The sequence below is a fragment of the Vibrio sp. YT-16 genome, assembly GCF_033337405.1.
Classification (GTDB): domain Bacteria; phylum Pseudomonadota; class Gammaproteobacteria; order Enterobacterales; family Vibrionaceae; genus Vibrio; species Vibrio alginolyticus.
In genome coordinates, this window is record NZ_JAWOQQ010000003.1 from 402,482 (window position 1) to 445,950 (window position 43,469).

Sequence of the window (43,469 nt, forward strand, 5' to 3'; positions counted from 1 at the left end):
TGTTGCAGGTAAGACTTTTGATTACAAAGGCTACGAACTAGCCGCTGCTTACACTATGGGTCAAACTGTATTCACTTCTACGTTCAACAAAGGTGAACTAGAAGACGCAGATACTGTAGAAAACCTAGCTGTTGATGTAACTTACTACTTCAAGCCTAACTTCCGTGGCTACGCATCATACAACTTCGATCTAATGGATAACGAAGGCGCGGCTGAAAAAGATGAGCTAGCGCTAGGTCTACGTTACGACTTCTAAGTCATGACTCTTATCTAAGATACTGCCTTATTCTTAGTAAATAAAACCCCTTACTGAAAAGTAAGGGGTTTCTTGTTTTCTAGCACTTCAAAGCTTCTTGATAAGCGATAGGGGTTATCAAATCTATCTTTTTAGTGTGAGCTTAGTACCATCAAATTTGAGGTGACTGAGGAGGTTTTTAGCGTTGTTTTTACCAGCCTCATCAAACTCCATTCCGTAGCGAGCATAGTGCGTTGATTTTTGTAAATTACAAATACGACCTCGCAACGGCGCTAGCATACGACTTTCTCCGGGCATCGTTAGATCCAATGAAACGTGGTCACCAACCTGAAGTGGTCGGCTCATCGGTGATGTTACAAAACGACAGCCACTACGAGATAAATCTCTTATTTCGCATTCAGTTCGATAGGCTTCTAAACAAACACGCGCTCTCAAATTTACTTCGTAACGCACTTCTTTGCGAAGCTGAAAGACCTGCATAGTGTTGGGTAGGTCTAGCACCAAAATTGGGTACGGATCGCCTAGTCGATGCTGCAATTGGGCCCGAAATGGGATAACGGCCCCTTCACCTCGATGAGAGTAGGCTTTTACATTGATCCAAAAGCCTTCCTGAAAATAGAACTTCAAGTCTTCATCAGAGATGTTCGGAACCTCTATCAATGCAGTATTATTTGAGTGACAGCCAACAAATGTGCTGGTTGTAATAAACTTTGTACCAACGGGGGTGGTGACGTTTAAGCTCACTTCACTGCCGTGTTCGACCATTGCCATTGCATCGGTGCTATTTAATGTACTTGCCTGACGTTCTGGTGCCTTCTTGCTTTGCAGAGGTAGCTTGCCGTCTCTGGCAATTGGGCTCATATTTCTCATTATAATTGTCGTACCTGATGTAAGAAGGTAATCGCGTGAGGCGAAGCAGCACTCTCGCATGGTATCGATTTTATTCAGTGATATAGTTTGATTCAATCAATCTGTAACAAAAATTAGAGAGCAAGATATGCATAAAGTAACTCATGAGACCACGAATAGTACATTCTGGGTTGATTTAGAGCAGGGTTATAAAGCCAAGGTGATTTATCAGCTTAAGGGTAATGTCATGCACATTACATCAACGGTTGTTCCTGAAGCACTGCGAGGTAAGGGGTACGGAAAAGTGATGATGGAAGCGGTGTTGCCAGAAATTGAGTCACTCGGTTATCAAATCAAACCAGTTTGCCCATATGTTATTCACTACATGGAGAAGAACCAAACGTGGTCACATCTGCTCACATGATGAGTAACAACCACCAACGCTACCAAAATATTGGCCAGGAACTCAATCTCGGTAATTACCGCTCTGTAGAAGTCATACAATCGCTATGGGGAGGCTATGGGGAGTTAGTCCGAGTTACTTATTCTACTGGTTCAGTGATCATTAAGCATGTAAAACTCCCTAAGCCTTCAGAGCATCCTAGAGGCTGGAATACGGACCGTTCTCATCAAAGAAAGTTGCACTCTTATCAGGTGGAAGTGAATTGGTATGAGTATTTTTCCGGAGGGGTGGATACTCGCTGCCGAGTACCACAAGGTCTAAAAACGTTCCAATCGGAGAATGAATGGCTCATTGTGATGGAAGATCTCGCCGAGGTGGGCTTTCCAAAAGTCATCACAGATGCACAGCTAGAGCATCTACAAGCCTGCCTCACTTGGTTGGCGAACTTTCATGCGCGATACATCGATGTTCGTTCGGATAAGTTGTGGCATACCGGAACATACTGGCACTTAGCAACCAGACCCGACGAGCTTGAAGCATTGCAAGACACTGAGCTACAAAATGCGGCTCAATTGATTGATCAAACGCTTTCGCAAGCTAAGTTTAAAACACTAGTACACGGTGATGCCAAATTGGCGAACTTCTGTTTTGATGAAGAAGAATCAAGCGTTGTTGCGGTTGACTTTCAATACGTTGGATGTGGGTGTGCAATGAAAGATGTGGCACTGTTTATGAGTAGCGCCGTTAAGCCAGAACGTTGTGCAGAGATGGAAGTTTGGGTTTTGGATACGTATTTTGCTCAGTTGCAACACGCGCTAATTGTCTATCAACCGAATCTTGACCCTAATGAAGTCGAGCGTGAGTGGCGTCCTTTGTTTGCTGTGGCTTGGGCAGACTTTCAGCGATTTGTGAAAGGTTGGAGTCCCGACCACTGGAAGATCAATCCCTACACAGAAGCATTGACTCGCAGAGCGTTGGCTTACTTACGAAAGTGAGTCGAAGTTTAAAAAGAAAAGCCTCCAATTAGTAGGAGGCTTTGTTTTATCTTTGGCCTGGTCTGATGCGCGCCATGTAATAGGTATTGATGAATTCACCATCACGGAAGGAACCGTCAATCGCTTCACCCTCAATTTGAAATCCATGCTTTTTATAAAGCCCAATGGCGGCGTCGTTATCGGCATTGACCTCTATCTGAATTCTTCTCACATTTAACCAGTTATCTGCTAGTTCAGTGACTGTTTCTATCAATTTGCTACCAATACCGAGTCCGTGGAAACTATCATGTACTCCGATGCCAAACGATGCCGTGTGCATCGTTCTTGGACGTAGAGAGTGGTGAAAGCCAATATTTCCGACGACTTTACCATCAATTTCAGCGACATAGCTATAAACACCATCAGGTATGTTTGACAATCTTTCCACCCACATCGCGAGCGAAGGCTTTGGGAGTTGCAGGGTTTCACGTTGTGCTTTTGGTTGTGAATAGATTTCTACGAGTGCCGCTGCGTCTTCGACGGTCGTTGGACGTACGATAATTTCCATGCCTCTCTCCTTCGCTTTTTAGTTTTAATTTTTAATCTAACCACAGTTTTCTTATTTGGATAGTGTTTTTTTATGTTTAATGGATAAATGCCTTTTAAATTAGCTTGTTATGATGTCATTTTTTGAATTTTTAGTAGTGATTTATCATCGAATTGAGCGAGTAGATTGCAAAGGTGTTGAATTATTGTACTGAGAATGGCGCGTACTGCAGAGTATCGTGGTGAATTTCATGTCGCAGTAAATAAACGCATTTAGTCAAACTGTGACGACGGCACTGTGCGTCAGTTGACTTGAATCAATAGAGGATGGGGTTACCTCCTATGAGGTATAGGGAAACGACACGTTTAGGGCTATTTATGCTTAACTTGATAAGGGAGTTTTGTTGAGGAAATAGCATGAAATCCTCTCAGTCTAAAATATCGCAAAGTCGGCGCCGATTTTTACGTGATACAGCTCGAACTGCGGCTGGTGTTGGCGCAGCTGCGTGTGTATTGGGCTTACAATCGCTACAAAGCCAAGCTCGAGAAACCAAAGGTGTGCCTATTCGTCCGCCTGGTGCACTGCCGGAAGGCGATTTCGAATCAGCTTGTATTCGATGTGGCTTGTGTGTTCAGGCATGTCCTTACGATACCTTGAAACTTGCGACATTACTTTCACCCGTCGCGACTGGCTCACCTTACTTTACTGCACGCGATATTCCCTGCGAAATGTGCGAAGACATTCCTTGTGTTGTCGCTTGTCCGATTGGGGCGCTGGATCCGAAACTAACCGATATTGATGATGCTCGAATGGGTACAGCGGTTCTTATTGACCATGAAACTTGCCTTAACTGGCAAGGGTTACGATGCGACGTTTGTTATCGCGTTTGTCCGCTGATTGATGAAGCCATCACATTAGAGATGGTTCACAACGACCGAACCGGTTATCACGCCAAACTTATCCCAACAGTGAATTCCGAAGTGTGTACCGGATGCGGTAAGTGTGAACAAGCGTGCGTGTTGGATGTCGCTGCTATTAAAGTCGTCCCGACGGATTTGGCGAAAGGCAAAGTGGGCAGCCACTACAATTTTGGTTGGAAAGAGATCGACAAACCACTCGAAAATATCCTCCCTAGTGAGACGCCTGTACCGGAAGGTGCGCTTGAATCGCTAAAAGGAGGTAAGTAATGGCAAAGAATTTAGCTCAAAATGCTGGCAAAGAAGCGCTTGAAAAGCTTGGTTGGTGGCGCGCGCATCGGTTTTTGATTTTACGTCGGCTATGTCAGTTCACCATCATTGCGCTGTTTATGGCTGGGCCGACGCTGGGAATTCTAACTGGTAATCTGTCATCAAGTATGTTGCTCGATAACGTGCCGTTAAGTGACCCGTTAATTGTGCTTCAAGCTTTGGCGACAGGGCATGTTCCGGAGTTTAATGCGTTGTTAGGCGTAGTGATTGTCGTGGTGTTTTACGCGATTTTGGCGCCGCGCGCATTTTGTGCTTGGGTGTGCCCGTTGAACATCGTGACAGACTTGGCGGCGTGGTTGCGTCGAAAGTTCAACATTAAATCGAGCTATCGTTGGTCTCCCATGATTCGTTATTGGCTGATCCCTGTTTTGATGTTGGGCAGTGCGCTATCTGGCGCGATTCTTTGGACATGGTTAGATCCAGTTGCGGCACTTCATCGCGGGTTGGTGTTTGGTATGGGCGCAGGTTGGGTGCTAATCGCCCTAGTGTTTGTGTTGGATTTACTCTTGGTTGAGCATGGGTGGTGTGGGCACTTATGTCCACTGGGGGCTACCTATGGCGTGATAGGCCGAAAAAGCCTGTTGCGCGTTACTGCTGTTCGGCGCGAAGATTGCACCAAATGCATGGATTGCTTTTACGTTTGCCCAGAACCAGAAGTGCTTCGGCAGCCTTTGAAAGAGGGAGATCGTCGAGTTATGGATCAAAACTGCATTAGCTGTGGTCGTTGTTTGGATGTATGTCCAGAACATGTGTTTGAATTTAAAAATCGCCTATCAGTAAAAGTCATTGATTAAGCCACTGAGCACATTTACTCATGCTTTATTTCTCTTGATACTTGAACATCGCGCTTAGCCAGGAGTTAAGCGCGATGTTTATCTTCATAACAATATTCCTCAGCCATATCTGCTTGCTCTGGGCTTAAAATAATAATGATATTGCGAATTTGTTACATTTAAAGCTATGATGATGCCTTCATATTTAAAGGAAACATCATGACTACCTCATCGCACGGCTGGAGAACGCCGCAAAATTTCCTCCTGTTAATTTCCATTATCGTGCCCATTGCTTTTTCTACCTGGATGGCGTTGTTGAACAACTTTGTTATCGAGAAAGCAAACTTTGATGGTGCAGACATAGGCCTATTGCAAAGTGTGCGCGAAATTCCGGGTTTTTTGGCCTTTACCGCCGTGTTTGTATTGCTGTTTATCCGAGAGCAACGCTTTATGCTCGTATCTTTGGCGATGCTTACGCTTGGTACGGCATTAACAGGTTATTTTCCCACTTTGTACGGTCTACTTTTTACAACCTTGTTAATGTCCACCGGCTTCCATTACTTTGAAACACTCAAGCAGTCTTTGTCTTTACAATGGCTATCTAAAGAAGAAGCGCCAGAAATGCTGGGTAAGTTTATTTCTGTTGGAGCTTTGGCTTCTCTGTTTACCTACGGCGCCATTTGGGTTTCGCTCGAACAGCTCAAACTTGATTTTAAAACGATCTATTTAATGGCTGGTGGTTTAGGTTTTGTGCTCATTTTGGTGATGGCATTTGCCTTCCCACAATTTAAGACAAAAGTGCCTCAGAACAAGAAGCTCATCCTGCGTAAACGTTACTGGTTATACTATGCGCTTACGTTTATGAGTGGAGCACGCCGTCAAATTTTTACGGTGTTCGCTGGTTTCTTGATGGTAGAAAAGTTTGGTTACTCCGCCGCAGATATTACGTTGTTGTTCCTGATTAACTATGTCTTTAACTTCTTGTTTGCGAAGCGAATAGGCCGTTTTATCGGCGTTGTTGGTGAGCGCAAAGCGTTGATGTTTGAATACGTCGGTTTGATCTTCGTGTTCGTCGGGTACGGTTTGGTGCAAACGGCAGAGTGGGCGGCAGCATTGTATGTTGTCGATCATTTATTTTTCGCGTTAGCGCTTGCGATTAAAACCTACTTCCAGAAAATTGCCGATCCTGCCGATATGGCGTCGACCGCAGGCGTTGCGTTTACGATTAACCATATTGCTGCAGTTGTAATACCTGTTACGTTTGGTGTCATCTGGCTTGTTTCACCTGCGAGCGTATTTTACATCGGCGCTGGTATGGCAGCAGTGAGCTTGCTGTTGTCACTCAATATTCCAGCGAAGCCGGAAGAAGGCAACGAAACTCGCTTGTTGAAGTGGAGTTAAGTTGGTACTCACTATCTAATCATTAAAGCGAATACCTGTAATTAGACTCGCTAAAAAGGGTGCTTATGCGCCCTTTTCTTTTTATTGCAAATAGATAATCCCTCCAATGGTTGTCAATGCATGCCACGTCCGTTAGGGTTTAGAACTAAGTATTTCGAAATAACTTGGGCATAACTGACGCGAAACAATAAGAGGGGAGCTATACAGTGCAGATACATGGCAGAGAGTTGGATTTAGATCTAGGAAGCCGTCACATCGTTATTCAGCGCCGCTATGAGGCGTTAGGTGCTGCAAACGACCTACTCATTGCTATTTGGTTTTTAATTGGTAGCTTTTTCTTTTTGAATGATTCGTTGATTGAAAGTGGTACTTGGCTTTTCATTGTAGGCAGTGCGCAGTTGATCATTAAGCCCCTGATAAAACTGATGAGTTTAGTTCATGTTGGTCGTTTGAATAAGCAACTTTCTGGCACATCAGCGAGCCGCTGAAATTACCGCTTCTTTTGAATACTTGCAAGCAAGAAGCCAACAGGCGAGTTATCGAGGGGAAAGACGGAAGATAACGTGGTCACAACACTAACCACGTTATGTTCAGTTTGAAGCTTCAGAATTTAAAACGGATACCAGAACAGTTGTGTGTCCATCACACGCTTGCTGATCGCAGCAATCACTATCACCGCAATCCCAGCCATGCAGATCATATCGGCTTTGGTCAGTGGTTTTAAGCTGTACCAAGTGCGAGAGGAGTGGCGGCCAAAACCACGTAGCGTCATCGCGTTTGAGATTTGATCGGCTCTGTCTAAACTAGAGAAAATCAGAGGTCCAAGAATCTTCGCGACGTTCTTCATACGATTGAACAACGGAGCCTTCTTGCTCAGTTCTACTCCGCGTGCTTGTTGCGCGTGCATGATGTTAACAAAGTCCTTTTTCACTTCCGGCAAGTAGCGCAGCGTTAAGCTTACGGCATAGGCGATTTTGTAAGGTACACCCAAGCGGTTCAAGCTGGCTGAAAACTCCGTCGGGTGAGTGGTAAATACAAACACCAACGCGATTGGAAACATGCTGAAGTATTTCAACGTCACTGTTACTAGGTAAAACAACGTCTCTTGAGTGAGCGAGTAATTACCGGGTAACGAGAGTAAAACCGTTGATGAGCCCATGAATTCAGTACCTTGTTGCGGTGCTAACGCGAACATAAACAGGGCATTGATCAGTAATACCGTGCCTGTACCGAATAACAGCGGTTTGTAGACATGAAAGGGCACTTTGGTCATTTTCAGTAAGCCTAAACCAAGCACGATCAACAGTGCGATGATTCGCAAGTCAAATGTGGTCAACACCACCGTTACCCAAGCAATGAAAAGCAAGAACTTAGTAATGCCATTCAACTTATGAAGTGGTGATTGGGTATCGATGTAGTTGATACCAAACTTCATCTTATTGTCTTTCATGCCACCGCTTTCTCTAGTTGGTTTACGTCGTCGCTTTTTTGTTGGCGGTGCGCTTTTTCTACATTGATAAAGTGCTGCATAAAGCCATTGGTGTCTTCGATGCCAACTTTCGTAGCCAACTCAAACAGACTTGTTGTGGTGAGGTTTGCTTGGTCTAGTAGCTCTGGACTGCTGAATACCTGCGTCATTGGTGCATCCGCGACTAATTTACTGTCTGCAATCACGATAGAGCGCGTGGTGTATTCCAGCACTAAATGCATGTCATGAGAGATGATCATCACGGTTACGCCCAACTCGCGATTGAGCTTTTCGATGAAACTCAGCATAGACGTGTAGTTTCGATAGTCCTGACCTGCCGTCGGTTCATCAAGGATCAGAAGCTCTGGTTCCAATACCAAAATTGACGCAATGGTTACGCGCTTTTTCTGGCCGTAGCTCAATGCTTCGATTGGCCAGTGGCGGTATTTGCTCAAACCGCACAGCTCAAGGACTTCAAGTACTTTAGCTTCGATTTGTTTCTCTTCAACGCCACGATTACGGAGGCCGAAGGCCACTTCGTCGAAAATCATGTGATGGGAAATCATGTGATTCGGGTTTTGCATCACCACGCCCACTTTCTGGCTGCGCTCGAAGATGGTCAGTTCGTTAAGATCTTGACCATTCATACTCATTGAGCCGCTATCCGCTTCAATAACGCCCATAATCAGTTTGGTGATGGTCGATTTACCCGAGCCATTTTTGCCAAGTACAGAGACAAACTCGCCACGCTTGATGTCAAAACTCACGTCTTCTAACGCGTTTTTCTCACCGTCGTAAGAATAGGTGAGGCCACGGACTTCAAGCAAAGTCTCGGCTGGCGTTTTGGGCGGTTGTGCTGTTGAACCATCAAACCATGCTTGTACTGCCGGTTTATATTGCTCCAACGGTAAGGTAGTTAAGCTAGAAGGTTTTGCATCGCCCTCAATCGCGCAGCCTGCTTCTTTCAGTGCTGAAATATAAAGCGGTTCGCGGATGCCGTAATCTTCTAGCAAAGGCGACGCTAAAATTTCATCTGGCGTTGTATCGGCAATGATTTTGCCGCTTTCCATCAAGATAATACGGTCAACTGAGCAATGCAGAACGTCTTCAAGACGATGCTCAATGATTACGATGGTTTTGCCCGTTTCGCGGTGTAGATCATCGATGATCTCGATGGTTTTTTTACCCGTTTTAGGGTCAAGCGCAGCTAGTGGTTCATCAAACAAAAGGATATCGACATCATCGACGAGAATGCCCGCCAAAGAAACACGCTGTTTCTGCCCGCCAGATAAATCGTGGGGTGAGCGTTCTAGCATCTGTTCCAAGTCGACCATTTTGGCCGTGGCTTTGACCAATGGGTACATGTCGATATTTGAAGTTAGCTGGTTCTCCAGCGCAAATGCAATGTCTTCGCCAATGCTCAAACCGACAAATTGGCTGTCCGTATCTTGCAGTACGGTGCCAACTTGCTCAGTGTATTGGTGCATGTCGAAAGGGGCGGTGTCTTGACCATTGATGGTCAATGTTCCACTGGTTTCCCCTTTGATTGCGTGTGGGATCAGTCCGTTAAGACATTGCCCAAGGGTAGATTTACCACTACCACTTGGACCGATAATGACGATTTTCTCTCCTTTCTCTATCCTTAGATTGATATTTTTTAGCGTCGGTTTGTCCAGCGACTCATATCTAAAAGAGAAGTTAGAAAATTCGATTGTCATTCGACATTAAGCCTCTGTTAAGTTACGGCTTTGCTTGTTACGTTTAGCGACAGACTTAAGAATGAAGAAGCCAACAATAGCAATAAGAATGGTGTTACCGATCGCGATAATAGAAAGCTGGGTAAACACTTTAGTGAACGGTTCTGCGTATAAAATCGTGTCGAGGAATGCAGAGCAACCGTAACCAAATACGTTGCCTAATAGCGCAAGTACTACGAATAACGCGAAGTCTTTCATATTGAAATCACCTTTCTCCAAACGGTAGCGCGTTAGAGAAGGGAATAGACCGATAATCAAACCAACAATACCTGAACCAAGTACCCAAGTGAGCCATACGCCCCAACCTGCAAATAGGTCAGTAACCCAGTGACCAATAAAACCAACCAAGAAGCCAACAAGTGGTCCAAATAGTACTGAGAACAATGCTAATACTGCCATTGCTGGTTTTAGCGTTGTGTTTGCAAACACAGGGATGCCAAACATAGGTAAGCCGCCGATACCGTAAAGAGCAGCACCGATTGCAATAACCACAACAGTTTTAGCGGAAAGATTCATAGATAACCTCAGTTCAATAGTCGATTTTAAAGAACGTTCATTTATATTGTTGGAAAGCGTTAGTTATTTGATTGTGTAACATATATTCAAAACAACCAAGCTGCTTATTGTTTGCTCTATTTTTCTTCAGGAAATGTGTGATTTGATTCACGCATCCCTTTGACTGGCTTTGGTTTTAGCAAGCATTAAAAATAAGGCGCGCATTATACAGAATATTAATAAAAGTGGGAATGCTATCTATCTGGATGGCTAGAATGCATCAGGGGCTGATCGTCAGCCCCTGATTACACGGTTTGATGTTATTTTTACCAATAAATGAATGCGCTATATGTTCATTAATGGTCGAGGTATAAATAGTTCTGCCAGCTCTTCATACGAATAAGCACTTTGCGCATCACTGATACGTGAGTAAAGCTGTCTGAATAAACTGCAACTTCAACCGCAGTACCCATTGGTAGGTGGTATCCACTCAAGTCGTCGGTAATTTTCAGCTTCGCAAAAACACGTCCGCTCGTGCGCAAGGCATCAGTCCCAAGCAGAGCGCCTCGCGCTTGAATTTGGCTTTCACCAATGGCTGGAATCACGTCAATGACTTCGCCACGGAACACTTTGCCCGGAATTGCGCGGAACATAAATTCTGCTTCAAAGCCTGGCTTCAAGCGTTGTAATGAGTTCTGTCTGAATGCCGCGGTGTACGTAATGTCTTCGGTATGTACGAAGGTCATTGCCGGGGCAAGTGGCAACGGCACAGCCATCACTCCAGGACGTAAAGCCAATTGCGTAACGTAACCATCGGTTGGCGCACGAACGACGGTTTGCTCTAGGTTAAACTCTGCTTTACGCAGCTCGGCAAGAAGTTGCGCGACTTGGGTATTTTCGCCTCCGATTTCAGAGTCCAGAGCGATTTGCGCTTGTTCTTGTTGCAAAATCGCAACGTCTAACATGGCTTCTGCCGCTTTATACGCTTGGCGTCGAGTATCCAAATCTTGTTCAGTAAACGCGCCACGATCAAAGCCCCTTTGATATCGGCTAAATTCCCTTTGTGCTTTATCTCTGTCCGCTTGCGCTTTCAATACAGCAGCTTCTGCCTCTCTTAGATCAGACTCTAAGCCCAACGCACCTTGGCTTGCTTCTTTGACTTTCGCTTCCAGGCGAGCAACTTCTGCTTCAAAAGGCACAGGATCGATTTTGAAAAGAATATCGCCCGTTTTGAGCGGTTGGTTGGCCTGGACTGGCACTTCCACCACGCGGCCACGCACGCCAGAGACGATAGGCGTAGTCGGGAACACTTGGTTACCCAATTGAGTAAATGGGTGGTTGTAGTTCATAAGCAGCACGAGTGTGCCCACTAACACTACGCCGCCAAGTACGGCGGTTGGAACGGTCCATTTGTTTAGAGGAATATTGAAAATTTTAAAAATGGCAATACAAAGAGCTGCGTAAGTCAGAATCAGCAATAAGTCCATTATTCGTCCTCTTTACTTTGTTCAGGCAAAGGCTTTTGCTGAATCTTTTGTTGTTTCAACATCGATACTTCGTTTTTGAGTTCGTTGACTTCATCGATGAGTTCTTCAAGGCGGTGATGAATGTCGTGTGTTTCTTGTTCTAGTTGTTTAAAACCCCAGCCGCGTTCCTTGCGCCATAATGTTGCCCAGATCCATAAAAATGGCCACATCGCATGCAAAGTGAAAAGGCTGACCCAGCCAGCGTAGTGAATTGCGTCTTGGTGCGGGTGCTCTCTCTCTTTGGCGATTTCATATGGAATATCATGGATGACAATGATTCCGTAAAAGATCACTAAAGCAACGAAGATGAGTAACCCAAGTGCAAAATAGTCTAGAAACATCTTACCTACCTGTGCGTATTGCGAAATGGAAAATCTACGTAAATTAACAATTTAAGTATTTGTCTTAACTACAGATGAATCAAGCGGTTTTTATGTAGGAATTATGTTTATGCGATGTAAGTATCCACTGATGTTTATTGGCAGTTAAGGTGTTGCTGAGTACTTATTTAAACAAGCAGTGAAGTGATATAGGAAGGATAAGTAAAAAGTATACTAAAGCCCCAGGTGTCAACCGGGGCATGGTTTAAAGTTCGGTACAGACTTGGTTTCTGCCATTGGCTTTGGCGCGATAAAGAGCTTTGTCTGCACGATAAAAAGTTCGCTGAGTATTCTCGCCTTCTCGATGCAAGGTAATCCCTATGGATACGGTCAGCCCCCGCTCACCAAGAATATCGTCCCAACCATATTGATAAATCCGTTCACGATAATTCTCGGCATGCATTTCTGCGCGTTCCAGTTGGGTATTCTCAAGGATCACGAGGAACTCTTCACCACCAAATCGTACGCACGATGCGCCTTTAAATCTGAAGTAGGACGCCAGTTCCTGTGACACACTTTTGATCGCTTTGTCGCCCACCAAATGGCTTAGTTCGTCATTGATGGATTTGAAGTGATCGATATCGATGACCATCAATGCAAATGCAGTATCGTGCAGAAGTAGATCTTTTAGTTTAACTTCTAACCAGCGTCTGTTGTGTAAAGACGTAAGTGGATCGGTAAAGACGTCCTGCTGTAGCTGAGCAACAGTATTTTTATGCTGCTTGGTGGTTTCTTTTAGTTCTTTGTTTTCTAGCTCTGACAAAATGAGTTTGAGTTGTAACTCAAAGCGTGAAAGTCGGCGTAGTTGAGCAGACCCTAACTCACCGATCGGAATATGTTTTACAAGATCAGATTCGATTCTATGCGCTTTTTTTTCACAATTTAATGCTTCTTGATACAACCCTTGAGAGGCGTAAACTTGACTCATCGCGTTATAAAAATGCTGAGTAACGATAGGAGATAGCTGCTTTTGAATCCTTTTACTGATGGAGTCCAACGTTAAATTAGCTAAAGAGGTGTGCCCTACACCGTTTAGACAATACGCAGTCTCAATTTTGACCATCGTAGATAACCAGTATGTCGTGGCACTACCCGTTGTATACTGAACATTCGAAATAGCCAGCAACGCACTGGGGTAGTCTTCTTGCAGACGATGTAATTTGGCTCGGTAGAGGTGAATTTGTGCGGCGAGGTTTTTATCACTGACGAGAATGCTCAGTTCTTCACATTCACTCAATAGCTCTTTGGCGTCTGCGGTACGGTTCAAGCTGATATAACAGGCAAGCATGTACAGCTTGTAACGAAGGCGTAGGGATCGACTGCCAATAGCGTGATCGATAGCATCTATTTTTTGATAATAACGTAATGCACGTTGGTGATCCCCATAGGCATCGCACAAATTACCCATTCCAATAATGGCCAATACGTACTCATCAATATAGCCGTACTCGACGGCGATATTGGTTGAAGCAACATACTCGGTTAATGCCGCATTGTAGTCACCTACTTCAACTAAACGCTCACTCAAGCTTGCTTTCACAGAAAGAATATCTTCTACATCCTCTGGTAAAACAAGCAACTCAAGCGCTTGTTTCAATTCACTAATGCTGTCGTTGAGCTGTTTGATCTCTCTTCGATACTCGGCGCTAATGATATAGCAATGCGCTTTCTCTCGGTTTGTTGACGCAATATGTAACCCTATGTGTTCCCATAGCGTAATCGCTTCTTCACCTGAAACGGAAGAAGGATCGATACCTGCGTCAGTCACCTTGCTAAGCAGTTGTTCCATTCTTCATTACCTCAATATAACTTTCTTCGAGCTGTTCTAACGTGAATGGGAAGGTCAGGATATCTTGCAAATACAGTATCGGTTTAGGGCCTTTGATTCCGCGTCGCTTCCATGGATAGATGTCTAACATCGCTTGGACAGTGCGGTAGACCTCTTCTGCTGCTTGACCTTTTTCTGCAATTAACATTGCTAGCCTGTTACTGGAAATTCTCGAGATGAGGTCGCTGGAGGTTGTCAATGCATGAACGAGCTCGGTACAAACATCGAGAACTTCGGGGTTTGAATGCTGAATCATAATGATGGCGTGGTTAGAGCGTTTGAGCTCCGTTTTAAACAAAACTAACTGTTCCCACCAGTAGGTCTCAGAAACGACATTAGAGAACTGTTTTTCAGGGTCGTATTCGTGTTGAGAGCGAATATGATTGATCAGCTTACGTGCTCGCTGCTCTAGTTGGCGTTTAGAGCCTCTTGCTTTATCCATGCTGATTCGGTGAGTTTGTTCTTTGAGCATTTTGAGTGCGTGCGTACGGTATTTCTTGAACGCGTTAAACGCAGACTCAAAGTCTCCTTGTTCTTCAGCGACTCGTGATTGTTGGAAGCAAATTTGGCTGAGTAGCTCACCGTGGTCGAAACTGAGTGCAGACTCTTCTGCTGCAAGTAGCAACTTGGCAGCGCTGTCTGTATTTTGGCGCAAAAGCTCAAGTCTTGCTCGGCTAATAAAAGAGTGTGCTTTCATCCAAACGAGATCATGCTCAATGGCGAGCTGGTGGGCTTTTTGGGTGGCTTCTTCGGCCGCATCAAGGCGTTCTAGTCCAAGCAGTGCTAACCCTTTAAAGTCCCAGATCTCGGCTTGCCACGTACTGTCACCATGATCTTTTAATACTTCGGTTGCTCCATCCAGTACCGTAAGCATCTCGACAAACTTATTTAGTAAGTAATAGTCCCAAGCTAATAGGATGCGCGCTTTGCCTTCTAACCAAGCAATACGAACATTGTTTGCCACTTTAACGGCTAACTCATGAGTTGAAGCGGCAAGTTGGTGTTCATTAGTGATGCGCCATACATTACCAAGCCCAATTAGAGATTCGATTTGAATTTCAACATCATCAACAAGAGCAGATTGTTCGAGCGCATTAATCCAATATTGTTGCGCGGAATAATACTTTGCTTGGCCCCAATATTGGAGTGCAAAAAGATGGAGAATTTCCGGGAGATGATCGTCGGTTTCAAGCTGTGTTTGTTTGCTGTAAGCGTCTTTGACGAGTTTTAAGCCTTGTCGGTAATCCATTAGGCACCAACAGCATTGCGCCATGATGAGTAAGGCTTTGATCTCTCCGTCCACAAATAAAATTTGTTCCGCGCGGATACGATATTGCTGCGCAATATTAAAGGTATGTTTAGGGGCCGATTTTATTTGGCCTTTAAGCTTAGTGAGATCATCTTCTAGCTGAATTTGGTTTTTATCCAACGTTCACATCCATGACTATCGAACTGGAAATCACACCTAATATTAAGTGGTTAGATGCATGTTTCTTTACCAAAGCGATGCGGATAACGTTTTGGTAAACGATCAGGGGCCGTAATGTATACCGTTACAACCCCTAATTACTACATCTAAATTACCAATAGAATAGCTACGATAGGAGCTGTTTGATTGTCAAAGGTGCATCAGAGACTTCTAACCTTTGTGCAGCGGTAAGACCTTGTTTATCCTGATAGCACAAATTATGCCAAGCTCTGAATATATCTAAAAGAGGTAAAATACCAGCAGGTCGTAATTTGCGACGTGGCTCGTTAATGAAGCTTTCGAAAAGAATCTGAAAGCGGTTTTGATAAAACTTCACATGACGAGTTGTCGCAACGTTAAACCATTTTTCAGGCTCATTTTGATCGCCAGCGAGGTAGCAAATGCCTTTGTGGTTTTCGTTTTGACTAGAGATTGCCCAACGATCGCGCCACCAACTCATATAGGCGATATCGACTTTGCCAAAGGGAGTGCTCATGTCCCAACTAGCGTCCTCTTCTACGTACATCAAGTCGACACTTTTCTCTTTAATACGAGGTAAACAAACGCTCAGTGCAGCTGAACGTAGTAGGGGATCTTGAGGCATGTATAGAGATACACGTTTGTTTGGGCAGCACATATCAAGTACGTGCAAATAGTGTGCATACGAGGTGTATGGCGGACGGACTAATGCCCCTTTTGAAGGGTAATGAAATACAGATAGATTACCAAGAGGGTCTTCTACGTTACCGCGAGCCAAAATTGTTTGGTATTTTTGGTCAATTCGCTCTCTGAGGTGATGAGAAGGTTCCGCAAGCGGCTCACTTGCTTCCGCTACGTACTCCTGGGAAACAAAACGAGACACCTCATCGTAAGGATTATGATCGAGCGTTGCGATTGGCTCTTCATCAGCGGAATAATTGACGTGCTGGCAAAGAATATAGCCAGAATGCGCTTCGCCAGAAACAATCCAATACACACCATTATTGCTGTTCGGTTGCAATGCAATATAGTTTGAGGCCAATTCATAATGCGTTGCGTGGTTTACCCAGCGCGCATCAATGGTTGCCAGCTTGCGGCGGCAGCGGCTAGCTATATGGTCAACATGATCGTAAAAGGTTTTTGGGTTAATACTAAGCTTGCGGCAGATTTCTCGTACGGAATATCCCGTAAACAATAAACCCATCAAGTTCTCTTGAAATTGAAGCTTCTTGTTGGCACCAGACCACTTGTCGACAAAGGTACTTTGACACACTTTACAGCGGTAACGTTGGCGATCGCCACTGTAACCGAAAGCGTGATAGAGGTGTTTGTGAGTGTGGACAGAAAGTCCAAAGTTGTCGCAATCATCATTACGGCAAGCAGGCAACCCGTCACTGTGGACGTGCCGCAGGCGATGAAGTTCGTTCACGACATCGCGATTATTAAGTAAGGGGGGGAAAGCTCCACATTCACGGCATACCATCGCCGGACGCTTAGGGTTCGCATGTTGCAGAACGTAACGCTTTGCATCACTCAATCCAAAGTTGTCACACGCCAATGTTTTACAAAAGTTGAGTTGTAACCCATCTGCGTCTTTTGGCAGTTCGCCGTTAGACACAATCGCCCCCTCGGGATAATTCGGGCAGCCAGCATAACTCTGGCTGCAAATTATTACTTACTATTTGTTCTTAGATGTTGATTGCAGTTTCTAGTGCAACTTTCATCATGTCGTTGAACGACTTCTGACGCTCTTCTGAGCTTAGTTTTTCACCACGGATGATGTGGTCAGAAACTGTCAGGATAGTCAGTGCTTTCGCGCCTAGGTCAGCTGCTACGCCGTAGATACCAGCCGCTTCCATGTCTACACCTAGGATGCCTAGTTTTTCCATCTTCTCGAAGATGTCTGCTTCTGGTGTGTAGAACAGGTCAGCAGAGAATACGTTACCTACTTTTACAGGCACTTCCTGAGCGCGCGCTTGGTTAACTGCTTCTTCTAGAAGACCGTAATCAGCGATTGCTGCGAAATCGTGGTTGTTGAAACGGATACGGTTAACTTTAGAGTCTGTAGAAGCACCCATACCGATAACAACGTCCATTAGTTTCACGTCGTCACGTACTGCACCACAGCTACCCACACGGATAACGTTTTTCACGCCGTATTCAGCGATTAGCTCGTGTACGTAGATACAGCAAGACGGGATACCCATGCCGTGGCCCATTACAGAAACTTTTTTGCCTTTGTAAGTGCCAGTAAAGCCGAACATGTTGCGAACGTCACAAACTTGTTTCACATCTTCTAGGAACGTTTCAGCGATGTATTTAGCGCGCAACGGGTCGCCTGGCATTAGAACTGTTTCAGCGAAATCACCTGGTTGTGCGTTAATGTGTGGGGTTGCCATAAGTGCTCTCCAAAGTTTTGTTTTGATAAAACGCCTCTATTATAGAACGCTATTACCAATTCTGTTGAACTTGTTCGTTTTCGTTGAGGCAATAATATCGGGACGTACAGTGGCCCCTTGAGAGCTTAGTCACAAAAACCACGCATTTAGAAACTGCAACTACCATTGATAACCAAATCTGTTGAAATCAAAAGAGCAATCGATTTGCTTTTGAGCAGTTTGTCGATTGCGCGCACAAATTCTTTGTTTTTGGGCCAAACTTTTTTCTGACAGCTGGTTGATCGAAATACTTTCGAGTGAAGTAAAACGATTAAATTGTACAACTTATTTTCTTGTACAATCTGGAAAGGCTTGCTATAAGTTATACAACAAAACTTTTTGTATAGGGATGCGTCATCATGGAATCTTCGATCAAAGTAGGTATCAGTTCGTGTGTTTTGGGTGAACGAGTGCGTTTTGACTCTGGTCATAAGGTGAGCAACTTTGTGACTAAAGAGCTTAGCCCGTATTTTGACTTTATTTCGGTATGCCCTGAAGTCGGCGTAGGTATGCCAGTACCCCGTCCAACAATTCGTCTTGTTTCTAATGAAGAGCGTGTTGCATTGGTTGAAACCAAAAATCCAGAAAATGATCATACCGACAATATGCTCACTTACTCGGCCAATAAAGTAGATGAACTTCAAAGCGAGCAGCTTTGTGGTTACATCGTTTGTGCCAAGTCACCAACTTGTGGCATGGAGCGAGTCAAGGTTTACAGCAAGAACAGTGCTGCGAAAGAAGGTGTTGGCTTGTATACACAAACATTGATGCAAAAAATGCCTTGGTTGCCTGTTGAAGAGGATGGCAGACTTAACGACCCTGTATTGAAAGAAAATTTTATTACTCGAGTATTTTGTCTAAATGACTTTTACGACTCGATGGATGGTGAGCCTACTCGTGGCAAAATCATCGACTTTCATTCGCGCTACAAACTGACGTTAATGGCACACCACCCAGAGTCATACCGATCCCTTGGCCGCTTAGTTGCCGATGTCGCTAATTATGAAATTGAAGACTTTTACCAAGAGTATCGTTTAGGACTGATGAAGGCGTTAACGAATCGGGCTAGCCGCAAAAATAACACAAATGTGTTGATGCATTTACAAGGGTACTTCAAACGCTCACTAACTAAAGAAGAAAAAGAAGAGTTAGCGACAGTGATTCACGACTACCGTATTGGAATGCTGCCTCTGCTAGCACCACTTACGTTGATTAAGCATTACTTAAATACTTACCCAGACGAGTATTTAGCAAAACAGAAGTTTTTAGAACCGTATCCGCAGGAGATGAGATTACGCTATGGTTTGTAGTTCAGAAGAAAAACTATACGCGATCCGAGATGTCGCAGAAATCACGGGTGTAAAACCAGTTACGCTGAGAGCTTGGCAACGAAGATACAACTTGATCCAGCCTCAGCGAACTGAAAAAGGACACAGACTCTATCGCCAGCAAGATCTCGATACGATTCGCGAAGTCCAGAGTTGGCTCGCGAAGGGGATTTCGATTGGTAAAGTTAAGGGGTTGCTAGGAAAAAGCGCCGATGTCGAAGTCAAAAACGAGGTTCGCACACTCGAAGAAGTTGAAAACATGCTGCTTGCGCTGTCTACCCTGAATCGAGGAAAAGCAGAGAGTTTACTTGCCTCTGTTCTTAAAGAGTACCCACTAAAACTCGTTATTGATCAGTTTATTAGCCCAGTATTTGATGCGCTAGATATGGTAAAAGGATCGTTGCGATCCTTGCAGGTGGGGTTATTTCAGACTTGTTTAATCACTCGACTTGCCCTTGTTATCGATTCTGAAAACAAAGCCGCTTCCAAAGGAAAGTGTCTGCTCATTAGCTTTGAACAAAACAGAGAATCTGAGAGTTGGATTCAAGCAGCGAAGCTTTGTGAACAAGGGTATCACACGACTTTGATCGATAAGGTTGATGATGTTTCTGGTCTACTAGATCACGAGGTCATTGAAAATGGTTCGTTTATCTACCTTTTCTCCAATAAAGCACTAGCTGCTAAACAAGTAGCGTCCATCAAAATGCTTCACGCACAGCTAGGTGATCGGATGGGGTGCTCTGAAGTGATAGAGAAATTACACCTAACTTAGTAGACAAAAGATAGGAGCTACCATGATTTTAGTATGGTTTCGACGTGACTTACGTACGTTAGACCACACGGCACTCAAAGCGGCATTGGATTCAGGTCATCCTGTCGTCGCTTGCTTTATCGCGACGCCAGAGCAGTGGCGGGAGCATCACATGGCGCCGATGCAGGCAGACCTCATTGCTCGTCGCTTAGCTTGTCTTAACGAGGAGCTTGAAAGCCTTAATATTCCCTTTTTGTACAAAGAGGTGCCGTCGTTTTCCGATTGTACAGATGTGATTAGTGGGTGGGCGGAAACACTTGAAGCCACGTCTGTCATGGCAAACATTCACTATGAGGTGAACGAACGAGAGCTCGATACACAAGTAAGTGAAGCGTTAGCTTCTCACGATATCGAATTTGAACTGTTTCATGACAAATGTGTGCACGCGCCAACGACGGTTCTTAATAAGCAAGGCGAATATTTTAAGGTGTTTACGCCATTCAAGCGTGCTTGGTTAACGCAGTTCCATATGCCGACGGTAGTAAAACCTCACGAGCAAGCGCCACTCAATAAAAAGGTACTCGAACAATTAGAGTCGGCTCGATTTAATTCAAGCTTCACATTTAGCTATCCTCGAGAATCCAGTGAAGACTGGCTGGCTTCGACTAATGATATTTTGAAGCAGCTTAGGGAATTTGCACGGGAGCGCAGTGACGCGTATCAAAGCGAGCGAGACTTTCCAGCTATTGATGGCACTAGCCAACTGTCTCCATACCTTGCGATTGGCGCGCTATCACCAAGGCAGTGTATTGCTCGTTTGTATGCTGAAAATCAACAAAATGACCTTACAGAAGGGAAAGCAACTTGGTTAAGTGAGATCATTTGGCGTGAGTTTTATCAGCACCTATTGGTTTTCGAACCAAAACTCGTCAAAGGCAAAGGATTTATCGATTGGGAGGATAAAATCCAGTGGTCCTATGATGAGAAAGCCTTTGAGCGATGGAAGACAGGAACAACAGGATACCCAGTCGTTGATGCAGCAATGCGTCAGCTCAATCAAACAGGTTGGATGCACAATCGATTACGTATGATTGTCGCGAGCTTTCTTACCAAGGACTTACATATTGATTGGCGATGGGGAGAAGCGTACTTCATGAGTAAGCTGGTGGACGGCGATTTTGCAGCGAACAATGGTGGCTGGCAATGGTCTGCTTCTACGGGTTGTGACGGGCAGCCATACTTTCGTATTTTCAACCCGATAAGCCAAGGCGAAAAGTTCGATGCTAATGGTGAATTTGTGCGCCACTGGGTACCAGAAATCAAAAGTGTACCGAACAAATACATCCATAAACCTTGGACTTGGGAGGGCTTTTCTTTACTGGAATATCACAAGCCGATGGTTGATCACAAGACAGAAAGAGAGATAACCTTACAGCTCTTTAAAAGTGCCAAGGAATAGAGTGAAATGCTTAGCAAAAAGCGATCAATGAGTTTCGCAAAACGTACCCTGCTATCTGTGTCGTTATCTTTAGTGAGTGGTCTATCATTCGCTAAGATGTACGAATTACCAGAGGATGGAAGCCGTTTAATTGGTCGCCTTGAAAACCACGTCGTGCAAGAAGGCGAAACCATGGCAAATATCGCTAAGCTCTACGATGTGGGTATGCTAGGTTTAATGGCCGCAAACAAAGGCGTGGATCCCTTCTTACCAGAAGAGGGGCATGTTCTTACTATTCCGACACAGCTAATCCTCCCAGACGTACCTTATAAAGGTATCGTTATTAATCTAGCCGAGCTGCGCTTATATTACTTTCCGAAAGGAGAGAATATTGTCCATGTATTTCCTGTCGGAATTGGCCGAATAGGGCGCGATACCCCAGTAATGACAACGCGTATCAGCCAAAAACGACCGAACCCTACATGGACTCCTCCAGCCTCTATTCGTGCCGAGTACAAAGCAAAGGGCATTGACCTACCAGCCGTTGTTCCTGCGGGGCCTGATAATCCACTTGGTATGTTTGCATTGCGTTTAGCTTACGGGAATGGCGAATACCTAATTCATGGTACCAACAAGGACTTTGGGATTGGTATGCGAGTCAGCGCGGGTTGTATTCGTATGGACCCAAGTGACATTGAGTGGTTATTTGACAAGGTTCGTAACGGCGAAGACGTTAACATCATTAACCAGCCTATCAAAATGACACTTGAGCCTGACAGAAGTGTGTTCTTAGAAGCACATGAGCCTTTGACTCGTAGTAATGGCGAGAAAGATGAACTGAAAGTGCCGAAAGAGTTAAAGTGGTGGTTGGATGAATTCGGTATGAAAAACGTGAAGGCTAAAGCAGCAATCGCTGCACAGAATGGGGTTCCTATCGAAATAACCGCGCCTTAACGGGCGTTAAGACGCGGTATCAAATCTTACTTAGTGTAAGACTGAGCGATGTTATCGATACGCTCGTTAGCACGCTCAGCTTCTTCTTGAGCAGCCATTGCTGCTGCGCCTGATTTTTGAACGTCAGATTGAAGAGCTTGTACGTCTTGGCTTAGTTGGCTAACTTGGTTGCTTAGTTCGTCTAATTTTGCTGCATTTGCTGTAGCTGCGTCATCAGAAGAAGCACAACCGGCTAGTAGAAGTACTGAAGTTGCTGCAGCTGCGATCAACGTTTTGTTCATATAAGAACTCCTTGCTTATAGTGAAAGTCTCGCCACTAACTATTATTTTATACAGTAGCGAGGTTAAATGTGGTTACATTTTATCAGTACATGATGTAGCAAAAGTCAAAAAAACCCAAGAATTTCATGGAGTACCTGACGTCAACTTTTACCTGAACTTAACAAAGTTTAACTACCTATCCTTTATTTCGTTCTCACAACAGTTTTCATAGCAGGTGTATTTGCCACGTTCCTGATATCAATAATTTAGACGATATTGACACAAATGAAAGTTTATTGGCCCAAATAACTGCTATTTAAGTCGTTTTGTTGATGGATAGAAGGCATATTTGAACGGCTTTTCTCTAAACTTCCTGTCCAGCTGCTCATCAAAAAGGCTAGTCTTTACTCTGAACTGAGCCACAAATGATGTTTTACCGTTACCACAGGGAATTAGTTTGTGTGATCTCTATCTATACTCCTATGATTTGCGGTATTATACCGAGCTTTATTTTTTTGCTGCGTTAGAGCGGAAACGACACTACAGAGCGCTCAGACGCTGACTGATTTATTGGAGAATACTTTGCAATTTAAAGATCTAGGCCTAGACAACCGATTGTTGAAGAACCTAAAACACTACGATTTTAAAAAAGCGACTGACATTCAGCAGCAGGCGATTCCTGTTGCGATTGCAGGCAAGGATCTATTGGCATCTTCGAAAACGGGTTCGGGCAAGACTTTGGCGTTTGTATTGCCAATGCTTCATAAGTCTTTAAAGACAAAATCGTTTTCTGCGAAAGACCCTCGCGCGGTTATCCTTGCTCCTACTCGTGAGTTAGCGAAACAAGTATATGGTGAGCTTCGTTCTATGCTAGCTGGCCTATCTTATGAAGCAGCACTGGTTTTGGGTGGTGAGAACTTTAACGATCAGGTAAAAGCTCTGCGTCGTTACCCGAAATTTATCGTGGCGACACCAGGACGTTTGGCTGATCACTTAGATCATCGTTCGCTTTATCTGGATGGTTTGGAAACACTGATTCTTGACGAAGCAGACCGTATGTTGGATTTGGGCTTTGCACCAGAGCTTCGTCGCATTCATAAAGCAGCCAAGCATCGTCGTCGTCAAACGTTGATGTTCTCTGCGACATTAGATCATGCAGACGTCAATGAAATCGCGGCTGAAATGCTCAATGCGCCAAAGCGTATTGCTATCGGCGTTTCTAACGAAGAACATAAAGATATTACGCAAAAATTTTACTTGTGTGATCATCTGGATCATAAAGAGGCAATTTTAGATCGTGTTCTTTCTGAGGCTGAATATCGTCAAGTTATTATCTTTACGGCAACGCGTGATGATACTGAGCGACTAACAGAAAAGCTAAACGAAAAGAAACTGAAGGCTGTAGCACTGAGTGGTAACTTGAACCAGACTCAACGTAACACCATTATGAGTCAGTTTGAGCGCGCAGTATTTAAGATCCTTGTAACGACTGATGTTGCTTCCCGCGGTTTGGATATTGCAACTGTGACACACGTCATCAACTTCGATATGCCAAAGCATACCGAAGAATACGTACACCGAGTTGGTCGTACTGGTCGTGCTGGAAACAAAGGGGATGCAATCTCTCTTGTTGGTCCAAAAGACTGGGATAGCTTTAAACGTGTAGAAGCATACCTACAACAAGATCTTGAGTTTTCAGTGTTCGAAGATTTGAAAGGTAAGTTTAAAGGCCTTAAGCCACCTAAACCAGATTTCCGCAATAAGAAAGCGACAGCAAAGAAAGCTCGCCCTCAAGCGAAAAAATCGGCGAAAAAACCAGCTAAGCGTGACAAGAGCTTCTACAAAAACGTATCTGTGGGTGATGATGTCTTCATCCCTAAGAAAAAACCAGCGGCACCGAGCTCTGAAGAGTAAAAGCTGCTGTAGTTTCCCATTGATTTTAGTTCTTAAAAATCCGAGTGTTCGCACTCGGATTTTTTATGTCTGTCGCTAGGTGAAATAGCGTCTTTCCATACTCACTCGTTTGTCAGCTTTTATATTTGTCTGGTTGTATATAAACAGCATAGAACGCTAATTTAGGAAGTTATTAAGTTTTATTACCTCGGTCAAAGCAAACGTTTTTCCTCACACACTAGATAAAAATCTCACATGATTATGAAAATGATAATTGATCTCATTTTTATTTAAGGGCAGAATACGCGCCATTGTATTAATCCTATAAATGAATTCGCTCTCTATATGAAATTTACTCATGTTTTTTTAGGGCTCATAATTACCTCTAGTTCTGGCTTTGCTGCTGATGATTTCAACTGGCTTCGAGATGATGCTCGTAAAGATGAGCGAGTTCTTACCTACCTAACAGAACAAAACCACAAAACTGAACAGCACCAAAAAAGTTATCAGACGTTGACAAAAAACCTACTCACGCAGTGGGGTACCATGGTGGCAGACAAAGGTGATAAGCCATGGTCGATCATGAGTGGAAGAGAGTGGACGCTAACGCGTCGCGATGGTCGTTACTTACTGTTATCCCGTGCGAGTCAACATGCGCCAGAAAACGTGGTGTTCGATTTCGATAAACGACAATCTGCGCATCAGTACTACCAACTTGGTCAATGGCAAGTGAATGGTGACACATTACTTTTCACGGAAGATATCGACGGCAGCGAACAATATCGCGCCGTGGTTGTTGATTTACTCTCCGGTCAATCTACGGAACTGGTGACGCACGTCGATAGTGGCGTATTGTTGTCACCTAACGGGAAAGTGGCATTCCTCGTTGCAAAGGAAAAGCGCACTCAGCGACCTCATCAGATCTTACGTATCTCCACTGAATCTTTGGCAAAAACAGTCCTATGGAATGAACCCAAGTCAGATTGGTTACTTTCTTTCTATCGTGCGGCAGATAGCCGTTATGCTGTGCTGCAAAGCAACAACGAGTCAACAACAGAGCAGAAGCTTGTCGACCTAGAAACGGGCACTGTCTCAGATTCATTGCGAAAGCCTGAAGTGGGTGTGGAATATTACGCGGATGTGGCGAAAGGTTACATTTATCTGAAAAGCAACCTTGAAGGAAAGTTCGCCCTTTACCAAGTCGAACTCGCACCGCTTGGCGCAACATGGCAACGCTTCACCAATCCTCGTGAGCCGCTTGAACAGTTCTACCTTTATGATGCAGGAGTTGTGGCACTTAGCAAGCCAAACAATGTGTCGACTTTGACGGTGTATTCTTACCAAGGTCAGGAAAAAGTGATACTGCCATTGGAACACGATGGTCATGTCGCTTGGCTAAGCACGTTGGGCGATTTTGAATCAAACAAGATTCGTATCCGAAGCATGTCGATGACTACGCCTCCTCAGTGGGAAGAGTTCGATGTAAAAACGCTGAATAAATCCTTGTACTCTCAAGATGCTTACCAAGACTTTGATAGTCAGCGTTATGTATCCCAACGTATTTTTATTAAGCACGACGGCGTTTCTGTCCCGGTCTCTTTGGCGTATCGCAAAGACAAATTGCACCCACAATCTCCTGTGATGATTTACGGTTACGGCGCGTATGGTTTTACGATGAAACCGTACTTTATGCCTCAGGTTATCAGTTTACTCGACCAAGGTGTGATTTACGCTATCGCCCATGTCCGTGGCGGTGGGTACTTTGGCGATGAATGGCACGAGCAAGGCCGTGGTGTGCGAAAAGCCAGTTCTATTGGTGATTTTGTCGCGGCCGCGAAGGCGCTGCAAACATTCGAACGTGGCAATAGAGAGGTTTTCGCCATCGGTTCTAGTGCTGGTGGCACGTTGGTGGCCGGAGCGGTTAATCAAGATCCTAAATTGTTTTCAGGTGTCGTACTTAAAGTGCCTTTTGTTGATGTGGTTGCAAGTATGTCGGATACCTCACTTCCGCTTACCACACAGCAGTATGGCGAATGGGGTAACCCAACCAAACCTGAACAATTGGCGTTAATGAAGGCGTACGATCCGATTCTCAATATCCATAAAGACGCTTACCCACCCATGTTGGTTCAAGTCGGTTTAATCGATCAGCGCGTGCCATATTGGGAAGGCGCAAAGTATCTCGCTAAAGTTTCAGCGTTAAGTGAGCGCAACGGGCCGTACTTGTTGCAAACTGATTTTAATTCGGGCCACCAAATGGACCCACGACAAGCGCAAGAACAACAAGCAAAAGAATACGCATTTCTACTATCACTCATTAAAACATCTAAAGCGGAGCAGTAAATGAAGCTTACCCCAGTGTCAGCGGCAGTACTTTCGGTACTTGCTGCCAGTCAAGTGCACGCCGAATCTAAGGTTTTCTCAATGGAAGAGGTGGTGGTAACCGCCAATAAAATCGATCAGCCATTGTCTAAAGTGGCAGGTAGTGTCGCGGTTATCACAAACGAGCAAATCGAAGAAAGAGGCGAGACCGAGCTATATGACGTGCTGCGTAACGAACCTGGTGTAAGCGTGACGGGCGGTGCAGGACGTCCGCAAAACATTACCATCCGTGGTATGACGGGTAACCGCATTATGATCGTTCGTGATGGCATTCGTTCTGCGGATGGCTTCGGTGCGAATGACATTAATGATGCCGTTGGGCGAGATACTTTTGATTTATCCAATTTTGAATCGCTGCAAATCATTAAAGGGGCAAGTTCTTCGGTGCATGGCTCTGGCGCGATCGGCGGTGTGGTGATTTTAGAATCCAGTCAGCCGGGTGATTTCTTAAAAGACAAAGACTTCTACACCGATGTTTCCGGTACTTACACCGATATCAGCAACAAGTACAAAGGCACGAGTAATCTAGCTTTCCGTTCCGGTGATACAGAGAGTTTGTTTAACGTTTCATACTGGCAAGGACAAGAGACACGTAACTTTGATGAAGATTTGTATAACCGCGACCTCGATGGTTACAGCGGTGCTTATACGATCAACCACTTTTTCAATGAAGAGGTGATGTTGAAAGCCAAAGCGGAACTCTACACCCAGAACCAAGAGCGTTTGGAGGGTTCACCGTCCATTCAACCTGATGGAATTTGGCATATTGAAGACTTTGCTGAGGATGAGACCACAGAAGAGTACAGCGCTTATATTGGTGCAGAGGTGACTCCGATTAATCCAACTTGGTTCGAAGAGTTGGATACCAAAGTTTACTGGCGTCACACCGAAGTGGTGGAAGACACCAACCGTTTAATGCGCCAAGTGGATCATAATGGTTTGATCACCAAGCGTCGCGAGCTGGAACACAAAACCTTCATTGACGAAACAATTGGCTTCCGTGGCGATTTCACCAATACGATTTATGCAGCAAATGCTGAGCACCAATTGGCTTACGGTGTTGAGCTTTCTACAGACTATTACGAACGCACAGATAGCGACTCCAAGATTGATTGGAACGGAGTAACACCTTCGACCAAACAACCTTTCGCTCCTGCTCGTGCTTATAACATTGGCTTGTATGTCCGAGACATGGTGGAACTGGATAAATGGACCATCACAGGTGGCCTACGCTTTGATGCGCACCGTCTCACGCCAGACGGTGCGGGTGAAGTGGGCGGCTTCCCATTAAAAGACATGGATAGCTCAGAGGTATCTCCAAGTCTGTCGGTTTCTCGTGAAGTATTTGCCAACAACATTGCTTATGTATCTTATAACCATGGTTACCGTGCTCCGGAATACGATAAAGCGTATGGCTTCGTAAGCCACGACTTTGTGCCGCTCACGCCGTTTGTCATTGCACCAAACATGGATCTAGAAGCTGAAACTTCCGACTCATTTGAAATCGGTAACAAGTTCGATAACGGTCGTGCGTATGTCTATGCGTCTTTGTTCTACAACAAGTTTGAAAACTTCATCGACGTTGTGACCACGGGCTTTGACTCAAGCAATGGTAATTACATTAAACAATACCAAAACCTCGATGGTGTCGAGACGTATGGTGCAGAGCTTTCTGCAGGTTACGCGATCACTAAGCGATGGAACATCAGCACCAAGTTTGGCTACGTAGATGGCAAAGACGCGGAAGGTGAATACGTTCGAAGCATTACGCCATTCGAAGGTAACGCTCAACTGAAATACGTCAACCAAGACTTCAATGCTTACGTGGCTTGGAACTGGGCCGCGGCCATGGATCGCGTTCCTAAATGCCAGACCACGCTTGGTCTAGCGACAGATTGCGCGCAGACAAGTGCGTGGAATACGTTTGATATTGGCGCAACTTACCACGTTTCCAAAGACCTTCGTGTTAGCGCAAACATCATCAATCTGTTCGACAAAGAATACATCCGATACCAAGACGTAGCGGGTATCGCTGAGGAAAGTAAGCGTTACTCAACTGAGCCTGGGCGCTACTTCACGCTAAATGCAAAATACGAATTCTAGGACGAAATCATGAAGCTAAAACCATTGGCGTTTTCGCTGCTTATTGCTTGTACCCCTGCGGCACAGGCTGCAGAGTGGGATTATCCCGCAACGGACTCTGTGGTAACGAATGAAGCGCAAGCGAAAACTTATCTAGACAGCCACTACTCGGAAGCGGGCGAGTTTAAGTTCCGTTACAAAACCCAGTCTCAGCTTGGTGAGCATTATAATTTTGATGTTTGGGTAAACGGTGAATATCAAGCACAGCGCACCCTCGTAGTAACAACCGATAAAAATCATCACGTTGTGCGAGTGTTTAAGAGCCTTGAAGATACGATCATTCGTAACGGCAAACCAACGGTTGCAATGGAATTGGAATCACCTCGCCAACTGCAAGCACAAGAGCCACCTGCTTTGAGCTCTGGAAGTCTGGTTGATGTTGAGGTTTCTTTGTTCAACCCAGATCTTCGCACCATGCAACAGCAAGCGGCACCAGAATCGACGTGGTCAGCACTATCCGATTACCCTCAGCCGATCGAGTACGTCACCAAGTCGATTGAGGTTTTACAGTCCGGCGGTAAGTTCTATTTGTCTAACCCAAGATTGAAGCAAGTGGATGCGACGGGCTTATTTGCAGCCCCAACACCTGGTGAAGCGCCTGTACTTGATACGTTGGATTTTCTCAGCGCAGAAGGAGTTCAAGCGTTTGACAGTGTTGATGAGATGCAAAGCACCGAGTTTGGTGACAATGCGTTCCCACAGTTGATGGCTTTTTATCATCTTGATAGCTCGATCCAATATCTGACAAGCCTGACTTACGACTTGTTTGACGAACCGCTTCGTTTTGACGCTCGCGGTTTATCAAAAGATAACTCTACTTACTATTACGGTCCGAAAGCACTCATGCTAGGTGTCGGTGGTGTTTCTCCGGATGCAGTCGATGCTGATGTCGTGATACACGAGCTTGGGCATGGCATTCATTACCAAATCGTACCGGATTGGGCGTACGGTCACACTGGTGCTATCGCAGAGGGTTTTGCTGATTACTGGGCGGGCAGCGCGAGCTACCGAACTCAATATTTGGATGCTTCGCGTCGTGGTCAAGAATTCGAGTTAGATACGGTGTTCAACTGGGACGGTGTGTTCGGAACACGCAAAACAACTCGTAGCTTATGGAACCAAAGAGCTCGTTACTTCGAGGGTTCAGAGTATCCAGCGCACGTTAGTGTGGGCGGTGAACTAGGCGACGAGTTATGGTCAACGCCACTGTTCCAAGCACTTAAAGCATCGGTTGAACGATACGGTGATGATACCGATAGGGTGTTCCGCGAGTTTGACACCATTGTTCTTGAAGGCATGTACGGCATTGGTCGTGGCGTGAAAATGCATGATCTGGCGGAGTCGACCGTGTTTGCCGCAAACACCTTGTTCCCAAATAAAGACTACGCCCAATTCCTGACGGATAGCTTCAACAAACACAACTTACTTAAAGCGCCTCTTCGTGTTCGCTATGACGCTCGATACATCGCACAAGGTCAAGACGTTGGTTTGAGCCTGAGCCAAACTGGCCGTGAAGCGAGCATCAAAGGGCAATGGCAGCTAAACAACGCATCTGTTTTCGACTTTGATGAAACGCTTTCTGACTCGACCTCAATGAAGGTGGCGTTACCAAGCGGTCTAACATGTGGCACGCAATTCGATTCCTCTATTTCATTGGATTATCAATTTTCTGAAGGCCTAAAGACTCACCAGTGGAGTGAAAAGGTGATGCTGGTTAATGGTACGCCAGAGCTCGATATCCAGCCTCAACCAGTGAACTCCGCTTTGCCGGAACAGGGCGACAGACTGTTCTCTCAGACGCTATCGGACAAGTCACGCACGATTGATGATTCGTTTGCGGTTTACCTGAACATCGAACATGACTCACTGCAAGATCTGCAAGTGACGCTAGTGTCTCCACAAGGCAAATCGGTCGTGCTACTTAGCCATCAATCAAGCAATACCAAAGGATTTAAAGGTTACTTCACCGCTCAGTATGACGAGGAGTTACAAGCACTTGTCGGTCAACCGAGTTGGGGTACTTGGCGTCTCGAAGTGTCTGACCGCGTGTCAGGGAACTCTGGGGTGTTGAAAGAGTGGGGTGTGAGTCACTTTGCTCAGTATCAGTGTAGTGCTGATACCACTAAAGAAAGCAGTGGCGGTGGTTCAGGTGGCAGTGGTTCGCCTTGGACCTTGTTAGGACTTTTCCTGCTTTCAATGGTGAGAGTGATTCGCTCTCGTTAATTAAAATCAAAAGAAGATAAAATCTATGAAGTTTCAATATTCTTTCGTTGCTATGTCACTAGCCCTTGCTGGCTGTGGCGGAGGTTCTGGTGGTGACACGTCGGCACCGACCTATGATGTAGCTGGCACCATCGTTTCTGCAGGTACACTTCTTGATACGCCAGTATGTATCGATTTAAACCAAAACTACGTTTGTGATTCCACTGAACCGAGTGCTAAAACGGATAATGCCGGTAAATTTAGCCTGACTTCAAGCGACAAAAACGTACTAACCAGCACCATTCTTGCTCAAGTTGATCAAGGTTCAAACCAAACGTTGCGTCTTGCGGCTCCGGGTCAAAATTTAGCAACGGGTAACACGGTCAATGGTGTAACAACGTTGCTCGCGGGTCTTGTAATTGACGGTAAAACCGTTGCTCAAGCTGAAGAGATTGTGAAAGCGCAACTCGCCGATGCCGGCGTTTCTCTTTCTGGTACGGTGATGTCTAACGCAGAAGCTAGCGAGCTAGACAAGCTAGAGCAAAACACGGTTGTGCTATTAGCTGCGATGCAACCAAAGCAAATGACCCAAGGCGTAGCGCTGCTTGCTCAAAATCTTAGCTTTCAAGGTAAATCGTTGGCCTCTGATCTTCTGTCTGAAGCGGAAGTAAGTGCATTTGCTGAAGAAATTGTAGCGGTTGCTGAACAAACGGTTGGTAGTAACGATACGGGCGCCGTTCTTTATTTTGCTGAAGGAGCAGCAGACGTTGCTGAGGTTCAAGCGTCTTACCCTGGTCAAGATGCAGAATACGGCTTCGACAAAGAGGACAAGCAAACGTCGACAGGCGCTGGCTTTAAGTTCGTTAAGCTAGATTCACAAGGTGCAGCTTTAGCTGCAGATGCGACTGAGTGGGCTTGTACTATGGACGAGCGTACTGGTCTTGTTTGGGAAAACAAAAGTGCGGATGCGAGCTCAGTTCAATTTAAAGATCGCCTATTTGCGTTTGAGTCTGAAACATTTAAGCCATTTAGCAAAGATGTAGAGCTTGCAGGTTGTAAAGACGCTGGTGATGAAGTTTGTACCACTAGCCAATATGTTCAGTACATAAACAAACAATCGTTATGTGGAATCACTGGTTGGCGCTTGCCTACTTACCGTGAGACTTATGACTTACTAGACTTTGGTGAACAAACACTGTTTGCTCCGAACGATGAATATGCAAAATACAACGTCTATGGTTTTAATGTTAAATACTTTCCACAGCAAACCATAGGTAGCCCTTATTTAGGATATGGTGCGTTTTGGCATAGCGACTTTAAGTTTACGAATGCATCATCACAACTTATTGATGGCGAGATTTATTTCCCTGCGATTGTCTCCCGGGGCAAAGATAGAGGCACTATTTCATACGTCGAGATTCGATCAAGCAACACAAGTGCGGGTGCCGATGATTCTTACCAATTCCCAATCCGTCTAGTCGCAGTTAAGGGGCAATAAGATGAAGAAATTAATAACTGTACTATCTCTTACTTTGGCTTCTCAAACTGCAATAGCTGCACAAGAGTGTTCTACTGACTTTGCTAAAACGGCACCTAACACGCGTTATACATATTCTGAGAGCGGTACCGTAACTGACCTGAAAACAGGTCTAACATGGATGCGCTGTCCAGTTGGTATGACATGGAATGTAGGAAACCAAGAATGCCAGGGGACGCGATCTACAATGTCATGGCAACTCGCTCTCTCCACAGCCAAACAAATTCGTAATAAGGATGGCAACCATCCTCTTCACAATTTTGCTGACAAAAAAAATTGGCGACTAGCAAATATCAAAGAGCTGGTATCTCTAACTGAGCGAGCTTGCCACAGCCCAGCCATAAATAGTACAGGGTTTGCTAGCGGCTATAGTCTGACAGATGGAGATGATGTTCTAGGGCGTTATGTCTGGAGCAACACACCTAATGGCGACGGTAAGCATGTTGCAACTTTTGATACGACTAATGGTGAGGTTTTCAATAGAGATCCGTTAAACTCAAGTTTCAAAAGCTCTCTCTTGTTAGTGACAGATGAATAATAATTATTACGTTAATAAGGGTTGATAGCTTTGCCTTTATGATAGGCTCCGCCAGTGCGGAGCTTTTTCTTTTCTAACCTTTGGAACTTATCGTGTTGAGCAGAGTATTTAAACTTGGAACTGCTTAAGTTGATGTTTTTGATTTTCTGCTAAACCAGACAACTCTTGCGCTGCCGCGGCGGATTGAGTGATACCAGTGACGTTCTGGCTCACTAGTTCATAGATGTTCGTTAAGTTGTTGTTGATATCAGCCGTAACCTGTTTCTGCTCTTCTGATGCGGTCGCAACTTGAGTGTTGATTGAGTTCAGATCGGCGATAGCATTACTGATATTAGCAAGTGATTGGCTAACTTCTTGTGTAAGAGCTTGGTTGTCTGACAACATGGCTAAGCTGGAATGCATACTTTCATTTGCGTGACCAGATTGTTGCTGTAGCTCTTCTATAATGGTTTGGATCTCTTTGGTGGACTCCTGAGTTCGCGCTGCCAGCATACGTACTTCATCGGCCACTACCGCAAAGCCTCTGCCACTTTCGCCCGCTCGTGCAGCTTCAATCGCTGCATTCAGTGCAAGTAGATTCGTTTGCTCAGAAATACCTTCAATCACTTCGATCACGCGACCAATGTGTTCTGATTGATCTTTTAGCGAAGTTACGACGGCAGCGGCTTCGTTAAGTTGTTCCGCCATCTTTTCACTTGCGCGAGTGCTTTCCCCAAACATGCTTATACTTTGTGAGGTTAACGTACGTGCTTGATTTGATGCACTATCGGCTTCTTGTGCATTGGTCGATACTTCAGCTGCGGTCGACTCTAGCTGATTGATCGCCGAGGCTACTTGCTCAACTTCTTGCTTTTCTTGATCCGAGTTGACGCTGCTTTGAGTCATAACAGTTGCTAACTCGGTTGATGCTGATGCCACATCTTCACTAATGCGAACCAATGCGCTTACAGTTTCACGCAGTTTTTCTATGGTTTGGTTTACATCTCGAGCCAGCTGAGACACTTCGTTTTTCCCGATGGCTTCGGCCTTAACTAGTAGGTTTCCCTTCGCGACTTCCTGCATCGTTACTTGAAGGTTACGAATCGGCGCAACGATGTAGCTGGCGAGTACCCAACTAATAAGTGAAGCGGCACTCAAGATCACCGCAAGCGAGACGGCGCTGTAAGTTAGCGTGGTTGAATGTTGTTCGCCATTCGTTTCGACTTCATCGGTGACGATTTGATTCAATTGTTTAGATAGTTTGTCGATGGCGTTGATCATCGCTTCGCCAGCTAATCGATACTCAGCCATTGCAGATTCGTACTTTTGATTGAAATCAGAGGTGGTGTAATCAGAAGAGTGTTTAGTGGTGAGCAGAGGTGTCATGGTAACGCGAGTGAAATCAACATAGTGATTCATGGCCTTACGCATAGCATTGACTTCATTTTGAACGCCAGGGAGATTGTCGATGGAGTTAAGAAAATCGCGGTTTTTGTTTTGTCGCTCAGAAAGCTCTTGGTTGAGAGACTGAACATCTTCGGCTCTAAATAGACTATAAATGGCTTTGATGCGCATGGCGTAAGTGTTGTCTACGATGCCGCTAAGTTCCTCTTTGTGAATGATTAGCTTATGGGTGGAAGCCGAAACCTTATTGAATGCTTGATCGAGTTTACCGATTCCGACACTCAGTCCAATGATGAGTAATATAACTGTGAATAGAACAGGCAGAAAAACCTGAAGTTTAATAGAAAGCGTACTAAGAAATTGACGCATGAGATTGACCCTCTATCGGTTTGATTATTATCTTTTTTATAAATAAGCATTTCGATTTTAATTGTTATATTTGCCAAATCAATGAGTTACTCATATCTAATTGTTATGAAATGTACCAAAATCGATGGGGTTATCATCTTGAACATGAGGCAACGTTATAAAAACGTTACGTTCAAATTGAGAGAGGGATAAGTCGCGGAATTAATAGTTAGAAATGACAACGTGTCATAGAGGGTTCAACTAAGTGAAACACAACTGTCATATTCAAATTCTAAAGTGAGCACCGTTCAAGTGAAACACAACGGCAATAAAGCCACTTAAGGAAATTGTGATGAAAAAGACAGTAATCGGTGCAATCGCACTTCTAGGCGCAATGGCAGTGACTCCTGTTTCTGCTAAAGAAACTATCTCTGCAGTGGGTTCTAGCAGCGTAACTCCACTGATGGAAGTTTTCTCTGAAACGTACATGAAGAAGAACCCTAACGTATTTATCGAAGTTCAAGGTCCTGGTTCTTCAGCTGGTGTAAAAGCAGCGAAAAATGGTTCAGCAGACCTTGGTATGTCTTCTCGTAATCTAAAAGACTCTGAAAAAGAATCAACACTAATCGAAGAAGTGGTTGCTCGTGATGGTATCGCAGTGGTTGTTAACCCACAAAACAAACTGCCAGGTCTAACAGCCGAGCAAGTGACTGCAATCTACAAAGGCGAAGTATCAAACTGGAAAGAAGTCGGTGGTGCAGACAAGCCAATCGTAGCCATTACTCGTGACACAGCTTCTGGTACTCGTGGCGCATTTGAAGACATCATGTCTCTAAAAATGAAGATTTCTGGTAAGAAGGTATCAGCTATCTCTCAACGTGCTCAAGTTGCAAACGGTAACGGCGCACTGAAAACAATGGTTGCATCTAACCCATACGCAATCGGCTACATTTCTCTTGGTACTGTAGACAACACTGTTAATGCGCTAGCAATCGACGGCGTTGATGCAACGGTAGCTAACGTTAAAAACGGTTCTTACAAAGTAGCGCGTCCATTCCTTGTTCTTTACAAAGAAGGCAAGCCATCAACAGAAACGCAAAAATTCCTAGACTGGATGCTAACTGACGAAGCGCAAGCGCTAGTTGACCAAAAAGGTTACATCTCAGTTAACTAATCCCATCGGGACTCTAAAGTTTGCTCAGCCCAACGTTTCGGGCTGAGCCTTTTCTATCCATTGTGTTCAACGGCATTGCCCAGAACCGTGAGATTTTTAAATGACCATCGCAACAAATAGTGAAAAGCTTATGAATACTGACGCTAGAGCTATCAGCAAGTCAGGCCTACGCGAGAAGCGTCGTGTAGACTGGAAAGAGCGCATCTTCCACGGCTTGTTCCTAACGAGTGCCGTAATCGGCATTGTTTCATTGGCCGTTATTGCATACTTCATCGTTCGAGAGAGTATTCCGGCATTCCAAGAAGCAGGCGTATCGGGCATTGTCTTAGGACAAAACTGGTTACCACCTGCGCTTTACGGTGTCGCCACCATGATTGTGGCATCTATCGTATCGACGGCTGGTGCTGTCATTGTTGGGGTTCCAATTGGTGTTCTGACCGCCATTTTTATCGCTGAAATCGCACCAAAGCGATTAGCAGACATTATCCGTCCAGCGGTTGAGCTGCTAGCCGGTATTCCTTCAGTGGTCTACGGTTTCTTCGGTCTGGTTATTATCGTTCCATTGATTCAGAAAGTATTTGATGTACCTGCAGGTAACACTATCTTGGCCGGTATTATTGTTCTTGGTGTGATGATTCTACCAACAGTAATTACGGTTTCTGAAACGTCTATTCGCGCTGTCCCTCGTACTTATAAAGAAGGTTCTTTGGCACTGGGCGCATCGAAAATCTACACCATCTTTAAGTTGCTCGTTCCAGCGGCTCGCTCAGGCATCATGACAGGTGTGATACTGGGTATCGGTCGTGCGTTGGGTGAGACCATGGCGATTATCATGGTTATGGGTAACGCGCCGGCAATGCCAGAAGGCATCCTTGATTCGGCTCGTACACTAACTGCAAACATCGCTATTGAAATGTCTTACGCAAGTGGTGTTCACGCGAACGCACTTTACGCTACAGGTGTAGTACTTCTGGTCTTCATCATGTCGTTGAACGCTGTACTACTGTACCTAAACCGAGAAAAAGCGAAGTAATCGCTCGTTAAAGGTGACTATTATGGATCGCGCAAAACTAAAAAAAGCACGCCAGTTCAAAGATAATGTCTTTAACGCATTTGTCTGGATCTCGGCAGCACTAACGGTAGGTTTCTTGTTCTGGATTATCTGGTACATCCTATCAAACGGTCTACAACACGTAGATTGGAACTTCATTACTGATAACTATACGCGCACAGGTGAAGAGCACGGTATCTTCCCAATGATTGTGGCGACCATTTACATGGTTATCGCTTCTATCGCAGTGGCAGCGCCACTCGGTATCATGACGGCAATCTACTTGACCGAATACGCGAAAGTGGGCAGTCGTTTGGTGAAAATCATCCGATTCTGTACCGAGTCATTGGCGGGTATCCCGTCGATCATTTTCGGCCTGTTTGGTATGACTTTCTTCGTGGCGATTCTTGGCCTTGGCTTCTCGATTCTGTCGGGTGCATTGACGCTAAGTATCCTAATCCTGCCAGTTATCATCCGTACAACGGAAGAAGCGCTGATGGCAGTACCACAAACGTACCGTGAAGGCTCTTATGGCCTCGGTGCTTCTAAGATTTACACTATCTGGCGTTTGATTCTTCCGAGCGCAATGCCAGGTATCTTAACCTCGGTCATTCTAAGTATTGGTCGTGTCATTGGTGAGTCTGCTCCAGTATTCCTGACAGCAGGTATGGTTGCACGTATTCCGGATTCTTTATTGGATTCAGGTCGTACGCTAACCGTTCACCTATACAAACTGACTACCGAACTGTTTACCGTTGAAGAATGGAATCAGGCTTACGGTACGGCAACAGTGCTTATCGTAGTTGTTCTCTTGATCAACATGGTAACGAAACTGATTGCTAGACGTTTTAACACCGCAACTTACTAACAACACTAATTAAGAACGCACGTTAAAAGACACGAATTCAAGAATTAAGAGATTAAGACAATGAACAAATTTGATATTGAAAACCTAGACCTATTCTACGGTGACAACCAAGCACTGAAATCGATCAACTTACCAATTCCAGTTCGCCAAGTAACTGCACTTATCGGCCCGTCAGGTTGCGGAAAATCAACGCTTCTACGCTGTTTGAACCGAATGAATGATCTAATCGAAGGCGTGAAAATTACAGGTAAATTGGCGATGGACGGCGAAGATATTTACGGCAACATTGATGTTGCTGACCTTCGCATCAAAGTCGGCATGGTATTCCAAAAGCCAAACCCATTCCCGATGAGCATTTACGAGAACGTGGCTTACGGCTTACGTGCTCAAGGTATCAAAGACAAAAAGACAATTGATGAAGTGGTAGAGCGTTCGCTGCGCGGTGCTGCACTTTGGGATGAGGTGAAAGATCGCCTTAAATCACACGCATTCGGTCTTTCTGGTGGTCAGCAGCAACGTTTATGTATTGCACGTACAATCGCGATGGAGCCGGATGTGATTCTGATGGATGAGCCAACGTCGGCACTTGACCCAATTGCGACACACAAAATCGAAGAACTGATGGAAGAGCTAAAGAAGAACTACACCATCGTTATCGTGACTCACTCAATGCAACAGGCGCGTCGTATCTCTGACCGCACTGCGTTTTTCCTAATGGGTGAACTGGTTGAGCACAACGATACGCAAGTGATCTTTAGCAACCCTCAAGACGACCGTACTCAAGGCTACGTAAATGGTGATTTCGGTTAATCCACCGTATTTACAAGCATAACTAAATAACTATAAGCGATGGTAACTTTGCCCCTCTTGATGAGGGGCCTTTTTCTTTTTAAGTCGTAGGCTTAAAACATCTACCAACACAAAAATCTTGTAAATAAGTACAACTTTCCTCCCCAGTTTATAAAGCATGTAACTTATGTGAAACATGGCTTTAAAAGTGCTGAAGAGCTCTCGAATGTAACACTAAGTCTGATAATTTTGCGAATGACTTAACAGCTCAAATTTGAACGTATTGATTGCATATCATGGCCTAAGTAGTTTTTTATCGAGGATAAAAAAGTAGATTAGGTTGGTAGGGTGAGTTTAAGAAGTTTTACAAGAAAAGTGTCTTCAACGAGGGACCATCGGTTGCTAGCGGAGGCAATCTTTGATCATTTAGAGAGTCTGTTCTCCCCTCAAGCCCTCGCTATTTTTGAAGATCCTTCAATTAACCCTCGTCATTCGATGAGCTTCTCTCGCGGAGAGCTTTACCCAACCCAAAACTATCCTGAGACATTCTGGGAGTGGGCAAGTCAGTTTGATACCTCTGAAAGCATCATACCTCTGGCGATCAACACTTGTAACTGGAATCACACCCGAGATTTAGGCGGTGATAGTTACATCATGATGCTCGACAACACGCCTATCAAACGTACCTACCTACTGATTCAATCTGTACATGCTCGCACAGCACATAATATCTATGAAGAAAGTTACGACGCAATGCAGCTCGCAGCGGCGCGTTGGCAATGTATTCGTGCTGAAAAAAATGCCTCGAAAGAGATCAGGCACAGAGATATTCGTGAAGCGCAATATGTTGATGAGATTAGCCAACGCGAGCGCTTTATCGAAAATATGAAGTTAGTTCAGCAAGTTGCACTCGAAATCTCTAATCCTGATTCTTTAAAGGACTTGTACTACAAAGCCGTCGAAGCGTTACGTGAACGACTTGGGTTTGATCGCTCTACACTGATGCTTCTCGATATGAAAAAGCGCAGCTTCAGTGGTACATACGGCACGGATGAGTCAGGAATTACGATTGATGAATTTCACACACAATACGATTTACATCAACTTAGCGAGGAGTATATCACCGCGTTATCTAGCCTTGAGAGCAACTTAGTGATTGTAGAAGACGCGCCAATATACACAGCAGGCAAGGTCATCGGGCAGGGCTGGAATGCGATGTTGATTTTACGCGATGGCAATGAACCGTTTGGGTGGTTCGCGCTAGATAACTTTATTCATCGTAAGCCGATAACGGCATATCAAAAACAGATGTTGGACTCGTTTGGTTCACTCTTCTCTCAAATTTACATTCGTAAGCGCCAAGAACAAAACGTACGCATGTTGCATTCAAGCATGGTTGAGTTATCACGTTGCACTACTGTCAGTGGAGTATGCAAATCGGCCGTCACTTTCGCCATTAAAAATCTTGGTATTGATCGAATGGCGGTGTTTTTAACTGATGAAAATTGCTCTTACATGCAAGGAACGTGGGGTACCGATATTCAAGGTAACGTGGTGGATGAATCTTACTTCTTTGGCGAAACCCAAGATTTCTCTCTTATAAATTTGGCTCGCTCAATGCCAAACGAAGTCGCATTTGAAGAATCAGTGCCTATTTATCATGACTGTAATATTGTTGGCTTTGGTTGGGCTGCGATGACGGTATTGACTTCAAATAGCAGTGGTCCTATCGCCTTTATCGCTGTTGATAATTTGCTGACACGTGCGCCGTTAACTTCTCAGTTACGTGAAGTGATTCGTATGTTCGCGTCCAGCTTAGCTGAAGTATTGCAACGTACTCAAGCTCAAGAGGCGATTCGCGAATTAAACGAAAACTTAGAGCTGGAGGTTCAGAACCGAACAAAAGAGTTGGAGGAAGCCAATCGACAGCTTGAGGTACTTTCTAAGCTCGATCCTTTGACGCGTCTTGGTAATCGCCGCATGTTAGAACATGTGATGCAAAAATATTGTGCCCTAGAGTGTGAAGACGACATGTCGTTTGGCCTGATCCTGATTGATATTGACCATTTTGGCTTATTCAATAATCACTATGGTCATCTCGAAGGCGATATCGCATTGATGCGAATTGGCTATATCTTGGATCATCATACCAAAGGTGAAGATGAAGTTTTTTGCCGTATCGGAGGTGAGGAGTTTGCATTGCTCATGATTGGTTCTGAGCAAGAGGAGGTCCGACTGAGAGCAGAGTGCATTCGTCAGTGCATCGAGGGCGAGGGGATAAAGCATCGACATAACCCAGAAGGGGAGTTACTTACCGTTTCAGTCGGTTACTCCTGTTATAAAGCGAAAGGCAAAGACTTTAATTTCGACCATTTATATCAGTTGTCGGATAAGGCACTCTATCAAGCGAAGAATCATGGGCGAAATTGTGTAAGGCGATACGAATACGAGCCCCAAGTTTTGTTGAGTAAGTGATGTTCATAAGAGCAACTTGATAGGGAAGAAGCGGCGGTTGGTGCTCTAGATAAAACCGCTAAAGCAAAATTTGGCCGGATAAGAGAATTGGCAGCTCATGAGAGCTGCCATTGTTATCTAGTTATTTATAGCTTTTCGAGTTGGTGGTCGGTTTTCGTTACGTTTGCTTTGCCAAGGTTTTGAATTTTCGCTAACAGCGAATCAGGGCTCCAAGGTTGTTGGTTAGCACTAAAACGCGCTTGATTCATGGCATTAAGCTCTTGCTTAATTGCTTGTACGTCACCAGGGTTTAACCTGTCTTGATGAGTGGTTAAATACTCATTTACAGAGCGTTCAATTTTCGCAGCATCGCCCTCTTCGATGACTTTTTTTAGCGCGTCGATGCAAAGTGGTTGTTCAGTATTTGAAACCGTTCCACTCGCTGTTATTGACCGCTTTTTCCATGCCCAAATTGCGATTCCCAATGTCATTATCCAAAGCCCTAAGAAAACAAAGGTTAACGTTCGCCAGAGACTGTTTACACCGCCGCTTGATTCAGGACTAGGGGCTGGCACTAAAGGCGCTGAAAGAGGCGATTCCGGCAACGTGATTAGCCCAGTGTCATTTTTCTCTACGTCTAATGTTAGCTCTGGTAACGTTGTTTTCTTCGCTTCATCATTTTGACTGTCCCACCAGTTCACGTCGTATCCTGGTAAGGTATATTTCCCGGCCTCTGTAGGAATAATGACTTGCTTCACCGTCATGGTAACGGTGCCATCTCTTCCGCTATCGAACTTAGGTTGTTCGGGATACACGCGCAGTGAACTCGGGTAACTAATATTGACTCGTGGCAGATATTCGGCTTGTGTACCGCGAGCCTTAACTTGAATGGTTCGAGTGAGTGAAGAACCTTGCTTTACTGTGTTGATCGCGTTAATCGACAGTAGGTTACCTTGATCGTCTTGCCAGCTCTGTGTCATTTCTAACGCTGAAGCAGGAAGCCATTCACCTTTAAATTCGCTCGGAATCGGTTTGACCGTGATTGGCATGCGTTCCGCTTTGGTGTTGATAGGCATTATTTTGGTTGAGCCCGTCAAGCTGTCGCCATAAATATAAGAACCGGTCAGTTTAGGACCTATCAAGGTATAAGTGCCTGGTTGATTGGCCGTTAGGCGAAACGACTGCTCTATGACCGCTACTTCTAACCCATTTAAGATCTTCTGTCTTTGCTGTAAGCCACCCAGTGCCTCAAGCTTCATGCCTTCAATTTGCGGAGGTACTATTTGTGGGTTATCTAGGCGTCGAGTGTCCGCTTTGATTAGAAGCTGTATACGTAATGTTGCAGATTGCTGAGGGTAGAGCGTACTGTTGTCGACCGTAATATTGAAGCTAAATAGATCATCAAGATTGGGGTCTGTTTGGCTCGCGTTGACATGTAGTTTGATCGGCTCCGTTTTCATACCATCAGCGGAAAAACTTGGAATAGTCAGAACACCTTCTTTCATTGGTGCAATTGAGATACTCCACTCGGTACGCACTGATTTTCTTCCGTTAATGTTATTGCTAGAGCGGCCATAACGAGGTTGACCCAAGAAGAAGTCTTTCTCTAGAACATTGAAGTCGATTGAGTCTGAGCTGAGCTCAGTATCTGAAATGATTCTGAGGTTAATCACTTCATTCTTGGCTACTTGTGTTTTATTCACACTAGCTTGAAGTGTCTGTGCCATCACCGAGAAACTGGATATTAGGCTGGCCACAAAAATAAAGACCAGTTTTACGCCTTTGTTCATCACAGGCTTACCACTCCTTTTGAGATTGTTGTGGAGGTTGTTTTTGTTGCGCTTGAAGTTGCATTTGCGCACGGATCAAAAAGCTTGGGTCGCGAGCACTTTCTACTGCTTCTAGTCGACGGAACTCAGGATCATCCTGATGCATTTTTTCGGGATGCGCTTTAGCCTGTATTGGTTCACCTTGATCCTTCACTTGCTTGTCATCTCGTTGCGGTTGATGTTGTTCCGTTTTTTGTTTTTCTTTTTTATTTTCAGAATCTTGCTGATTTTGTGACTGTTGTCCTTGCGCTTCTTTCCCTTCGTTTTGAGACTTTTGTTGCTGTTGCTGTTGCTGTTGCTGTTGCTGTTGCTGTTGCTGTTGCTGTTGCTGTTGCTGTTGCTGTTGCTGTTGCTGTTG

General features: G+C 44.8%; 36 protein-coding genes and 1 pseudogene (1 of these 37 cut by a window edge). 22 read left to right on the top strand and 15 right to left on the bottom strand.

Going from position 1 to position 43,469, the window contains the following annotated elements; genetic code table 11:
* Positions 1-256 carry the 3' end of a porin gene (locus R7F07_RS07910; RefSeq protein WP_171342462.1) on the top strand. 704 nt of this gene lie to the left of the window's left edge, so 256 of the gene's 960 nt are visible here — the last part of the coding sequence; its start codon lies beyond the left edge, outside the window; it ends in the stop codon at positions 254-256.
* A gap of 123 nt (positions 257-379) precedes the next feature.
* On the opposite strand, the gene R7F07_RS07915 is transcribed toward R7F07_RS07910, so the two are convergent.
* Positions 380-1,126, bottom strand: coding sequence for a flagellar brake protein (locus tag R7F07_RS07915; protein WP_050550098.1), 747 nt, complete (start codon positions 1,124-1,126; stop codon positions 380-382).
* Between the two features lie 127 nt (positions 1,127-1,253).
* On the opposite strand from R7F07_RS07915, the gene R7F07_RS07920 reads away from it, so the two are divergent.
* Together R7F07_RS07920 and R7F07_RS07925 are read left to right on the top strand one after the other, a co-directional pair.
* Positions 1,254-1,529, top strand: a complete 276-nt coding sequence (locus R7F07_RS07920) for a GNAT family N-acetyltransferase (protein ID WP_005375124.1) — start codon at positions 1,254-1,256, stop codon at positions 1,527-1,529.
* Entirely contained in the window at positions 1,526-2,503 is a 978-nt protein-coding gene (locus R7F07_RS07925; protein WP_132936476.1) for a phosphotransferase, read from the top strand. The genes R7F07_RS07920 and R7F07_RS07925 overlap by 4 nt, the downstream gene beginning before the upstream one ends.
* Before the next feature lie 46 nt (positions 2,504-2,549).
* On the opposite strand, the gene R7F07_RS07930 is transcribed toward R7F07_RS07925, so the two are convergent.
* Entirely contained in the window at positions 2,550-3,050 is a 501-nt protein-coding gene (locus tag R7F07_RS07930) for a GNAT family N-acetyltransferase (RefSeq protein WP_017820512.1), read from the bottom strand.
* 395 nt (positions 3,051-3,445) lie between these two features.
* Here R7F07_RS07930 and napG point away from each other — a divergent pair, with 395 nt between their 5' ends.
* The 4 genes from napG to R7F07_RS07950 all read left to right on the top strand — a co-directional run bounded on the left by napG (position 3,446) and on the right by R7F07_RS07950 (position 6,938).
* Entirely contained in the window at positions 3,446-4,216 is a 771-nt protein-coding gene (napG, locus tag R7F07_RS07935; RefSeq protein ID WP_171342463.1) for a ferredoxin-type protein NapG, read from the top strand.
* A complete protein-coding gene (gene napH, locus R7F07_RS07940; protein ID WP_149191634.1) occupies positions 4,216-5,070 on the top strand; it encodes a quinol dehydrogenase ferredoxin subunit NapH in 855 nt (284 codons plus the stop codon). The genes napG and napH overlap by 1 nt, the downstream gene beginning before the upstream one ends.
* Positions 5,071-5,268: 198 nt before the next feature.
* Complete coding sequence (locus R7F07_RS07945) at positions 5,269-6,450, top strand: MFS transporter (protein WP_171342464.1); 1,182 nt, start codon at positions 5,269-5,271, stop codon at positions 6,448-6,450.
* 206 nt (positions 6,451-6,656) lie between these two features.
* The gene (locus R7F07_RS07950; RefSeq protein ID WP_025768568.1) at positions 6,657-6,938 is read left to right on the top strand and encodes a YrhK family protein; all 282 of its coding nucleotides are present in this window, start codon (positions 6,657-6,659) and stop codon (positions 6,936-6,938) included.
* 122 nt (positions 6,939-7,060) lie between these two features.
* Here the strand turns inward: R7F07_RS07950 and R7F07_RS07955 are convergent, their stop codons facing one another.
* The 9 genes from R7F07_RS07955 to deoD form a co-directional block, all read right to left on the bottom strand.
* Complete coding sequence (locus tag R7F07_RS07955) at positions 7,061-7,900, bottom strand: energy-coupling factor transporter transmembrane component T family protein (protein ID WP_005383942.1); 840 nt, start codon at positions 7,898-7,900, stop codon at positions 7,061-7,063.
* Entirely contained in the window at positions 7,897-9,636 is a 1,740-nt protein-coding gene (locus R7F07_RS07960) for an ABC transporter ATP-binding protein (protein ID WP_047104520.1), read from the bottom strand. Before R7F07_RS07960 ends, R7F07_RS07955 begins: the two co-directional genes overlap by 4 nt.
* 6 nt (positions 9,637-9,642) lie before the next feature.
* Complete coding sequence (locus R7F07_RS07965; protein ID WP_005375133.1) at positions 9,643-10,191, bottom strand: ECF-type riboflavin transporter substrate-binding protein; 549 nt, start codon at positions 10,189-10,191, stop codon at positions 9,643-9,645.
* A 335-nt stretch (positions 10,192-10,526) separates the two neighbouring features.
* On the bottom strand, positions 10,527-11,657 hold the full coding sequence (locus R7F07_RS07970) for an HlyD family secretion protein (RefSeq protein WP_005375134.1): 1,131 nt from the start codon (positions 11,655-11,657) through the stop codon (positions 10,527-10,529).
* Entirely contained in the window at positions 11,657-12,037 is a 381-nt protein-coding gene (locus R7F07_RS07975; RefSeq protein WP_171342465.1) for a DUF3302 domain-containing protein, read from the bottom strand. The genes R7F07_RS07970 and R7F07_RS07975 overlap by 1 nt, the downstream gene beginning before the upstream one ends.
* Positions 12,038-12,281: 244 nt before the next feature.
* Positions 12,282-13,865 (bottom strand): GGDEF domain-containing protein, encoded by a 1,584-nt coding sequence (locus R7F07_RS07980; protein ID WP_005375136.1) that lies wholly within the window; start codon positions 13,863-13,865, stop codon positions 12,282-12,284.
* Entirely contained in the window at positions 13,849-15,333 is a 1,485-nt protein-coding gene (locus R7F07_RS07985) for a hypothetical protein (RefSeq protein WP_171342466.1), read from the bottom strand. The genes R7F07_RS07980 and R7F07_RS07985 overlap by 17 nt, the downstream gene beginning before the upstream one ends.
* 166 nt (positions 15,334-15,499) lie before the next feature.
* On the bottom strand, positions 15,500-16,969 hold the full coding sequence (locus tag R7F07_RS07990) for a hypothetical protein (RefSeq protein ID WP_005383936.1): 1,470 nt from the start codon (positions 16,967-16,969) through the stop codon (positions 15,500-15,502).
* Between the two features lie 70 nt (positions 16,970-17,039).
* A complete protein-coding gene (gene deoD, locus R7F07_RS07995) occupies positions 17,040-17,750 on the bottom strand; it encodes a purine-nucleoside phosphorylase (RefSeq protein WP_005375140.1) in 711 nt (236 codons plus the stop codon).
* Between the two features lie 398 nt (positions 17,751-18,148).
* Between deoD and R7F07_RS08000 the strand changes: the two genes are divergently transcribed.
* Genes R7F07_RS08000 through R7F07_RS08015 form a run of 4 tightly spaced genes read left to right on the top strand, consistent with a single transcriptional unit; the run spans position 18,149 to position 22,260 of the window.
* Positions 18,149-19,099: a YbgA family protein gene (locus R7F07_RS08000; RefSeq protein WP_017635475.1), complete on the top strand. Its 951-nt coding sequence runs from the start codon at positions 18,149-18,151 to the stop codon at positions 19,097-19,099.
* Positions 19,089-19,889: a MerR family transcriptional regulator gene (locus R7F07_RS08005; protein ID WP_005375142.1), complete on the top strand. Its 801-nt coding sequence runs from the start codon at positions 19,089-19,091 to the stop codon at positions 19,887-19,889. Before R7F07_RS08000 ends, R7F07_RS08005 begins: the two co-directional genes overlap by 11 nt.
* 22 nt (positions 19,890-19,911) lie before the next feature.
* Complete coding sequence (gene phrB / locus R7F07_RS08010; RefSeq protein ID WP_171342467.1) at positions 19,912-21,327, top strand: deoxyribodipyrimidine photo-lyase; 1,416 nt, start codon at positions 19,912-19,914, stop codon at positions 21,325-21,327.
* 6 nt (positions 21,328-21,333) lie between these two features.
* A complete protein-coding gene (locus tag R7F07_RS08015) occupies positions 21,334-22,260 on the top strand; it encodes a L,D-transpeptidase family protein (RefSeq protein WP_005375144.1) in 927 nt (308 codons plus the stop codon).
* A gap of 26 nt (positions 22,261-22,286) precedes the next feature.
* Here R7F07_RS08015 and R7F07_RS08020 read toward each other — a convergent pair whose 3' ends face one another.
* Complete coding sequence (locus tag R7F07_RS08020; RefSeq protein ID WP_005375145.1) at positions 22,287-22,541, bottom strand: Lpp/OprI family alanine-zipper lipoprotein; 255 nt, start codon at positions 22,539-22,541, stop codon at positions 22,287-22,289.
* A gap of 550 nt (positions 22,542-23,091) precedes the next feature.
* Here R7F07_RS08020 and R7F07_RS08025 point away from each other — a divergent pair.
* The 6 genes from R7F07_RS08025 (at position 23,092) to R7F07_RS08050 (ending at position 33,215) form a co-directional block, all read left to right on the top strand.
* Positions 23,092-24,435, top strand: coding sequence for a DEAD/DEAH box helicase (locus R7F07_RS08025; RefSeq protein WP_167415878.1), 1,344 nt, complete (start codon positions 23,092-23,094; stop codon positions 24,433-24,435).
* A 324-nt stretch (positions 24,436-24,759) separates the two neighbouring features.
* Positions 24,760-26,757: a prolyl oligopeptidase family serine peptidase gene (locus R7F07_RS08030; RefSeq protein WP_171342468.1), complete on the top strand. Its 1,998-nt coding sequence runs from the start codon at positions 24,760-24,762 to the stop codon at positions 26,755-26,757.
* Positions 26,758-28,899, top strand: a complete 2,142-nt coding sequence (locus R7F07_RS08035) for a TonB-dependent hemoglobin/transferrin/lactoferrin family receptor (protein ID WP_171342469.1) — start codon at positions 26,758-26,760, stop codon at positions 28,897-28,899.
* Positions 28,900-28,908: 9 nt separating this feature from the next.
* Positions 28,909-31,161 (top strand): proprotein convertase P-domain-containing protein, encoded by a 2,253-nt coding sequence (locus tag R7F07_RS08040; RefSeq protein ID WP_171342470.1) that lies wholly within the window; start codon positions 28,909-28,911, stop codon positions 31,159-31,161.
* 25 nt (positions 31,162-31,186) lie between these two features.
* The gene (locus R7F07_RS08045) at positions 31,187-32,638 is read left to right on the top strand and encodes a DUF1566 domain-containing protein (protein WP_005375150.1); all 1,452 of its coding nucleotides are present in this window, start codon (positions 31,187-31,189) and stop codon (positions 32,636-32,638) included.
* A gap of 1 nt (position 32,639) precedes the next feature.
* The gene (locus R7F07_RS08050) at positions 32,640-33,215 is read left to right on the top strand and encodes a DUF1566 domain-containing protein (protein WP_017635423.1); all 576 of its coding nucleotides are present in this window, start codon (positions 32,640-32,642) and stop codon (positions 33,213-33,215) included.
* 108 nt (positions 33,216-33,323) lie between these two features.
* On the opposite strand, the gene R7F07_RS08055 is transcribed toward R7F07_RS08050, so the two are convergent.
* Positions 33,324-34,967 (bottom strand): methyl-accepting chemotaxis protein, encoded by a 1,644-nt coding sequence (locus R7F07_RS08055; RefSeq protein ID WP_005375152.1) that lies wholly within the window; start codon positions 34,965-34,967, stop codon positions 33,324-33,326.
* 331 nt (positions 34,968-35,298) lie between these two features.
* Between R7F07_RS08055 and R7F07_RS08060 the strand changes: the two genes are divergently transcribed.
* From R7F07_RS08060 to R7F07_RS08080, 5 genes are all read left to right on the top strand, one after another.
* A complete protein-coding gene (locus tag R7F07_RS08060; protein WP_005375153.1) occupies positions 35,299-36,120 on the top strand; it encodes a phosphate ABC transporter substrate-binding protein in 822 nt (273 codons plus the stop codon).
* 100 nt (positions 36,121-36,220) lie between these two features.
* A complete protein-coding gene (pstC, locus tag R7F07_RS08065; RefSeq protein ID WP_005375154.1) occupies positions 36,221-37,153 on the top strand; it encodes a phosphate ABC transporter permease subunit PstC in 933 nt (310 codons plus the stop codon).
* A gap of 22 nt (positions 37,154-37,175) precedes the next feature.
* Entirely contained in the window at positions 37,176-38,039 is an 864-nt protein-coding gene (pstA, locus tag R7F07_RS08070; protein ID WP_005383923.1) for a phosphate ABC transporter permease PstA, read from the top strand.
* Positions 38,040-38,099: 60 nt separating this feature from the next.
* The gene (gene pstB, locus R7F07_RS08075; protein WP_005375156.1) at positions 38,100-38,849 is read left to right on the top strand and encodes a phosphate ABC transporter ATP-binding protein PstB; all 750 of its coding nucleotides are present in this window, start codon (positions 38,100-38,102) and stop codon (positions 38,847-38,849) included.
* Between the two features lie 327 nt (positions 38,850-39,176).
* Positions 39,177-41,303 carry a GGDEF domain-containing protein gene (locus R7F07_RS08080; RefSeq protein WP_054574929.1) on the top strand — a complete coding sequence of 709 codons (2,127 nt, stop codon included), beginning with the start codon at positions 39,177-39,179 and terminating at the stop codon, positions 41,301-41,303.
* A 125-nt stretch (positions 41,304-41,428) separates the two neighbouring features.
* Here R7F07_RS08080 and R7F07_RS08085 read toward each other — a convergent pair whose 3' ends face one another.
* Both R7F07_RS08085 and R7F07_RS08090 read right to left on the bottom strand, forming a co-directional pair.
* Complete coding sequence (locus R7F07_RS08085) at positions 41,429-43,075, bottom strand: BatD family protein (protein ID WP_171342471.1); 1,647 nt, start codon at positions 43,073-43,075, stop codon at positions 41,429-41,431.
* A gap of 4 nt (positions 43,076-43,079) precedes the next feature.
* Positions 43,080-43,469 (bottom strand): annotated as a pseudogene (locus R7F07_RS08090) (hypothetical protein); the annotation flags it as partial.

Bases quoted from the DNA above. Each gene is read 5' to 3' on its own strand.
- R7F07_RS07915 (WP_050550098.1), bottom strand. From the start codon at position 1,126: ATGAGAAATATGAGCCCAATTGCCAGAGACGGCAAGCTACCTCTGCAA.
- R7F07_RS07920 (WP_005375124.1), top strand. From the start codon at position 1,254: ATGCATAAAGTAACTCATGAGACCACGAATAGTACATTCTGGGTTGAT.
- R7F07_RS07925 (WP_132936476.1), top strand. From the start codon at position 1,526: ATGATGAGTAACAACCACCAACGCTACCAAAATATTGGCCAGGAACTC.
- R7F07_RS07930 (WP_017820512.1), bottom strand. From the start codon at position 3,050: ATGGAAATTATCGTACGTCCAACGACCGTCGAAGACGCAGCGGCACTC.
- napG (WP_171342463.1), top strand. From the start codon at position 3,446: ATGAAATCCTCTCAGTCTAAAATATCGCAAAGTCGGCGCCGATTTTTA.
- napH (WP_149191634.1), top strand. From the start codon at position 4,216: ATGGCAAAGAATTTAGCTCAAAATGCTGGCAAAGAAGCGCTTGAAAAG.
- R7F07_RS07945 (WP_171342464.1), top strand. From the start codon at position 5,269: ATGACTACCTCATCGCACGGCTGGAGAACGCCGCAAAATTTCCTCCTG.
- R7F07_RS07955 (WP_005383942.1), bottom strand. From the start codon at position 7,900: ATGAAAGACAATAAGATGAAGTTTGGTATCAACTACATCGATACCCAA.
- R7F07_RS07960 (WP_047104520.1), bottom strand. From the start codon at position 9,636: ATGACAATCGAATTTTCTAACTTCTCTTTTAGATATGAGTCGCTGGAC.
- R7F07_RS07965 (WP_005375133.1), bottom strand. From the start codon at position 10,191: ATGAATCTTTCCGCTAAAACTGTTGTGGTTATTGCAATCGGTGCTGCT.
- R7F07_RS07970 (WP_005375134.1), bottom strand. From the start codon at position 11,657: ATGGACTTATTGCTGATTCTGACTTACGCAGCTCTTTGTATTGCCATT.
- R7F07_RS07975 (WP_171342465.1), bottom strand. From the start codon at position 12,037: ATGTTTCTAGACTATTTTGCACTTGGGTTACTCATCTTCGTTGCTTTA.
- R7F07_RS07980 (WP_005375136.1), bottom strand. From the start codon at position 13,865: ATGGAACAACTGCTTAGCAAGGTGACTGACGCAGGTATCGATCCTTCT.
- deoD (WP_005375140.1), bottom strand. From the start codon at position 17,750: ATGGCAACCCCACACATTAACGCACAACCAGGTGATTTCGCTGAAACA.
- R7F07_RS08000 (WP_017635475.1), top strand. From the start codon at position 18,149: ATGGAATCTTCGATCAAAGTAGGTATCAGTTCGTGTGTTTTGGGTGAA.
- R7F07_RS08005 (WP_005375142.1), top strand. From the start codon at position 19,089: ATGGTTTGTAGTTCAGAAGAAAAACTATACGCGATCCGAGATGTCGCA.
- phrB (WP_171342467.1), top strand. From the start codon at position 19,912: ATGATTTTAGTATGGTTTCGACGTGACTTACGTACGTTAGACCACACG.
- R7F07_RS08015 (WP_005375144.1), top strand. From the start codon at position 21,334: ATGCTTAGCAAAAAGCGATCAATGAGTTTCGCAAAACGTACCCTGCTA.
- R7F07_RS08020 (WP_005375145.1), bottom strand. From the start codon at position 22,541: ATGAACAAAACGTTGATCGCAGCTGCAGCAACTTCAGTACTTCTACTA.
- R7F07_RS08030 (WP_171342468.1), top strand. From the start codon at position 24,760: ATGAAATTTACTCATGTTTTTTTAGGGCTCATAATTACCTCTAGTTCT.
- R7F07_RS08035 (WP_171342469.1), top strand. From the start codon at position 26,758: ATGAAGCTTACCCCAGTGTCAGCGGCAGTACTTTCGGTACTTGCTGCC.
- R7F07_RS08040 (WP_171342470.1), top strand. From the start codon at position 28,909: ATGAAGCTAAAACCATTGGCGTTTTCGCTGCTTATTGCTTGTACCCCT.
- R7F07_RS08045 (WP_005375150.1), top strand. From the start codon at position 31,187: ATGAAGTTTCAATATTCTTTCGTTGCTATGTCACTAGCCCTTGCTGGC.
- R7F07_RS08050 (WP_017635423.1), top strand. From the start codon at position 32,640: ATGAAGAAATTAATAACTGTACTATCTCTTACTTTGGCTTCTCAAACT.
- R7F07_RS08055 (WP_005375152.1), bottom strand. From the start codon at position 34,967: ATGCGTCAATTTCTTAGTACGCTTTCTATTAAACTTCAGGTTTTTCTG.
- R7F07_RS08060 (WP_005375153.1), top strand. From the start codon at position 35,299: ATGAAAAAGACAGTAATCGGTGCAATCGCACTTCTAGGCGCAATGGCA.
- pstC (WP_005375154.1), top strand. From the start codon at position 36,221: ATGACCATCGCAACAAATAGTGAAAAGCTTATGAATACTGACGCTAGA.
- pstA (WP_005383923.1), top strand. From the start codon at position 37,176: ATGGATCGCGCAAAACTAAAAAAAGCACGCCAGTTCAAAGATAATGTC.
- pstB (WP_005375156.1), top strand. From the start codon at position 38,100: ATGAACAAATTTGATATTGAAAACCTAGACCTATTCTACGGTGACAAC.